Source organism: Streptomyces sp. NPDC097619 (assembly GCF_040302735.1).
Taxonomy (GTDB): Bacteria; Actinomycetota; Actinomycetes; order Streptomycetales; family Streptomycetaceae; genus Streptomyces.
On record NZ_JBEOSD010000007.1, the window covers coordinates 55,712 to 105,106 of the forward strand.

A 49,395-nucleotide genomic window follows, 5' to 3' on the forward strand; every position below is an offset into this window, starting at 1 on the left:
CCGCCCGGCCGCGCACGGGGCGGGTACCCCGAGGTCCGCCACCCGCTCCCGGGCCGCCGCGGGCGGCCGGGACCGCCACCGCCTCGGCGGTGCGCTGCGCGCCGCGAAGGTCTTCACGGCGGCCGCGTTCAGCGTGGCGATACTCGGCGAGTACGGCGAGGAAGCCGGCATACGCCGGCACTGAACGGCCGCCCCCGAGCAGGGCCGTTCAGGATCCGCCCGGCCCGGGGGATCACCCCTCGGACCGCCGCCGCGAGCGGGGCGGGCGATCCACTAGGGTCACGCGCGTGACCCGGAGCCGCCTCCCCATCCGTTCGCCGCTGCCCCTCAGGGCCGTGCCTGCGGTCGGAGCGCTGCTCGCCCTGACCGTGCTGCACTGCGCCCAGCGGGTTCCGGTACCGACCCCGCTGGCGGGTGCCGCCGGCGCGGGGGCCGGCGGGTACGGGCTGCCCGGTGTGGCCTGGCAGCCCCCGGCGGGTTCGCCGCCGTTCTCCGCGATCCTGTTCCTCCCGGCGACCTGGCTGCCCGCGGGCGCCCTGCGGCCGGCGATCGCCCTCAGTGTGGCCGGGCTCCTCGCGCTGTTGCTCCACCTGGCCCGGCGGGTGCCGAGGCCGGGGCCGGTGCTGGCCGTCACCGCGGCCGGGCTGCTGTCGGAGACGGTGACGGGGGCTCCGTTGCCCGGTCCCGCGATCCTCGCGTTGGCCTGTCTGGTCCTGTGGGACCTGGGGCGGGTCGAGGGCGCCCTCGGGAAGGGCTTCGCGCTGGGGGTGGCGGCGGGCTGTGTCCTCAGCCCCGCCCTGTTCCTGTTGCACTGTCTGGTCACGGGGCGGATCCGGACGGCCCTGACGGGGCTCGGGGCCTTCGCGGGCACCGTGGCCCTGGGCGCTCTCGTGCTGCCCGAGGCCAGCGGCCGGTTCTGGGCCCGGGACCTGACGGAGTCCCTGCTCGCGGCCCGGCCCTGGCAGCCGGATCCGGAGCGGTGGCTCCAGGCCCTGTACTCCCCGTACCCGCTGCTGGTCCTGGCGTTGCTCGCGGCAGCCGTGAGGAGGCCCGATCCGGAGGCCGGTCCCCCGACCGGTCCCGGGGCCGGTCGGGGTGGCGCGGAGGGCCGGGTCGCGGCCGGGGTGCCGGCGGGAGCGGTACCGCTCCAGCGCCGCCGCACGCCGCGGCCGTACCAGGAGCAGCAGGAGCTGCAGGGGCAGCAGCCGGGGCGGGGTGCCCTTCCGCACCGCTCCGTCCGGTCGGTGCCGGCCGCCCGGCCGGGTGGGGTGGGGCGGGCGCGGCGGGCCGTGCGGGGCGGTGCGGGAGGGGCGGATCAGCCGCCGGACAGGAGCTCGTCCGCGTCGACGATCCGGTAGGCGTAGCCCTGCTCGGCGAGGAAGCGCTGCCGGTGGGCGGCGAAGTCCTGGTCGATGGTGTCGCGGGCGACCACCGAGTAGAAGCGGGCCTCGTGTCCGTCGGCCTTCGGGCGGAGCACCCGGCCGAGGCGCTGGGCCTCCTCCTGGCGTGAGCCGAAGGTGCCCGAGACCTGGATGGCGACGGTGGCCTCGGGGAGGTCGATGGAGAAGTTGGCGACCTTCGAGACCACCAGCACGCTGATCTCGCCCTCCCGGAAGGCGTCGAAGAGCTTCTCGCGCTGGGCGTTGGAGGTCTCGCCCTTGATGACGGGGGCGTCCAGGTGCTCGCCGAGTTCGTCGAGCTGGTCGATGTACTGGCCGATGACCAGGGTCTGTTCGCCCTGGTGCTTGCGGACCAGGGCCTCGGTCACCTTCCGCTTGGTGGCGGTCGTCGCGCAGAAGCGGTACTTCTCCTCCGTTTCGGCGGTGGCGTAGGCGAGGCGTTCGCTCTCGGTGAGGTTGACGCGGACTTCCACGCAGTCGGCGGGCGCGATGTAGCCCTGTGCCTCGATCTCCTTCCAGGGGGCGTCGAAGCGCTTGGGCCCGATCAGGGAGAACACGTCGGATTCGCGGCCGTCCTCGCGGACGAGGGTGGCGGTCAGGCCGAGGCGCCGTCGGGCCTGGAGGTCGGCGGTGAACTTGAACACCGGGGCGGGCAGGAGGTGCACCTCGTCGTAGACGACCAGGCCCCAGTCCCGGGAGTCGAAGAGTTCCAGGTGGGGGTAGATGCCCTTCCGCTTCGTCGTCAGCACCTGGTAGGTGGCGATGGTGACGGGGCGGATCTCCTTCTTGGTGCCGCTGTACTCGCCGATCTCGTCCTCGGTGAGGGTGGTGCGCTTGACGAGTTCGTGCTTCCACTGGCGGGCGGAGACGGTGTTCGTGACGAGGATCAGGGTGGTCGCCTTGGCCTCGGCCATGGCGCCGGCGCCGACCAGCGTCTTGCCGGCGCCGCAGGGCAGGACGACCACGCCGGAGCCGCCGTGCCAGAAGCCGTCCACGGCCTGCCGCTGGTAGGGGCGGAGCTTCCAGCCGTCTTCGAGCAGGTCGATGGGGTGGGCCTCGCCGTCCACGTATCCTGCGAGGTCCTCGGCGGGCCAGCCCAGCTTGAGGAGGGTCTGCTTGATCTGGCCGCGTTCCGAGGGGTGCACGGCCACGGTGTCGGCGTCGATGCGGGCGCCGACCAGCGGGGCGATCCGCTTGGACCGCAGGATCTCCTCCAGGACCGGCCGGTCGGTGGAGGTCAGCACCAGCCCGTGGGTGGGGTGTTTGCTGAGGGTGAGGCGCCCGTACCGGTCCATGGTCTCGGCCACGTCCACGAGCAGGGCGTGCGGGACGGGGTAGCGGGAGTACTCGACGAGGGCGTCCACGACCTGCTCGGCGTCGTGTCCGGCGGCGCGGGCGTTCCACAGGCCCAGCGGGGTGAGCCGGTAGGTGTGGATGTGCTCGGGGGCGCGCTCCAGCTCCGCGAACGGTGCGATGGCGCGTCGGCAGGCGTCGGCGAGTTCGTGGTCGACTTCGAGCAGCAGCGTCTTGTCACTCTGGACGATGAGCGGACCGTTCACCTGGCGTGCGTTCCTTCCGGCCGGGGCGGCCGTCCGGGTGCGCACGGCCAAACCTCCAGTCTGCCGTATCCGGGGCGTCAGCGGAGGTGGGTGAGGAGGCCGGGCGGGGCGGGGTAGGGCGGTTCGACGGGCAGGAGGGCTCGGGCGCGGTCGGTGCGGCCCTCGCGGACCAGGGCGTGGATCTCGTGGGCGAGCGGGGTGACGTCGTGGAGGGAGACGGTCCATTCGTCGGCGTAGGGCCCGGGAGAGGGGGCCGGAGAGGCCGAGCTGGAGGGAGCGGTGGGGCAGGGGCCGGAGGTGGAGGTCCCGTTCGGGGTCCCATTGGACGCGGGCCCGGGCGGTGCGCAGGCTCTGCCGCCAGGTGTCGTGGTCGGTGTGGAGTTCGGGCACGTAGTGGGAGAGGGCGGAGTGCCGGAGGGCGTGCTCGAAGCCCTCGCGGGTGATCTCGATGGCGAGGACGGTCTCCTGGTCGGGCTTGGTGCCCCAGCCGCAGCGGTACATCATCCAGAGGAAGGAGGGCTTGATCCAGGTCATGCGCTCCCGTTTCCAGGCGTCGGGGAAGCGGCCGTCGCGGGCGGCGGGCAGGCCGATGCGGGGGTTGTACGCCTGGTAGACGGTGACGGTGTCCTCGGTGTGCCGGGCCCGGATCTCACGGAGCGGCGGACGCTCCCGCTCCCGTTCCCGCTCCCGTTCCCGCTCCCGTTCCTGCGCCCGTTTCCGTTCACGTGCTCGTTCGGGCTCCCGCTCGTGTTCCGTGGCGGGGTGGGTGCGGGTGGGGTCCGGGCGGGCGGTGTCCGTCGCGGTGGGGTCGGTTCGGTCCGGCATGGCGTCAGGATCCGTCGTGGGGGCGGGTGGTGGCCACCGGTTATCGCGCGGGCGGCGCCGTTCCCGTCCCTGGTGCGGGGCGGGTCGGGGGCCGGGTCAGATCTGGTCCTCGGCGAGTTCGGCGACGCCCGTGATGCGGTGGAGGGGGTAGGTGCGGACCTCGTCGGCGGTGTGGTCGTAGCCGGTGACGAAGCCGCCCTCGACGCGTACGGGGGCGATGACCCGCTGGCTGGCGGCGCCTTCGGCGTTGACGTACCCGATCCACACGGCGGAGCCGGTGAGGGCGGCCGCCTGCACGGTGGCCAGGGTCTCCGCCGCGCTGGTGCGGGGCAGTTCGCCGGGTGCCGGGGCGCCGGTGCCGCCGTCGGCGGGCTCGCGGCGGACGGCGGTGGCGGCGTGGTCCCCGGCGCGGATGGCGCGGACGGCCGCGGCGAGCAGGGTGGCGTCGGGCAGCGGCGGGCCGTCGGGGACGGGTACGGGGGCGCTGCGGGGCGGGGTGCGGTGGGCGTCGGCGCGGGCCACGAGCACGTCGCCGGTGGCGGATTCGGCGGCGGGGGCGTAGCCGAGGGAGCGGAGCCCGTCGAGGAGGGCGGCCGGTGCGACGGTGGCGGCGAGGACGGTGGGCGCGAGCCGGCGCAGGCCCAGGCCGGCGGAGCGGCGGTCCGCGAGGATCTCCCCGAGGAGGGCGTCGTCGTCGCAGCGGACGTACGAGGAGGCCGCGCCCACCCGGAGGTGTCCGTGCCGGCGGGCCACGTCGTCGATGAGGTACGAGAGGGGCTGCGGGACGGGGGTGCGGCTGTGCCGGGTCAGGAACTCCTGGAGGTCGGCGGCGGTGCGCCCGGCGTCGAGGGCCCGTCGGACCGAGCCGGGGGTGAAGCGGTAGACGGTGGCGCCGCCCTTGGACTCGACCTCGGCGAGTACGGCGAGGGTGTCGGCGAGGTGGCGCTCCAGGGGGCCGGGGGCCACGGCCGTCAGGTCGGCCTGGAGGAGAACGTGGTCGACGGGTTCGGGGAGCAGGGGGGCGAGGACGGCGGCGGCGGTCCGTTCGGCGCGGGCGAGGCGTTCGGCGGGGGAGGGCGCGGTCGTGGGCTCGGCGCCTTCGCCCGCGGATCCGGGCCCGGGCCCGCCGGTGGGTCGGGTCCCGGCGGTGGGTTCGGTCCCGGTGGCGGCTCCCGTGCCGTCCGGGGCCGCGGAGACGCCCGCGAGGAGGGCGCGGCCGGGGGCGGCGAGGGCGCCGCGGCCGGTGACGCCGAGCAGTTCGGCCTGTTCCAGGGTCCAGTGGGCGAGGCGGGGCCGCAGGTCGCCGGAGGCCCCGCGCAGGGGGTGTTCCCAGGCCAGCCGGGTCAGGAGGGCGTCGGGGTCGGGGGAGGCGCCCTCGGGGAGGGCGGCGAGGAGTTCCAGTACCCGGCGGCGGACCTCCGGGGCGGCGGAGCGGTCGAGGTCCGGGCCGAGGGTGGACAGGGCGCGGCCCTTGGCGTCGAGCTGTCCGGCCAGGGCGGAGGTGCGGGTGGCGGGCAGCCAGGCGGCGGCGAGGGCGGCCCACCGTTCGTGCGGGGGGAGTTCCAGCCAGGTGTCGTAGGCGGGGGTGGGGGCGTAGCGTTCGTCGGCCTCGCCGTCGCTGGCCAGGAGTCCGGCCGCGTACGCGAGCTCGATCCAGAAGGCGGCCGTCGGCTCGTCGGTGTCCAGGGTGGCGGCGGCGCGCTTGAGGTCGCGGACGCTGAGGCCGCCGGCGCGGAGCACGAGCGGGCCGTTGTGTTCCCAGGTGCCGAGGAGTTCGGTGACGGTGGTGACGGCGGCGAGGGCCTGACCGGCCGCGTTGGCGTCCACAAGCTGTGGACGGTGTTCGCGGGCGGCGGGGACGGGCGGGGCGATCGGTTCGGGTTCCCGGTGGGCGCGTCCGCCGCGCAGGTGCAGGGCGACCTCGCGGGGCAGGACGAGGGTGCGGGCGCTGGCGGGCAGCAGCAGTCCGTGGTCGCGGAGCCAGCGCACGGGAGGCGGCGGGTCGGCGGTCACCTCCCCGTAGGGCGGCCCCCACAGCAGTCGGCCGAGGACGGAGTGGGCTTCGGCGGGGGCCCGGTCGAGGAGGGCGGACATCCGGTCCGGGTCGGTGAACAGGGCGGTGAGGGCGGCCACGGCGGACACCGGGTCGTGGGTGGCGGGGAGTCCGGCGGCGGCCACGATCTCCTGGACGCGGCCCGGGGACATGCCGGCGGTGGCCTCGGCGACGGTGGGCCCCAGCCCGGTGGGGGAGGGGCGGGCTGCGGACGGGACGAGCAGTTCGCGGGCGGTGCGGACCAGCCGGAGCCGCTGGTCGTCGCCCCAGAGCAGGGCCTGGTCGCGCAGTGCGGCCACGGCGCCGGGCAGGGCGGCGCGGACGGCGTCGGTGCCGGGCAGTTCCGGGTCGGCGCCGGTCATCAGCGCTTCGAGGGTGCCGTACGGGCAGGGGTCCGGGGCGACGGCGAGGGCTTCGGCGGTCTGGAGGGCGAACCGGTCGAGGCGTTCCACGGCGCGGACCACGGAGGCGCGGGTCCCGGCGCGGGTGGCGAGTTGGGTGAGGTCTCCGGGGACGGGGCCGAGGAGGTCGGGGCGGGCCCGGAGGAGGGTGGCGAGGGAGGCGTCGTCGCGGGCCCGGAGGGCCTCGGCGAGGGAGCGGGGGGCGGCCGGTTCGCCGGCGGGGGCGCCGCCGGTGGGGGTGGAGGGGCCGTTCGACGGTGCGCCGGAGGTCCCGTCGGGCGGGGCGTCGGACGGGCCGGACGTACCGCGGCGGGGGGCACTGCTCTGTTCGGACACGTTCGCCTCCTGGTCCATCCGGCCAACGGTAGCCCCTGTTCCCCGGCGGTACGCGCTACCTTCGGCCCAGGCGGTACGGGAGGAGCCGGGGCGTGGGGATCGAGAGCGACCAGCTGGTCTACGACTATCTGAGCCGGGTCGGTGATCTGGCGCACCGTCAGCAGCTGCCGTCGGCTGACCGGATGCGCCTGGTGGCGGGCCTGCGGAACGAGATCGACCGGCAGCGGGCGAGGTACGAGCCGGAGACGGCGGCGACGGTGCGGCGGATCCTGCAACGGATCGGCACGCCGGAGGAAGTGCTCGCGGAGGTGTCGGGCGGGTCCGGGGCGGGTCGGGGCGCGGACGACGATCCGCCGGCCCGACCCCGCCGGTCCGCGGGCACCGGATCCGGTGCCGTGGCGGGCGCGTCGGGCCCGGCGGACGGTCGGGGTCCGGGCGCGTCGGGCGCGTCGGGCGGGGAGGGTTCCGGTCGGGAGGGCGGGGTCGGGCGCGGCACGGTCCTGCCGGGGGTGCCGGTGCCCGGGGTGCCCGAGCAGCGTGGTCCGGGACGCGCGCGGGGCCTCGGCCGGTGGTCGGGCGACGGCGCCGACGGCAGAGACGGCAGCGGCGGCAGCGGCGCCAGAGACGGCAGCGACGGCGCAGAAAGTGCGGGCGGGAAGGGCGGGAAGGGCGGCCGGGGCGAGCGGGCGGCGGGACGGCCGCGGCTGTTCCGGCGGGCGAGGGGCAAGGGCGGGGCTCCGGAGGAGCCGGTGCCCGCGGCGCCGTCCCCGACGGCCGCCCTGCCCCCGCACCTGGCGGGCGCCGACGAACTGGGCTCCGAGCGGGGCGAACCGGACTGGTGGCGGGTGGATCCGGTGCCCTTCGGGGCCGGCAGCGACGTGCCCGGTTTCGCGGGCGGCATCGAGATCCCCGAACTCCTGCGCAAACCGCGTCGCCCCGCCGACGAGGACGAGCGGGAGGACGAACACGACGACGGGGAGGACGCGTACGAAGAGGGCGCCGGGGGCACCGGTGGGCGGCCGGGCGGGCGGGCCGCGCTGGAGCCCCCCGGGGAGCCGGTGGGGCGGGCGCGGACCGTCGTCCGCGCGCTCCGGGAACGTCGACGGCTGCTGAAGGGGACCGGCGCCCCGGAACCGGCGGCGGACGCGGCCCCGGCCGGCGGTGCCGCCCGCCCGCGCCCCCACGCGCTGCTGCTCCTCGCGGCGGCGGTGCTGGTGGCGGGCCTGGTCAGCGGGCTGTGGCTGCTCCTGCCGGCGGGCTGGGCGCTGGTGTACGTGTCCCGGGTGCCGGGCCCCGCGGAGCGGAAGGCGGTGCTGTTCGGTCTGCCGGGCGCGGCGGTGGCGGGCATGGCCGGGTGGGTGTGGGGGCGGGCGGACGGGCGCTGGGGCGAGGCCCTGGCGAGCGGTCAGGAGGCCCGCGCCTTCGTGGACCTGTGGCCGTGGGGCGCCCGGGCCGCCGCCGTGGGCCTGGTCCTCTACCTGGTCTGGCGCTCCCGCCGCCCCTGAGGGGCCCGGACCCGCCCCGACCGGCCCGACCGGCCCGACCGGGCGGGGTCCGGCACCACGCCCCACCGGCGCGTTCGCGGGCCGGTCACGTGGATCACCTCCCGGGTTTCCGCGGCCGACACGGGGATCGGCACAATGGCGAGCATGAGCTCCGAGACCGCCGAACACACCGCCGCACAGGCCACCGCACGGACCACCGGCCCCGCCGCCGGGGGTACGGGCGCCGCCCTCCCGCTGACCGTCGGGTTCGACCTCGACATGACGCTGATCGACTCCCGGCCCGGGATCCGGGCCGCCTACCTGGAGCTTTCCGCGCAGACGGGGACGTACATCGACGCGGACGCGGCGGTCACCCGGCTCGGGCCGCCGCTGGACGAGGAGCTGGCCCACTGGTTCCCCGAGGAGCGGATCCCGGAGATGGCCGACCGCTACCGGGCCCTGTACCCGACCCACGCCATCGACCCGACCCCGGCGATGCCCGGGGCCCGGGAGGCCATCGAGGCGGTGCGGGCCCTCGGCGGCAGCGCCATCGTCGTCACGGCCAAGCACGAGCCGAACGCCCGGCTGCACCTGGACCACCTGGGGCTGCGCCCGGACGTGCTCGTCGGCTGGCTGTGGGCGGAGGCCAAGGCGGACGCGCTGCGGGCGCACGGCGCGTCGGTGTACGTCGGCGACCACGTCGGTGACGTCCGGGGCGCGCGGAAGGCGGGCGCGCTGTCGGTGGGCGTGCCGACCGGGCCGTGCTCGGAGGAGGAGCTGCGGGCGGCCGGCGCCGACGTGGTCCTGCCGGACCTGCGGGCCCTCCCGGAGTGGCTGCGGGCGCACGCGGCGAGCCTGGCCTGAGGCCCGTACGGAATCCCCCGGGGCCGGAGCGCCGGGGGACGCGGGATCAGCGCCGCTGAGCGGCGCGGGCCTCGCGGCGCTGGGCGGCGGCCGACTTGAGCACCCCGGCACCCGCGATCGCGAAGCCGACGCCCATCAGCATGCACAGGGCGTACGCGATCGAGGGGAAGGGCTCGGTGCCGAGGAACAGCGGTGCCACGGTCACGAGGGTCGCCACCGCGCCGATGATGAAGACGATCCCGCCGACCCGGACGAGGAGGTCTCCGGGGCGCGCTTCGTCGGAAACAGGAGTAGCAGTCACCCGACCAGGGTAGTTCCCTTTCCCGGGCAGCCCGCAGGAAGGCTTCTGAGACGTCTTGTCAGCGGGCCCTGGAGCATTAGCCTGGTTGTCGGCGGGTCACGCGACCCGCTGTACTGCTGTCCGGAGCCGTTTTCCGCGGTTCCGGGCATCCGACGAGCACAAGGACGAGGACGGACGTGCCTACCGGCAAGGTCAAGTGGTTCAACAGCGAGAAGGGCTTCGGCTTTCTCTCCCGCGACGACGGCGGCGACGTCTTCGTGCACTCGTCGGTGCTGCCCGCCGGAGTGGACGCCCTCAAGCCCGGTCAGCGCGTCGAGTTCGGGGTGGTCGCCGGTCAGCGCGGTGACCAGGCCCTTTCGGTGACGGTCCTGGATCCGACGCCGTCGGTCGCGGCGGCGCAGCGCCGCAAGCCGGACGAGCTCGCCTCGATCGTGCAGGACCTCACCACGCTCCTGGAGAACGTCACCCAGCAGCTGGAGCGCGGCCGCTACCCCGACAAGGCGCACGGCTCGAAGATCGCCGGGATGCTGCGGGCCGTGGCCGACCAGCTCGACGTCTGAGACCTTCCCGGGGCCCGACCCCGACGGCACGGTGCCCCGCCACCCCTCTCGGAGGGGGCGGCGGGGCACCGTCGTACGTGCGGGGAACCGAAGGCCGCGGGGGCCGCGGTGCTCACGGGAAGGCCAGGGCCTCCGGGGGCAGCGGCGGCACGAGCCCCTCCGCGGCGGCCCGGGTCAGCAGGCCGCGGACGGCCGCGTAGCCGTCCTCGCCGAGGTCGGCGGTGAACTCGTTCACGTACAGGCCGATGTGCTGGTCCGCGACCGCCCGGTCCAGTTCCTGGGCGTGCGCGCGGACGTACGGCCGGGACGCCTCCGGGTCCTCCCAGGCCATCCGCACGGAGGTCCGGGCGGCGGCCGCCAGCGCGCGCAGGGTGTCCGCGCCCAGGGACCGCTTGGCGATGATCGCGCCGAGGGGGATCGGCAGGCCGGTGGTCTTCTCCCAGTGCTCGCCCATGTCGGCCAGGCAGTGCAGCCCGTACGCGCCGTAGGTGAAGCGGGCCTCGTGGATGACGAGTCCGGCGTCGACCCGGCCGTCCCGCACGGCGGGCATGATCTCGTGGAAGGGCAGGACGACCACCTCGCCCACGCCCTCGGGGAGGACGTCGGCCGCCCACAGCCGGAACAGCAGGTAGGCGGTGGACCGCTCGGCCGGCACGGCCACGGTGCGGCCCGTCAGGTCCAGGCCGGGCTCGCGGGTCAGCACCAGCGGGCCGCATCCCCGGCCGAGGGCGCCGCCGCAGGGCAGCAGGGCGTACTCGTCGAGGACCCAGGGCAGCACGGCGTAGCTCACCTTGAGGACGTCGTACTCGCCGCGCTCGGCCATGCCGTTGGTCAGGTCGATGTCGGCGAAGGTGACGTCGAGCGCGGGGGCGTCGGGGATCCGGCCGTGCGCCCAGGCGTCGAAGACGAAGGTGTCGTTCGGGCAGGGCGAGTAGGCGATCCGCAGCGCGTCCGCCGGGGCGGCGGAGCCGGCGGTGGCCGGCGCCTCCCGGTGGGCGGGCCCGGACGGCCCCGTCGTCGTGGTCCCCTGCTCAGCCATGGAGGTCCCCTCCTCGGAGTACGGGTACGAGCCGGTGGAAGCCCTCCGCCAGGGCCTCCAGGGCCTCGCCGATCCGCCAGGCGGACCGGTCGCGGGGGCCGACGGCGTTGGAGACGGCCCGCAGCTCCAGCACGGGCAGGCCGTGCGCGGCGGCGGCCTCCGCCACCCCGAAGCCCTCCATGGCCTCCGCCCCGGCCAGCGGGTGCGCGGCGGCCAGCTCGGCGGCGCGGGAGGCACTGCCGGTGACCGTGGACACGGTGAGGACGGGGGCCAGCAGGGCTCCGGTGGCCTCGGCGGCGCGGGCCGCGAGGTCGGCGGGCGGCAGGTGGACGGCCCGGCCGAAGCCGAGCTGTTCCACGGTCAGGAAGCCCTCGGGGGTCTGCGCGCCCAGGTCGGCGGCGACCAGGGCGTCGGCCACCACCAGGGAGCCGACCGGCGCGGCGGGCGGGAACCCGCCGCCGATGCCCGCGGACACCACCAGGCGGTAGGTGCCGGGGGCGGCGACCGCCAGGGCCGTCGCGGTGGCGGCGGCCGCGGCGGCCGGGCCCACACCGGCGACGAGCACGTCGACGGCGAGACCGGGCACGTCGTGGCGCCCGATGGCGTAGCCGCCGGGCAGAGTGCGCGTCGGAGTGACCGGACCGTCCGGATGAGGGGCCGGAGCGGTCAGCCGCTTCAGACCGGCGGCCACGGAGTCTGCCTCCGCCGCCACCGCGGTCACGACGAGCGCGTGCACTTACTTCTTGAGCTTGAGGGTGAAGGACCAGATGGAGAGCGGCTTGCCGTCCTTGGAGAGCTGGACGAAGGCGAGCTTCTTGGACTCCGGGGCCTGGCCCTGGCCGCCGGTCGCGAAGACGTCGGCGCCGGGGAAGCTGCGGTAGGTGTTGTCCGAGGGCTCGGTGATCGGCTGTCCGTCGAGGACGGCCTGCCACTGGTTGCCGTGCTCCAGGGCCGTCGGCTCGATGCCCAGGCGCAGGGTGTCACCGCGGGCGTACTCGATGCTCTTGGCGGCCTTGAGGCTGTTGATGCACTCCTGGACCTTCTCGGCGGGCAGCTGGTCCGCGTTCTTGTCCTTCGTGCACGCGGCTTCGGAGGACACCGAGGAGCTGCCGACGGTGACCGTCGCCAGCGGCGTCGGCTTGTCACAGGCGGACAGGAGGAGGAGCCCGGCGGACACGGCTCCGAGGGCCGCGACGCTGCGGCGGCCCCTACCCGAGAAAAGCTGTGCGGTCATGAGCCGAAGGCTATCGGTCGCGCCCCCGCACCGGCGCACGGGGTGCCGCTGGACGGTGCGTTTTCCCCACCGGGCGGTCACCGGGCGGGCGGAACGGGGGTGACGGCGGGACGGCCGAGGAGGCGGGTGCGACGGGGCGCGGGCACTGGTCGGGGGTCGGCGGGGGAGCGGGGCGGGGGTCGGATCGCGGTCGGGCGGAGGTGGGGGGTGACGGGTGACCTTGCAATGTCACCTGTGACCCTGCCGTGTGACACCCGCAGGAGCCCCCGCGCCTCAGGCCACCCGGGGCCGCGGTCGGGGCCCGCCGGAGTCGCCTCCGCCTCCGCCGCCGTCCGGGCCCGGATGCCGGGGAGAGGTCAGCACTCCGCGGACCGCCATCGTCGTGCCCGCGGCGACGATCACCGCCGCCACCGCCATGCCCACCGTCCCGTTCAACGGCAGCGAGATGCCGATCCCCCCGCCCACCACCCACGACATCTGCAACAGCGTCTCGGACCGCGCGAACGCCGAGGTCCGCACCTGCTCCGGCACGTCCCGCTGGATCATCGCGTCCAGCGACAGCTTCGCCAGCGCCTGGCAGAACCCCGCCGTCGCCCCCAGCACCGCCATCAGCACCCCGCTGAAGAACACCGCCGCCACCACCGCGGCCGCCAGCGTCGCCGACAGCACCGCCGCCACGATCGCCTCCGGCGCCCGCGACCGCAGCCACGCCCCCACCGCCGTCCCGCAGGCGTTCCCCACCCCCGCCGACACGCCGACGATCCCCAGCGACACCGCCGCGCTCTGCCCCGACAACGGATGCTCCCGCAGCAGGAACGCCAGGAAGAAGATCAGGAACCCGGACAGCCCGCGCATCGCGGCGTTCGCCCACAACCCGCACAGCACCGGACGGCTCACCGTCCGCAACGACGGCCGACGCGACCGCTCCTCGTGCGTGGACAGCCGCGCCCGCCGCTCCCCCTTCGCCGAATCCACCTTGTGCGGCATCGAGAAGGCCAGGAACGTCCCCGCCACGAACACCACCGACGCCCCGTACAACGGCCACTGCGGCCCGATCAGGTGCAGCCCCGCCCCGATCGGGGCCGCCGCACCCGTCGCCAACAGACCCGCCAGCGTCACCCGGGAGTTCGCCTTCACCAGCGAGAACCGCGGCGGCAACAACCGCGGCACCACCGCACTGCGCACCACCCCGTACGCCTTCGACGCCACCAACACGCCCAGCGCCGCCGGATACAACTCCAACCCGCCCGTGGCCACCGCGCCCGACATCATCAGCGCGAGCAACGCCCGCGCCAGCATCGCCGCCGCCATCGCGGCCCGCCGTCCGTGCGGCAGCCGGTCCAGCAGCGGACCGATCACCGGGGCCAGCAGGGTGAACGGAGCCATCGTCACCAGCAGGTACAGGGCCACCCGCCCGCGCGCCTCGTCCGTGGGAACGGAGAAGAAGACCGTGGACGCCAGCGCCACCGTGATCAGCACGTCCCCCGCGCCGTTCACCGCGTGCAGCTCGATGAGCTTCCCCAGCCCCGACTCGCCCGCGCCGTGCGCGTGCGTCACCCGCCGGATCCGGCGCGCCGTCCCCGACACCGGCAGGTGCAGGGCACGCCCGGCCGCCCGTCCGGCCCGCCGGAACCGGCCCGAGCCGTCGTCGGAAGACCGTGCGGCTGCCACCCGGCCATACTGCCCCACCCCGACCCCTCCCGGCCCGTCCCGACCCGCGCGGACCCCCGCGACCCGCACGTCCCGGACCGCCCGCACCCCGCGCCTGCCCCGCCCCGCACCCCGTACCCGCCCCACCGGACCGACCCGCGGAACCGCCCGACCCCCACGGCGCGGCGCGGCGCGCCCGACCCCGACGGGACCGGATCCGGCCGGCCCCGCCACCCCGCCGCCCGCCCGCTCCACCCGCCCCTCGGGCCCCCGCGGACCCCCGCCCGACCCCCTCCGGACGTCTTCCGGGGCCGCGAATCGGACGCGCAGGTGGGCCCAGCGCGGCGAAGGAGGTAGCGTGCGTAGCGCGCCACCGGCGGTGCTCTTGGCCGCGCGCCTCTCCGCGATCCCGCAGAATGGGACGCAGTAGGTGTGCCCGAGTCCGATCGGGCGTGGACGTCGACGCGGCCCTCAGGTCCGCTCCGCCCCCGCCCCGTACGGACAGGACCGACGGGTCGTTCAGGACGACAGTACGGACGGCGCACTCGTGAGACGGCGTAGGAGAGAACGAGACAGTGAGTGCTGCGACGACGCGAAGCCGTACCCCCGACCGCCTGTGCGCCGAAGCGGTGGACCTCGCCCGCGCGGCGGCCGAGGAGACAGCCGCACCCGGCCGGGTAGGCGAGCACGTGGCGGCCGTCGCGGAGGGCGACCGCGTCGTCACCCACCTCTTCGCCTGTGAGGAACCCGGCTACCGGGGCTGGCGCTGGGCCGTCACCGTCACCCGCGCCTCCCGCGCCAAGAACGTCACCCTCGACGAAACGGTGCTCCTCCCCGGCCCCGACGCCGTCCTCGCCCCCGAGTGGGTGCCGTGGAGCGAGCGGCTGCGCCCCGGCGACATGGGCCCCGGCGACCTCCTCCCCACCGAGGCCGAGGACCTGCGCCTGGAGCCCGGCTACACCGGTGAGGACGTCCCGCCGCCGAACTCCGTCGTCTCCGAGGAGATGGCCGAACTCGTCGAGGCCGAGGACGCCGAGGTCACCGACCGGACCGTCGTCCCCGAACGCGGCTCCATCACCGCCGTCGCCGAGGAACTCGGCATGCGGCGGGCCCGGGTGCTCTCCCGGTACGGACTCCACTCCGCGGCCGACCGCTGGGACGAGGCGTACGGGGCCAAGACCCCCATGGCGCAGGCCGCCCCGGCCGCCTGCGTGTCCTGCGGGTTCCTCGTGAAGATCGGCGGCTCCCTCGGGCAGGCGTTCGGCGTGTGCGCGAACGAGTTCGGGCCCGCCGACGGGCGGCTCGTCTCCCTGTCCTACGGCTGCGGCGGGCACTCCGAGGCGGCCGTCATGCCGAAGCCGATGCGCCCGGCGGAGCCGGTGCTCGACTCCCTGCACGCCGACCCGTTCCCGCTGGGCGCTGACCTCGACGGCGGTTCGGTGAGCGAGGGCGAACTCCTCGAAGGGGACCTCGGCCACAGCTGACCGCCCGGCGGCGGCCCGCCGCCCGGCCCGCCCGGGTTCCCTCGGGCGGCCCGCGGCCGAGCGGTGGGTGGCCCGGCCCGGCGGGGCCGGCCGTCGCGGTACCTTCGGGGCGTGGGGAAGGTTCCTCGCAGCTAGGGAGGCAGCGGCGTGAGTGAGACGGTCGATCCCTTCGGTACGGCGCGGCTGCGCCGGGGCGTGCTGGACGCCTGGGCGGCGAGTCCGGCCCGGTTCCGCGAGGACGCCAACGCCGAGGAGGACCTCGCGCTCGGCGGCTACCGGGACCGCCTCGTCGTGGAGCTGGCGCAGAACGCCGCGGACGCGGCGGCCCGCGCCGGGGTGCCCGGCCGGCTGCGGCTGACGCACCGCGCCGGGGTGCTGGCCGTGGCCAACACCGGGGCGCCGCTGGACGCGGTGGGCGCCGAGTCCCTGTCCACGCTGCGGGCCTCCGCGAAGCGGGAGCACAACGACGGGCCGGACGGCGGCTCCGTGGGCCGGTTCGGCGTGGGTTTCGCCGCCGTGCTGGCCGTCAGTGACGAACCGGCCGTGGTGGGCCTGCACGGCGGGGTCCGCTGGTCCCTGGTCGAAGCCCGCGGGCTGGCGGAGGAGGTGGCGGAGGGGAGCGCCGGGCTCGCCGACGAACTGCGCCGCCGCGACGGGCACGTGCCCCTGCTGCGGCTGCCGTTGCCCGCCGAGGGCACCGCGCCCGAGGGCTACGACACGGTGGTGATGCTGCCGCTGCGCGACGGCGGCGCCGAGGACCTGGTGGAGCGGCTGCTCGCCGGGATCGACGACGCGCTGCTGCTGACCCTGCCCGGCCTGCGCGAGGTGGTCGTCGAGACGGCCGACGGGGTGCGGACCCTGACCCGGCGCGAGGACGGCCCGTACACGGCGGTGGAGGACACCGCGCGCGGCGCCGACGGGCAGGATCCGGTGGTGCGGTGGCGGACCGTCAGGCACACCGGCGCCCTCACCGCGGACCTGCTCGCGGACCGGCCCGTGGAGGAGCGGCTGCGGCCGTACTGGACGGTGGCCTGGGCGGTGCCGGTGGACGCCGAGGGCGCCCCGGTGCGGCCGGCGACGGCACCGGTCGTGCACGCGCCGACGCCCACCGACGAACCGCTGGGCGTGCCCGCGCTGTTCCTGGCCAGCCTGCCGCTGGACACCACCCGCCGGCATCCGGCGCCCGGCCCGCTGACGGACTTCCTGGTGGCGCGGGCCGCGGAGGCGTACGCCGAACTCCTGGGCGGCTGGGAGCCCGTGTCCACGGCCCTGGTGGACCTGGTGCCGGGGCCGTTGGGCCGCGGCGAGCTGGACGGGGCCCTGCGGGCGGCGGTGCTGGAGCGGCTGCCGCGCACGGCGTTCCTGGCGCCCGCGGTGCCCTCGGAGGAGCTGACGGCGCTGCGCCCGTTCGAGGCCGAGGTGGTCGAGGGGGCGGGGGCGGAGACGGTGCGGGTGCTGGCGGAGGTCCTGCCGACGCTGCTGCCCGCCGGGTTGGAACGTCGTACGGAGCTGCGGACCCTGGGCGTGGGGCGGCTGCCGTTGGGTGACGCCATCGAGCGGATCGCGGGCGTGGAGCGGGATCCGGGCTGGTGGCACCGGCTGTACGACGCGTTGGCGGGGGTGGACCCGGACCGGTTGTCGGGGCTGCCGGTGCCGTTGGCGACGGGGCGGACGGTGATCGGTCCGCGGCAGGTGCTGCTGCCGGGTCCGGAGACCCCGGAGGCGTTGGCGCGGCTGGGGTTGAAGGTGGCGCACCCGGAGGCGGCGCACCCGCTGCTGGAGAAGCTGGGGGCGCTGCCCGCCTCGCCGCGGGCGGTGCTGACGACCCCGCAGGTGCGGGCGGCGGTGGCGGGTTCGCTGGACGCGGGGGAGGTCTGGGACGAGGACGCGCCGGATCCGGAGGAGCTGGCGGAGATCGTGCTGGGTCTGGTCCGGGACGCGGGCCTGGAGCCGGGCGACGAGCCGTGGCTGGGCGCGCTGGCCCTGCCGGACGAGGACGGGGAGCTCGCCCCGGCGGGCGAACTGGTGCTGCCGGGCAGCGCGTTCGCCTCGGTGATGCGGGAGGGCGAGCTGGCGCTGTGCGACGCGGAGCTGGCGGAGCGGTGGGGCGAGCAGCCGCTGACGGCGTGCGGGGTGCTGGGCGGGTTCCAGCTGGTGCGGGCCGCGGACGTGGTGCTGGACCCGGACGAGCTGGAGCCCCGGGACGGTGATTTCGCCGAGCCCGACGACGCCGGGTTGCTGGACGCGGTGGACGTGTGGTGCGAGGACGTGCTGGACCAGCTGCCGGACACGCCGGTGCCGCCGGTGGCCACGGAGATCGTGGCGGTGCGGGACCTGGACCTGGTCGACGACGCCTGTTGGCCGCAGGCCCTGGCGATGCTGGCGCGGCCGCCGCTGCGGGACGCGTTGACGCAGCCGGTGCGGGTGCTGCTGCCGGACGGGACGACGCGGACGGTGCGCCCGTACACGGCGTGGTGGCTGCGGGACCACCCGGTGTTGGACGGGCGGCGGCCCGCGGGGCTGCGGGCGGCCGGTGGTGATCCGCTGCTGGAGGGCCTGTACGAGGCGGCGGACGCGACCGGCTTCGAGGACGAGCAGGTGCTGCGGGCGCTGGGGGTGCGGACCTCGGTGGCGGCGCTGCTCGACGAGCCGGGCGGCGCGGCGGAGCTGCTGGGCCGGTTGGCGGACCCGGAGCGACCGGTGACGGGTCGGCAGTTGCACGGGCTGTACGGCGCGTTGGCGGGGCTGGAGCCGGAGCAGGTGACGCTGCCGGAGGAGCTGCGGGCCGTGGTGGACGGCGAGCCGGTGGTGGTGGACGCGGCGGAGGCCGTGGTCGCGGACGCGCCGGACCTGTTGCCGCTGACGGGCGGGTTGCCGTTGCTGCCGGTGGCGCCGGTGGTGGCGGCGGAGCTGGCGGAGCTGTTGCAGGTGCGGCGGCTGTCGGACTCGGTCCCCGCGGAGGTGAGTTCGCCGGGCGAGGAGCACGCGGTGCCGGAGGCGGTGCGGGTGCTGCTGGGGCCGGCGGCCCCGGTGTCGTACGTGGAGCACGAGGAGCTGGTGGCGGGCGGTACGGAGCTGGACTGGCGGGTCACGTCGGACGGGGTGCTGCACGCGGCGACCCTGGAGGGCGTGGCGGCGGGGCTGGCCTGGTCGGCGGGACAGTGGCCGCGGCGGTTCGAGGTGGCGGCGCTGCTGGAGGACCCGTCGCGGACGGCGGAGCTGGCGCGGGACCGCTGGTTCGACTGACGGCCGGGGCGGGCTGCCGGGCTGTCGGGGCCACGGGTGACCTTGCACGTTGCAATGTCACCCGTGACCCTGTGGTGTCACCTGTGACCCTGTCGTGTCACCTGTGCACCTGTCCTGTCCTGTCACCCGTCGCCCCCCGCCGTCCCCCTATTCCGCCTTCACGTGCGGGAGGATCCGGTCCAGCCAGCGCGGGGTCCACCAAGCGGACTTCCCGAGCAGGGTCATCACGGCGGGGACGAGCAGCAGGCGGACCACGGTGGCGTCGATGAGCACGCTGGCGGCGAGTCCGAGCCCGAGCATCTTGACGACGATGTTGTCGCTGACGATGAAGGCCGCGAAGACGCTGACCATGATGAGGGCGGCGCAGGTGATGACCCGGGCGGTGATCTCCAGGGCGTGGGCCACGCTGGCCTGGGCCTGTCCGGTGCGCAGCCAGGCTTCGTGGACGCGGGAGAGCAGGAAGATCTCGTAGTCCATGCTCAGGCCGAAGACGATGGCGAACATCATCATCGGGACGTAGCTCTCGATGGGGACCTTGCCATTGACGCCGAGGGCGGGTCCGCCCCAGCCCCACTGGAAGACCGCGACGACCACGCCGTACGAGGCTCCGATGGAGAGCACGTTGAGGGCGGCGGCCTTGAGGGCGACGAGCAGTCCGCGGAAGACGATCAGGATGACGAGGAAGGCCAGTCCGACGACCACGGCGATGATCAGCGGGAGGCGGCTGGAGACGATGTCGAGGAAGTCGACCTGGGCGGCGGTGGTGCCGGTGACGTAGGTCTCGGCGCCGGTGCCGGCGACGGCCTGGGGGAGGACGTCGTTGGTGAGGTTGTCGGTGAGGGAGGTGGTCCGCTGGTCCTGGGGGGCGGCCACCGAGTAGGCGGTGCCGATCAGGACGTCCCCGTCGGTGGTGGACTTGAACGGGGTGATGTAGGCGGCGTCGGGGACCTTGGCGAGGGCGTCCTGGAGTGCGGTGCCGAGGGCGGCGCGGTCGCCGGCGGGGACGGCGGTCTGGTCGACGACGAGGGTGAGGGGGCCGTTGGCGCCGGGGCCGAAGGCGGTGGAGATCAGGTCGTAGGCGCGGCGGTCGGTGAAGGACTTCGGGTCGGCGCCGTCGCCGATGTGGCCGAGCTGGATGAAGAAGACGGGGAAGGCCAGGATCACGAGGGCGATGACCCCGCCGGCCAGGAACCACCAGGGGCGCTTCTCGACGCGCTGGGCGTAGCGGTGCCAGGTGCCGTGGGCCTCGGCGCCGGGGGCGGCTTCGGGGTCGGTCTCGGCGACGGGGGTGCGGACCCGGTACCTGTCGATGCGGTGTCCGATGGCGCCGAGGAGCGCGGGCACGAGGGTGAGGGCGGCGAGCACGGCGGTGATCACGGTGACGGCGGCGGCGAGGCCGAGTTTCCCGATGAAGGAGATGCCGGAGACCCAGAGCCCGGAGAGGGCGATGATCACGGTGCAGCCGGAGACGAGGACGGCGTGGCCGCTGGTGGCGTTGGCCATGCCGGCGGAATCGGCCGGGGTGTGGCCGTCCATGAGGTTCTGGCGGTGCCGGGTGATCAGGAACAGGGCGTAGTCGATGCCGACGCCCAGGCCGATCATCGTGGCGAGGGTGGGGGAGACGGTGGCGAAGGTCCAGACGGCGGCGAGCAGGCCGAGGAGGGCCAGGCCGACGACGGCTCCGATGAGGGCGGTGACGAGGGGGAGGGCGGCGGCGATGATGCTGCCGAAGCCGATGAGGAGGACGACGATGGCGACGCCGAAGCCGATGGCCTCGCTGATGCGGTCGTTGGCCTCGGGCCGGGCGAGTTCGCCGAGCGGTCCGCCGTACTCCACCTCGACGCCGGCCGCGCGGAGGGGTTCGACGGCGGCGTCCACCCCGTCGAGGTAGCCCTCGCCGAGGGTGGAGGGCTGCACGGAGAACCGGACGGTGATGTAGCCGGTGGTGCCGTCGGTGGAGAGCGGGCCCACGTTGGGGGCGCCGGCGGGCTTGGCGGGGGGCGGGGTGCCGGGCGGGGGCAGGGGGCTGGTGACGGCGAGGACGTCGGGGAGCTTCTGGAGGCTCGTGACGGCGTCGTCGATCTGGGCGGCGTCCTGGGTGAGGGAGCCGGAGTCGCGGTGCAGGACGATCTGGGTGCCGTAGCCGCCCGCGGAGGGCTCGTGCGCCTTGAGGACGTCGCTGCCGTCCTGCGACTGGGTGCCGGGGAGGGCGAAGTCGTCGGAGTACTCGCCGCCGAACGCGTGGTGGAGGACCTGGAAGCCGGCCAGGGCCACCAGCCAGAGGGCGATGACGACCACGAAGTGGCGGGCGCACCAGTGTCCGATGCGGTAGAGGACGCCCTGGGCGGGGGCCGCGTCCTTCGTCTGCTGTCCCATGCACTCCATTGGACTCCCGCCGATCCCGTCCGGCACGTGGAACGCGTTCGTGCAGGTGGGAGGGGGTGGGCGGGGGAAGGTGCCGGTGGGTGGGGGCAGGTGGGGTGTCACAGGTAAGGCCGCTACGTCACCCGTGACGTTGCGGCCTCACCTGTGCGGGGTCCGTGCGCGGCTCAGGCGGGGAACTTGCGGTCCACCCAGCGGAAGACGAGCTCGATGAGGGCCGAGGCGGCCGCGGCGATGCCCACGGCTCCCCAGGGCATCGTGGTGCCGACCAGCTTGAGCTCGAAGAACTCCTGGAGCCAGGGGACCACCAGCACGATCAGGAAGGCCAGGCCCATCGTGGCGACCAGGGCGATCCGCCACCAGGTGTAGGGCCGGGCGATGATCGCGAGCACCCACATGCTGGTGAGGAACAGGGTGAGGGTGGCGGCGCTGGTCTCGGCTTCGAGGGCGCCCTCGCCGCTGTAGTGGGAGCGGGCGATCAGGTAGGTGACGAAGGTGGCGACGGCGGCGACGGTGCCGCCGGGGATGGCGTACCGCATGACCCTGCGGACGAAGTGGGGTTTGGCGCGTTCCTTGTTGGGGGCGAGCGCGAGGAAGAAGGCGGGGACGCCGATGGTGAGCGTGGACAGCAGGGTCAGGTGCCGCGGCAGGAAGGGGTATTCGACCTGCGAGCACACCACCAGCACGGCCAGCAGCACCGAGTAGACGGTCTTGGTGAGGAAGAGCGTGGCGACGCGGGTGATGTTGCCGATGACGCGGCGGCCCTCGGCGACGACCGAAGGGAGCGTCGCGAAGCTGTTGTTGAGGAGCACGATCTGGGCGACGGCGCGGGTGGCCTCGGAGCCGGAGCCCATGGAGACGCCGATGTCGGCGTCCTTGAGGGCGAGGACGTCGTTGACGCCGTCCCCGGTCATGGCGACGGTGTGGCCGCGGGACTGGAGGGCGGCGACCATGTCGCGCTTCTGCTGCGGGGTGACGCGGCCGAAGACGGCGTTGCGGTCGAGGGCGTCGGCCATCCCCTCGGGGTCGGAGGGGAGTTTGCGGGCGTCGACGGTGTTCTCGGCGCCGGGCAGGCCGAGTTTGCCGGCGACGGCGGAGACGGAGACGGCGTTGTCGCCGGAGATGACCTTGGCGTGGACGTTCTGCTCGGCGAAGTACCGCAGGGTGTCCGCGGCGTCGGGCCGCAACCGCTGTTCCAGGACGATCAGGGCGGTGGGCCGGGCCCCTTCGGCGACGCGGGGGTCGTCCAGTTCGCGGACGGCGCGGGCCAGGAGCAGGACGCGCAGGCCCTGCTCGTTGAGGGCGTCGATCTCGGCGAGGGCGGGGTCGCCGTCGGGGAGGAGGACGTCGGGGGCGCCGAGGAGCCAGGTGGAGTTCTCGCCGTCTCCCTCGCTGAACCCGGCCCCGCTGTACTTGCGGGCGGAGGAGAAGGGCAGCGACTCCGTGCAGCGCCACTCCTCGCTGTCGGGGTAGGCGTCGATGATGGCCTGGAGGCTGGCGTTGGGGCGGGGATCGGATTCGCCGAGGGCGCCGAGGACCTTCTTGACGTGGTCGGGGTCGGCGCCGCCCAGGGAGCGGAGCTCGGTGACGTCCATGCCGCCCTCGGTGAGGGTGCCGGTCTTGTCGAGGCAGACCACGTCCACGCGGGCCAGGCCCTCGATGGCGGGGAGCTCCTGGACGAGGCACTGCTTGCGGCCGAGCCGGATCACGCCGATCGCGAAGGCCACCGAGGTCAGCAGCACCAGACCCTCGGGGATCATCGGGACGATGCCGCCGACGGTGCGGGCGATGGAGTCGCGGAGGTTGTTGTCCTTGACGACGAGCTGGCTGATGATCAGGCCGATCGAGGTCGGGATCATCATCCAGGTGACGTACTTGAGGATGGTGGAGATGCCGCTGCGCAGCTCGGAGTGGACGAGCGTGAAGCGGCTGGCCTCCTCGGCGAGCTGGGCGGCGTAGGCCTCGCGGCCGACCTTGGTGGCCGTGAAGGCGCCGCCGCCGGCGACGACGAAGGACCCGGACATCACCGGGTCGCCGGGCTTCTTCAGGACCGGGTCGGCCTCGCCGGTGAGGAGGGACTCGTCGATCTCCAGGCCCTCGGCCTCGCCGACGGTGCCGTCCACGACGACCTTGTCGCCGGGGCCGAGCTCGATGACGTCCCCGAGGACGATCTCGGAGGTGGAGATCTCCACCGGGGCGCCGTCGCGGCGGACGGTGGGTTTGGCCTCGCCGATGACGGCGAGCCCGTCGAGGGTCTTCTTCGCGCGCAGCTCCTGGATGATGCCGATGCCGGTGTTCGCGATGATCACGAACCCGAAGAGGCTGTCCTGGATGGGCGCGACGAAGAGCATGATCACCCAGAGGACGCCGATGATGGCGTTGAAGCGGGTGAAGACGTTGCCGCGGACGATGTCGGCGGTGGAGCGGCTGCTGCGCACGGGGACGTCGTTGACCTCGCCGCGGGCGACCCGCTCGGCCACCTCGGCGGTGCCGAGTCCGCCGGGCCGGAAGGCCGGGGCCGGGGGGCTGACCGGGTGGACCGGGTCCAGCTCGGCCCCGGCGTCGATGTCCCCGGGGGCCGGAGCGGTCCGGGCGGCGGCGGTGGTGCCGCCGGTGCCGGAGCCGCTCCCTGGGCCGTAGGGGTGGCCGTTGCCGCTGCCGCCGCCCGGCTCGGGGCCTTCGGTGTCGATCTTCGCCCGCTGCGTCATGCTTTCGACGGTAAGGGGGGCCGGGGTCCTTCACCCCCCGAGCGGGATGAAGATCAGACTTCGGGATGAGGGGAATCGTCCCTGGGTCGGGCCCGGGTGAGCGTCCGGTGGACGGCGGGTGGGGCGGGGGTCGGCGTCCGGGGGTCGGTCGCGGGGGGCCTCGCCGGGGTCCGTCGCCGGGGTCAGTCGCGGGCTTCGGGGGAGGTGCCCGGAGCGTCGGTGCCGGTGGGAGTGTCGTCGGCGGCGGCGGTGCCGGACTCCCGGGCCTCCGCGGCGAGGGCGGCGGCGTGCCGCTTGAGGGCGGCGTCGCGGCCGCGGACGTACCAGATGCCGATGAGGCCGAGGCCGCCGCCCGCGGCGCAGGTCCACAGCCACCACAGCAGGTCGCGGTCGGCGAACCAGCCGTAGAAGGGGAGCTGGACCAGGAACAGGGCGAACCAGAGGATCGTGCCGCCGGTGATGGTGGCGACGACGGGCCCCTCCAGGGGCTCGGGTGCCTCGTGCTGGGGGGTCCACTTCGCCATGGGGCCGATTCTAGGCGGGTGCCCCTCGGGGGTCGTGGGGCGGCGGGTCCCGTGAGGGGCGGGCCGGGTCCGATCGGCCTCCCTCTTTGTGTCTACGCGCGGAGATGGACGGCCATCCGCTCATGTGTTCATACTGAAACGGTTTGCCCTTGGCGTGTTTGCTTCGTACAAAACGCCAAGGGTCTCCCTCGGAGGGCCTGCCCTTCCCGCACCGCAAGAGGACCGCATGAGCGCGTCGGCCCCCACCGTGGCCACATCCCCCGAGCCTTCCCCGCAGGGGCCCGTGTCCGCCCTGGACCGGTACTTCAAGATCTCCGAGCGGGGTTCCACCCTCGCCCGCGAGGTCCGCGGAGGTTTCGCCACCTTCTTCGCGATGGCGTACATCATCGTGCTGAACCCGATCATCCTGGGCAGCGCCAAGGACATGTACGGGCACCAGCTCGACGGCGGGCAGCTCGTCACCGCGACCGTGCTGACGGCCGCCTTCTCCACGCTCCTCATGGGCGTCATCGGCAACGTCCCCATCGCGCTCGCGGCCGGTCTCGGCGTGAACACGGTGGTGGCCCTCCAGCTCGCCCCGCGGATGAGCTGGGCGGACGCCATGGGCATGGTGGTCCTCGCGGGCGTCGTCGTGATGCTGCTGGTGGCCACGGGCCTGCGCGAGCGGGTCATGAACGCCGTGCCGCTGGGCCTGCGCAAGGGCATCGCGATCGGCATCGGCCTCTTCATCATGCTGATCGGCCTGGTCGACTCGGGCTTCGTCTCCCGGATCCCGGACGCCGCCCACACCACCGTCCCGCTCCAGCTCGGAAGCAACGGGCACCTGCACGGCTGGCCCGTCCTGATCTTCGTGCTGGGCACCCTGCTGACGCTGGCGCTGCTGATCCGCAAGGTCCCCGGCGCGATCCTCATCTCCATCGTCGCGATGACGGTCATCGCGGTGGGCGTGCAGCTGCTCGCCGACCTGCCGGGGCAGGCCTGGGGCCTGACCGTCCCGGAGTGGCCGGGCAACCCGGTCGCCGCCCCCGACTTCGGGCTCGTCGGCCAGATGAGCCTGTTCGGCGGCTTCTCGAAGGTCGGCGTGCTGACGGGCGTCCTGTTCGTCTTCACCGTCCTGCTGTCCTGCTTCTTCGACGCGATGGGCACCATCCTCGGCGTCGGCGACGAGGCCAAGCTGATGGACAAGGACGGCAACTTCCCCGGCATCAACAAGGTCCTGATCGTGGACGGCATCGCCGTCGCGGCGGGCGGCGCCACCTCGGCCTCCGCGAACACCTGCTTCGTGGAGTCCACCGCCGGTGTCGGCGAGGGCGCGCGCACCGGTTTCGCCAGCGTGGTCACGGGCGGGCTCTTCACGATCGCCCTGTTCCTGACCCCGCTCGCCACGATGGTCCCCTCGCAGGCGGCCACCCCGGCCCTGCTGGCGGTCGGCTTCCTGATCCTGGCCGGCTCCGTCAAGGACATCGACTGGAGCGACTTCACCATCGCGGTGCCGGCGTTCCTGGCGATGCTGATGATGCCGTTCACGTACTCGATCACCAACGGCATCGGCATCGGCTTCATCAGCTTCTGCGTCCTGCGCCTGGCCGCCGGCCGCGGCCGCGAGGTCCCGGCGGCGATGTACGCGGTCTCGGCCGTCTTCGTCTTCTACTACGCGATGCCCGCCCTGGGCCTCACGTAGCCCCACCGAGGCCGGGCCCCGCCCGCGCCCCGAGCCCCCGGAGGGCCCTCCCGAACCACGGCGGGAAGGGCCCTCCGGCCTGTCCGGGCCCGTTGGCCCCACGCCCGAGCGGTGGGTCAGGTGAGGCCGTAGAACTTCTCGGTTTCGTCGACGGCGGTCTTGAAGCGCTCGTCGAAGTCGTCGCGGATGAGGGTCCGCAGGACGTAGTCCTGGACGGACATCCCGCGTTTCGCGGCGTGGAGCCGGAGCCGCTCCAGCAGCTCCCCGTCTATCCGCATGCTGAGCACGTGTGTCCCCATGGGCACAGGGTCGGGGCATACGGGCGTGCGGCGCGTCACTTTCCGGAGGTGTCTCACCCGTACGGGTGACACGTGCAGGTGGGGGCGGGTGGCGGGGCGTGTCGTGGGTATCGGTGAGCGGCCGGTGAGGCGGCCGGGATCAATCCATTGGTATTTAGCATGGGTAATGAGTTAGGCTAAGGAACATGCCTGACCTTTCCCATGGCGACGACGCTGCCGCCGTGAACGACCTGCGCTCGGCCATCATGCGGCTGGGCCGCCGGCTGAAGCACCAGCGTGTCGACGAGTCGCTGAGCCCCACCGAGATGTCGGTGCTCGGCACCCTCGCCCGCTGCGGCTCCGCCACCCCCGGCGAGCTGGCCCGCCGCGAGCACGTCCAGCCCCCGTCGATGACCCGCATCGTCGCGCTGCTGGAGGCCAAGGGCCTGGTCAGGCTCGAACCGCACCCCGACGACCGCCGCCAGAAGGTGGTCAGCCAGACCGAAGAGGCAGAGGCGATGCTCGAAGAGAGCCGCCGCAAACGCAACGCCTTCCTGGCCGGGCTCGCTGCCGAGCTCGACGAGGACGAGTGGGCCAAGCTCCGCGAAGCCGCACCCGTCCTGGAGAAGCTCGCCCACCTGTAGGAACCACACCAGGAGGCGAACGCCCTTGAGTACGGGAACCGGAGCAGACTCCGCACCCGGACCGTCCACACCCACCCCGGCGGCCGCCCGGCCGCCGCTCACCCCAGCGGGCCGGACCTCGATGTTCAGCTCGTTGAAGATCCGGAACTACCGGCTCTTCGCCACCGGCCAGGTCGTCTCGAACACCGGCACCTGGATGCAGCGCATAGCCCAGGACTGGCTGGTGCTCTCGCTGACCGGATCGGCCTCCGCGGTCGGCATCACGATCGCCCTGCAGTTCCTGCCGATGCTGCTCTTCGGGCTCTACGGCGGCGTCCTCGCCGACCGTCTGCCGAAGCGACCGCTGCTGATCGCCACCCAGGCCGCGATGGGTCTGACGGGACTCGCGCTGGCCGTGCTCACCCTCAGCGGGCACGTCGAGGTCTGGCACGTGTACCTGACGGCGTTCCTCATGGGGCTCGTCACCGTCGTGGACAACCCGGCCCGGCAGGCCTTCGTCCACGAGATGGTCGGCCCGGGGCAGCTGGCCAACGCCGTCTCGCTGAACTCCGCGAACTTCCAGTCCGCCCGGCTGGTCGGCCCGGCCGTCGCCGGTGTCATGATCGCGGCCGTCGGCAGCGGCTACGCCTTCCTCTTCAACGGCCTGTCCTTCCTGGCGCCGATCGCCGGACTGCTGCTGATGCGGACCTCGGAGCTGCACCGCACGGAGCCCGTGAAGCGGGCGAAGGGGCAGCTCAAGGAGGGCCTGCGGTACGTGGCCCGGCACCCGCAGCTGATCTGGCCCACGGTCCTGATCGGCTTCATCGGCACCTTCGGCTTCAACTTCGCCGTGTGGCTGGCGGCCTTCTCCGACGAGGTCTTCCACCGCGGCCCGGGAACGTACGGCCTGCTCAACACCCTGCTCGCGGCCGGTTCGCTGGCCGGGGCGCTGCTGGCCGCCCGGCGGGGCATCGCCCGGCTGCGGTTGCTGGTCGGCGCGGCCGTCGCCTTCGGCCTGCTGGTCACGGTGACGCCGTTCGTGCCGAGCTTCTGGATGTTCGCGCTGCTGCTGATCCCGATCGGCATGTTCGCGCTGACGGTGAACGTCACCGCGAACTCCACCGTCCAGATGGCCACCGACCCCGAGATGCGGGGCCGGGTGATGGCCCTCTTCATGATGGTGTTCACCGGCGGCACCCCGGTCGGCGCGCCCCTGGTCGGTTGGATCACCGACACCTACGGGGCCCGGCTGGGCATGGCGGCGGGCGGTGCCGTCTCCCTGGCGGCGGCGCTCGCGATCGGCCTGGTGCTGTCCCGGGTCGGCGGTCTGCGGCTGCGCGTGGACCTGCGGCCGGGCCGCCCGCACGTGGCCCTGGTGCCGCGCCGCGAGCAGCTGGCCACGGCCGCGTAGCGGCGGGGCCGGGCCCGGACCGGGCTTTCCCGTCCCGGCCCGGCGCCCGATCGGTCCGCGCGGTTCGTTAGGCTCGACGCGTGGATCCGAAGACCAGAAACCGCGTCATGGCGGGCGTGCTCGTGCTCATGTTCCTCGTCGTGGCCGTGGCGGCCGCGGTCGGGCAGTAGGCGCCCGACCCGCGGCCTCCGACGGCCGGCGCCCCTTCCGGGGCGCCCGACGGCCGCCCGCTACCAGGCGAAGGCCTCCGGGGACGGGCCCGGCCCCGGGAAGACCTCGTCCAGCCCGGCCAGCACTTCCTCGCTCAGCTTCAGCTCGACCGCCCGCAGTGCGGACCCGAGCTGCTCCGGCGTGCGCGGACCCACGATCGGTCCGGTGACCCCGGGCCGGGTGAGCAGCCAGGCCAGGGCCGTCTCGCCGGGCTCCAGGCCGTGCTTGTCGAGGAGGTCCTCGTACGCCTGCACCTGAGCGCGGATCGCGGTGTCGGCCAGCGCGTCCGCGGAGCGGCCGGAGGCGCGGCGGGCGCCGGTGGCCTCCTTCTTGATGACCCCGCCCAGCAGTCCGCCGTGCAGCGGGGACCAGGGGATCACGCCGAGGCCGTACTCCTGGGCCGCGGGGATGACCTCCATCTCGGCCCGCCGTTCGGCGAGGTTGTACAGGCACTGCTCGCTGACGAGGCCGACCGCGCCGCGGCGGGCGGCGGCCTCGTTGGCCTGGGCGATCTTGTACCCGGGGAAGTTGGAGGAGCCCGCGTAGAGGATCTTGCCCTGCTGGATCAGGACGTCCACGGCCTGCCAGATCTCCTCGAAGGGGGTCCGGCGGTCGATGTGGTGGAACTGGTAGAGATCGATGTAGTCGGTTTGCAGGCGGCGGAGGCTGGCCTCGACGGCCCGCCGGATGTTGACGGCGGAGAGCCGGTCGTGGTTGGGCCAGGGGTCGCCGTCGCCGGCCATGTTGCCGTAGACCTTGGTGGCGAGGACGGTCTTGTCGCGGCGGCCGCCGCCCTGGGCGAACCAGGTGCCGATGATCTCTTCGGTGCGGCCCTTGTTCTCGCCCCAGCCGTAGACGTTCGCCGTGTCGGTGAAGTTGATGCCGGCGTCGAGGGCGGCGTCGAGGATGGCGTGGCTGGTGGGTTCGTCGGTCTGGGGACCGAAGTTCATGGTGCCGAGGACGAGTCGGCTGACCTTGAGTCCGGTGCGTCCGAGCTGCGTGTACTCCATGGGGCACAAGCCAACTGCTTCGAGTGCGCTCGAAGCAAGAGCGGCCCGCACATCCGACCCGGCGCGTCGCCCCGCCCGTGCGTCGGGGGTGGGGGTCAGGGGGCCGGTTCGTAGGGGGCGCCGAGGTCCCAGGCCTGGTGGAGGGCGTCGGCGAACTCGCCGGCGATGCGGTGTTCGCCGGAGGCGCTGGGGTGGGTGCCGTCGTAGGTGTCCGTGTGCAGGTCGTAGCCCTGCGGGCGGGCGGCGAGGAGCAGCGGGGAGGCGTCCGTGGTGAGGTCGGCGACGGCCTTGGCGAGCAGCTCGTTGAAGAGGGCGCACTGTTCGGCGAAGGGGGCGTCGGAGGTGGCGCGGACGTTCGGGATGACGGGGAGCAGCACCATGCGGATGCCCGGTCGGGCGGCGCGGGCCTCGGCGACGAACCGGCGGACGTTGGCGGCGGTCTGTTCGGCGTCGGTGTAGAAGCCGAGGTCGATGAGGCCGAGGGAGATCAGCAGGACGTCGGGCTTGTGCGCGCGGACGGTCTCGCGGATGACGGGGGCCATGTGCTGCCAGCCCTCGCCCCAGCCCGCGAGGTGGTGGCGGGCGCGTTCGGGGAAGGCGGGGTCGCCGTAGTCGTGGGAGACGGGGGCGTCGGCGAAGGTGTCGTACACCTCGGTGCGGGGGCCGACGATCCGGTAGGGGCCGCCGAAGGAGGCGTTGAGGTGTTGCCACATGCGGTAGCGCCAGGTGTAGTCGCCGGCGCGCCCGATGGTCATGGAGTCTCCGACGAACATGAAACGCATCCGGTCATCATCGTGGATCGGCAGGGCGGTGGTGTTGTGAGACGGGCCACGCGGTCGCCGGGCGGTGGCCGTCGTGTCGGGGTGGTGGGGCGGGTGGTGCGCCGGGTCCGGGGTCGTGGGGTCCGGGGTGGCGGGGCGGCCGGCAGGCTGGAGGGCATGCGCCGTTCCGTCGTCCGTCCTCCGCGATCCGTCCGAATCTCCGCGGCCCGTCCGCCCGGGGCTCCGCCGGGGCGCGTCCGTGCCGTCCGCGCGCTGGTGCGGGCCGTGCCGGTCGTGTTGGCCGTGCTGGTGGTGGCGGTCCCGGTGGGTGGGGCGGTGGCGGCGGAGGGGGCGCCGGGGACCTCTTCCTTCACGATCGAGGACCCGCGGATCACCGAGTCGAGCGGGCTGGCGGCGAGCCGGGCGCACCCGGGCGTGTACTGGACGCACAACGACAGTGACGACGGCCCCTACCTGTACGGGGTGGACTCGGCGACGGGGCGGACGGTGGCCCGGATCACGATGACGGGGGTCGGGGACCCGCGGGACGTGGAGGCGGTGTCGGTGGGGCCGGACGGGGCCCTGTACGTGGGTGACATCGGGGACAACCGGAACGGCACCTGGGACCACGTGTGGATCTACCGGCTGCCGGAGCCGAAGGCGTTGGGCGAGAGCACGGTCAGGGCCACCCAGTTCACGGTGCGTTACGCGGACGGGCCGCGGGACGCCGAGGCGCTGATGGTGCATCCGGTGACGGGTCGGGTGTACATCGCGAGCAAGAGCGAGGACGGCGCCGGCCTGTACGAGGGTCCGGTGGAGCTGAGCGCGGGGCGGACGAACGTGTTCCGGCGGGTGGGCGAGGTGCCGTGGGTGACGGACGGGGCCTTCTCCCCGGACGGGAAGGAGTTGACCCTGCGGGGCTACTTCTCGGCGGACAGCTATCCGTGGCGGGACGGGCGGATCGCGGGGGAGGGGCGACGGCTGCGGGCCCCGTTCCTGTGGCAGGCGGAGTCGGTGGCGTACTCGCCGGACGGTTCGACGTTGATGTTCGGGGCGGAGGGCAAGGGGAGCCGGGTGGTGGCGCTGCCCGTGGAGCGTCCGGAGGGCGGGTCCGGTGAGGGGTCGGGCGGGGACGCGGCCGGGCAGGGGTCCGGTTCCGGGGCGGCCCGGGAAGGGTCCGGCGGGGCCGCCGGAAGCGCGGGCGGGGCGGCGGCCGCCGGGGAGGGCGGGGACGCCGATTTCGGCAAGGGGGCGCTGGTCCTGGCGCTGGGTACGGCCCTGGTGCTGGGGCTGCGGCGGCTGGCCCGGTCGGTGCGGCGCGGTGGGTGACGGTCTTTCACGGGTGCAGTAGCGACGCGCCACGGGTGCAGTAGCGACGCGCGGGCTCGGGTTGCGGCTTCCTGACGGCTGATCAGTAGTGGGTGGTGTGGCGCCCGAGCCGTGGGTGCCGTCCGTGTCCCATCCGCTCTTCCCGTGAAGGAGAAGCAGTTGCGTCTCACAACGCGCTTCGTCGTCCCGGCCGCCCTTTCCCTGGCCCTGCTCGCGGCGTCCCCCGCGATGGCCTCGGCGGCTTCGCACTCCCCGTCCGCCCGGGCGGCGGCGGCCGTACGGGCCGGTGTCGCGCCGGTGCCGGGGGCCGAGGCCCTGCTGGCGCAGGTGCAGGGTCTCGCGAACGTCGGGGGTGCCCTCGCCCCGGTGACGGCCCTGCTGGAGGCCGTGCTGAAGGCCGACGGCGGCAAACTCCCCGAAGCAGAGATGAAGAAACACGTGGACGCCGTGACGGCGGCCCTGGACAAGGCCAAGGCGGGGCTGCCGAAACCGCCTGCGGACCTCCCGAAGCCGCCCGTCGACCTGCCGAAGCCCCCGGTGGACCTGCCGGTCCCGGCCCCCGCCCTGCCCGCCCCGGCGCTGCCCGTGCCGGCCCCGGCGGTGCCGGCGCCCGCCCTGCCGGTGCCCGCTCCGGCGCTGCCCGCACCGGCGCTCCCGGTGGCGAAGCCCGTGGCCAAGGCCGAGACGAAGTCCGAGGCGAAGCCGGTGGTCGCGGTGACGCAGACCACGGTGACGCGGACCGAGGTGACCCAGGCCGCGCTGTCCCCGCGCGTCGCGTCGGCGGCCGGGGCGGCCGGGACCGCCGGTGCCGGTGGTGCCGCCGGCACGGACGCGGTTCCGGCCGCCGTGGCGAAGGCTCCGTTGCCGGTGCCGTTGGATCCGGCGGCGGCCATCGAGGACCTGAAGAAGTCGGTGGACGGGCTGGCGAAGGCGTCCGGTTCCTGCGGCTGCGCGGCCGACGTCCAGGCCAAGGCCACGGACGTGGTGACGAACCTGGTCAAGGCGGTGCTGGCGCTGCTGCTCGGCAGCGGTCTGCCGGTGCCGGAGCTGCCGGGCCTGCCGGTGCCGACGCCGCCACTGCCGGTGCCCGCCCCGCTCCCGGTCAAGTGAGCCGGGAGGACGACGTGCCCGCGATACCCGTGACGGTCCGCGCGTTCCCGGAGCACCGGGGCGCGACCGTCCGCCCGTTCCCGGAGTGCGGGAGCGTGGTGGTGCTGCCGATAGCCGTGTGCGGTCGTGGCGGCCCCCTGTCCAGGGGCCCCCACGACCGCACCGCCGGTTCCGGGCCGGGTTCCGCTCGTGCTCCGACCCGGTACGGGACCCGGCTACGCCTTGCCCGTGAGGTGGGCGAAGACGACCACGTTGGAGTCCCAGTGGCGGTCCTTCGTCAGGTTCCCGCCGCAGGTGATCAGCCGCAGTTCGGCCTTGCCGTTCGTGTTCCCGTAGACCTTCTCGGTGGGGAACGCGTCCTTCTTGAAGGTGTCCACGTGGTCCACCGCGAAGACGGCGGTGGAGCCGTCGGCGCGCCGGACCTCGATCTGCGCGTCCTTCTTGAGGTTCTTGAGGTCGTAGAAGACGGCCTCCTTGGTGGTGGGCGTGTCCATGTGGCCGACGATGGCGGCCGCGCCCTTCTCGCCGGGCGTGGGCCCCTGCTTGTACCAGGCGGCGTCCATGGGCTTGTCGAAGGACGGCTCCTGCATCTGACCCTGGGCGTCGAGGCCGACCGCGTCGAGTGCGGCGTCCACGTGCAGGGACGGGATGTCGATCCGGTCCGGTACGGAGGGGGCCAGCGAGGAGGCCGCCGCCTTCACGGGTGTGTCCTTGGCCGCGGCCGTGCCCGTGCCGGAACCGCAGCCCGTGAGGAGCAGTGCGCCGAGGGCGGCGGTTCCGACGAGGACGGCCGTGCGGCGGGGCTCAGCCATGGTTCCGGCGGCGGCGCACCAGGCTGACGCCGAGGAGACCGATGGCGGAGGCGGCGGAGGCGCCGCCCATGGCGATGAGGCCGTCGTCGACGCCGGTCTTCAGGGCGGCGGGGGCCTCACCGGTGTTGACGGAGCCCTTGGGCTTCTTGTGCTGGGCGGGGTCCAGCGGCTTCAGGTTCTCGTTCTTGTGGTGGTTCTTGTCGCCGTGGTCGCCGTGGTCGGGGCGGGTGCCGGTGGCGTCGGTGCTGAACTTGACGGTGTCGAACTTCTTGCCGCCGGCGAAGGCGCTCACCCCGTAGTAGCCGGTCTTGACGTCCTTGGCGACGACGGCGGTGCCGGTCCAGGTGTCGGTGCCGGTCTTCTTGAGGTTGACGGTGCCGCCGAAGGCGTCGGAGCCGACGGAGGCGCTCTTCTCGGCGGTCTTGATGGTGACGCCGATCCGGTCGCCGGGCTTGCCGTGGTCGGCGGAGAGGCGGAGGGAGTTCTCGGTGGGCTTCGGCGGGGTCGGCTTGTCGGCCTTCACGGTGAGGTTCGCGGTGGCCTGGAGCTTCTCGCCCTTGGGGCCGGAGCCGGTGAGGGAGACGCCGTAGTCGCCGTCCTTGGCGTCCTTCGGGACGACGGCGGTGCCGGTCCACACGCCGGCGGCCTTGCCCTCGGTCATGGTGACCGGTCCGAAGGCGGCGGAGCTGACGCTGACGGCGGTGGACTCGCCGGGTACGCGGGCGGTGACGTACACGGTGTCGCCGGGCTTCGCGGTGCTCGCGGAGAGGGACAGGAAGGCCGCGACCTGGTCGGTGGCGGGCTTGCTGTCGTCCTTGGCGGAGGCGTCCTTGTTCTCGGTGCCCTTGGCGTCGGTGGTATTGGCGTCGGTGGTGCCCGTGTCCTTGGCGGTGGCGTCCGTGCCCTGGGCCGTGCCGTCCGCGGTGCCGTTCAGCACGGCGGTGGAGGTGTGGCCGGTCGGGGCGGGGGCGTCGGCGGCGAACGCGACCGCGGGGGCGGCGAGCGCCATCGAGGAGGCGAGAGCGATCGCCGAGACGGTGAGTGCCTTGCGCATGGGATTCCTCCTGGAAGGGCCGGGTCCGTTGACCCGGCACACCTGACATGAGGGACATCCTGGGCACTCGGTTGCGGCCCTTCCGGCTGCCCGGACGGGCTCCGCCGAAGGTCCTCCGACGCGAACCCGCAGGTGGCGGCGGGGGTCGGGAAGAGTCGTTGACGGGCGCTTTGCCACGATTTTTGGGACCAAGGTCCCGGTGACCGCGGGTCCCGCCCCGGCCGAAAGGACGAGGCCCCCCGGTGACGTCGCGTCACCGGGGGGCCTCGTCAGGTGCGTCGGGGCGTGGCCCCGAGGCGTCAGAGCTTCTCGATCACGTGGTCGATACAGGCGGTGAGCGCCGTGACGTCGGCCGGATCGATCGCCGGGAACATGGCGACGCGGAGCTGGTTGCGGCCGAGCTTGCGGTAGGGCTCGGTGTCCACGATGCCGTTGGCGCGCAGCGCCTTGGCCACGGCGGCCGCGTCGATCTCGTCGGCGAAGTCGATGGTGCCGATGACGGAGGACCGCTTGGCCGGGTCGGTGACGAACGGCGAGGCGTACTTGGACTCCTCGGCCCAGCCGTACAGGGCCTGCGCGGAGGCCGCGGTGCGGGCCGTGGCCCAGTCCAGGCCGCCCTGGGAGTTGATCCACTCCAGCTGCTGGTCGAGCAGGAAGAGGGTGGCCAGGGCCGGGGTGTTGTACGTCTGGTTCTTCAGCGAGTTGTCGATCGCGGTCGGCAGCGAGAAGAACTCGGGGATGTGGCGCCCGGAGGCGTGGATCCGCTGGGCGCGCTCCAGGGCGGCCGGGGAGAAGGCCGCGAGCCACAGGCCGCCGTCGGAGGCGAAGGACTTCTGGGGGGCGAAGTAGTAGACGTCGGTCTCGGTGATGTCGACCGGGAGGCCGCCCGCGCCGGACGTGGCGTCCACCAGGACCAGCGCGCCCTCGTCGGCGCCCGCGACCCGCTTGATGGGGGCGGCGACACCGGTGGAGGTCTCGTTGTGGGTGTACGCGTAGACGTCCGTGCCCGCCTCGGCCACCGGCTCCGGGTGGGTGCCCGGCTCGGAGGAGACCACGGTGGGCTCGTCCAGCCACGGCGCCAGCTTGGCGGCCTTGGCGAACTTGGACGAGAACTCGCCGAAGGTGAGGTGCTGGGACTTGCGCTCGATCAGACCGTGGGTCGCGATGTCCCAGAAGGCGGTGGAGCCGCCGTTGCCCAGGATCACCTCGTAGCCCTCGGGGAGGGAGAAGAGGTCGCTCAGGTGCTGCCGCACCGAGCCGACCAGGTTCTTGACCGGCGCCTGGCGGTGGGAGGTACCGAGGAGTGAGGTGCCGGTGGCGGCCAGGGCTTCGAGGGCCTCCGTCCGCACCTTGGAGGGGCCCGCGCCGAAACGGCCGTCGGCGGGCTTGATGTCAGCGGGAATCTGGATCTCAGCCACGAGCGGAGCGTATCGGGTCCCGGGGGGCGGCCCGTCGCCGCGTCCACCCGGTGAGACGAAGGGATCATGTGTCCATGGGCGGAGCGGAGCGGGCGGGATCGGACCTGGCACGGCTGCTGGGCGAACGGGTGCGCGGTGACGTGGACTTCGGCGCGTCGGCGCGGGCGCTGGTGACCATGGACGCCTCCAACTACCGGCGGGTCCCGCTGGGGGTGGTGGCGCCGCGGGACGCCGAGGACGTGGCGGCGGTGCTCCGCACCTGTGCGGAAGCGGAAGTTCCGGTGGGGTGTCGGGGCGGGGGCACCTCGATCGCCGGACAGGCCACCGGGACGGGGGTCGTGCTCGACTTCACCCGGTACATGACGGGCCTGGTCTCGCTGGACCCGGAGGCCCGGACGGCGGTGGTGCGGCCCGGGTTGGTGCTGGACCGGCTGCGGGAGGCCGCCGCCCCGCACGGGCTGGTCTTCGGCCCCGATCCCTCCACCCGGAGCCGCTGCACCCTCGGCGGCATGATCGGCAACAACGCCTGCGGGGCGCACTCGGTGGCCTGGGGCACCACCGCCGACAACTTGGTCGAGGTGTCGGTGCTCCGGTACGGCACGGACGCGGGCGACGTGCGGCGGCTGTCCACCGGTTGGGACGGCACCCCGCCGGGGCTCCGGGAGCTCGTCGGGGCGAACCTGGCCCTGCTGCGGACCCGCTTCGGCGCCCCGGCCGGCCCCGAGGGGGGTGCCGCGCCCGGGGCCGGCGGGAACGGTCCGGCCGCCGGGCCCGCCTTCACGCGGCGGATCTCCGGGTACGCCCTCGACGAGCTGCTGCCCGAGCGCGGGGTGCGGGCGGCGCGGGCCTTCTGCGGCGGCGAGGGCACCCTCGGGGTGGTCACGGAGGCCGTGGTGCGGCTGGTGGAACTGCCCCGGGAACCGGTCCTGGTGGTCCTCGGCTACCCGGACGAGAGCGCCGCCGCCGAAGCCGCCGCGGGCCTGCTGCCGCACGGCCCGCTGACCGTGGAGGGCATGGCCGCCGACCTGGTGGGCGGGGTCGAGGGGGCCCGCAGGCTGGGGCTGCCGAGGGGTGCGGCCTGGCTGTTCGTGGAGCTGGCCGAGGCCGGGGCGGCGCCCGCCCTGGTGCGGGCCGCGGACGCCCTGGCGGCGGTGACGGTGCGGGACCCGGCGCGGCAGCGGGCGCTGTGGCGGATCCGGGAGGACGCGGCCGGTACCGCCACCCGGATGCCGGACGGTTCGATGGCCTGGCCCGGTTGGGAGGACTGCGCGGTGCCGCCCGCCCGGCTGGGGGCCTACCTGCGGGAGTTCCGGGCGCTGTTGGCCGCGCACGGGCTGCGCGGGGTGCCGTACGGGCACTTCGGGGAGGGCTGCGTGCACGTCCGGATCGACTTCGACCTGGTGACCCCGCGCGGGCTGGGAGTCTTCCGGGCCTTCTCGGAGGAGCTGGCGGAGCTGGTGGCCTCGCACGGCGGTTCGCTGTCGGGGGAGCACGGGGACGGTCAGGCGCGGGCGGAGCTGCTGGACCGCGTGTACGGGCCGGAGGCGGTGCGGCTGTTCGCCGCGTACAAGGACCTGTGGGATCCGGCGGGCGGGCTCAACCCGGGGATCCTGACCCGGCCGGCCCGGTTGGACGAGAACCTGCGCTTCGGGGTCCTCGCGGGGGCCGCGGGCCGGGAGCTGCCGTTGGCCGCCGGGGTGACCTCCTGCGTGGGCGTGGCCAAGTGCCGGACGACCGCCCCCGCCGCGGCCGGCGTGATGTGCCCCTCCTACCGGGTGACGGGGGAGGAGCGGCACTCCACGCGGGGCCGGGCCCGGCTGCTGCACGAGATGCTCGCCGGGGAGGTGGTGCGGGACGGCTGGCGTTCGACGGAGGTCCGGGAGGCCCTGGACCTGTGCCTGGGCTGCAAGGGCTGCCTCAGCGACTGTCCGGTGGGCGTGGACATGGCCGCGTACAAGGCGGAGTTCCTGGACCGGCACTGGGCGGGCCGGGTGCGGCCCGCCGCGCACTACACGATGGGCGGGCTGCCGGACTGGCTGCGGCTGCTGGCGGCGTTGCGGCTGTCCGGCCCGGCGGGTGCCCTGGCGGCCCGACTGCCCGCGGGCCTGCGGGGCCTGGCTGGGCTGACCCCGGAGCGGGAGCTGCCGCGGCCGGCGGCGGAGCCCTTCACCCGCTGGTGGGCCCGCGCGGGCGGCGGCGCGCGGCCCGGTGCGGGGGCCGGGCCCGGCGGCGGGGGTACGGGGCCCGGTGGTGCCGGGCCGGTGCTGCTGTGGCCGGACACCTTCACCGAGTACCTGGCGCCGGGGGCGGGCCGGGCCGCGGTACGGGTGCTGCGGGCGGCCGGGCTGTCGCCGGTCCTGCCCGCGGGCCGGGTCTGCTGCGGGCTGACGTACGTCTCCACGGGGCGGCTCGGCCGGGCCCGCCGGGTGCTCGGCCGCACCTTGGACGTCCTGGAACGGGAGGGCGTCCTCGGTGCCCCGGGCGGCGGCGGTGCGGACGGCCCTGAGGGGGCGCCGACCGGGCGGGTGCTGGTGCTGGAGCCCAGCTGCGCCGCCGCCCTCCGCGACGACCTGCCGCGGCTGCTGCCGGCGGACCCGCGGGCGGCCCGGCTGGCGGCGGCGGTCCGCACCTTCGCGCAGGGGCTGGAGGAATGGGCCCCCGACTGGGCGCCGGCGCGGCTGGACCGGCCGGTGGTCGGGCAGACCCACTGCCACCAGCACGCCGTGCTCGGGGACGGGGCCGAGCGGAGGCTCCGTGAGCGGGCCGGGCTCGACGGGGAGCTGACCGGCGGCTGCTGCGGCCTGGCGGGCGACTTCGGCTTCGCGCGGGGCGGCGGCCGGTACGCGGTCTCGGTGGCCTGCGCGGAGGAACGGCTGCTCCCGGCGGTCCGGGCGGCCGCCCCGGGCACGACGTTCCTGGCGGACGGGTTCTCCTGCCGCACCCAGCTCGCCCAGCTGGGCGGGGTACGGGCCCGGCACCTGGCGGAGGTGTTGGCGGAGGGGCTGCCGGGCACGGCGGCGTCCGGCCCCGGCGAGGGGGCGGCGGACGAGGTCCGCGGGCCCGAGGGCGGGGGTGCGGACGGTCCGGCGGAGGGGCGCCGGGTGTAAGGCAGACCACCCTGTCATGCCCCTTACCGGTGGCTTAGTCTGGAGGAATGTCCCGTTCCGCCGCTTCGCCCGACTCCGCGGTGCCCGCCGTCGCCACCGCCCCCCGGGCCGCCGCCCCCGCCCCCACGGGATCGGCCACCACCCCCGCCGAACCGCCGCGCGGCGGGTCCGCGCTGCTCGCGCCGGTGGCCCTGGTCATCGGCGCCGGGGTCTCCGTGCAGTTCGGGGCGGCCCTCGCGGTGACCCTGATGCCGAAGGCGGGCGCCGCCGGGGTGGTCGCGCTGCGACTGGCCGCGGCGGCCGTGGTGCTGCTGCTGGTCTGCCGCCCCAAGGTGCGCGGCTACGGCCGCGCCGACTGGGGCACCGTGCTGGCCTTCGGCCTCGCCATGGCGGGCATGAACGGCATGTTCTACCAGGCCGTGGACCGGATCCCGCTGGGCCCGGCCGTCACCTTGGAGGTGCTCGGCCCGCTCGCCCTGTCCGTCCTGGTGTCCCGGCGGCTCTCCAGCCTGCTGTGGGCGGGACTGGCCCTGTGCGGGGTGGCCCTGCTCAGCACGCACGGCGGTGGCTTCGGCGGCCTGGACCCGATCGGCGCGGCCTTCGCGCTCGGCGCGGGCGCCATGTGGGCCGCGTACATCGTCTTCAGCGCCCGCACGGGGCGCCGGTTCCCGCAGGCCGACGGGCTGGCCCTGGCCATGGCGGTGGCCGCCGTGCTGAGCCTGCCCATCGGGGTGGCGGACGCCGGGTGGGCCACCCTGACGGTGCCCTCCACCCTGGCCCTCGGGTTCGGCGTGGCCCTGATGTCCTCCGTGCTGCCCTACACGATGGAGCTGCTGGCGCTGCGCCGGTTGCCCGCCCCCACCTTCGCGGTGCTGATGAGCCTGGAGCCGGCGATCGCGGCCCTCGCGGGCCTGCTCGTCCTGCACCAGGGGCTGGCGTGGACGGACGCGCTGGCCATCGCCCTGGTGATCGCGGCCAGCATGGGTGCCGTCCGCGCCCAGTCCCGCGCGGCGGCCGCGACCGCCCCCGCGCAGGCTGCCCCGCAGCCGGGCTGATCGGGCCCGGCCCGTCGCCCGACCTCCGGTGAGGTCGGGCGGCCGGGTCAGGCGGCGCCGTTCGGCGTCCTGACATACGCCCCCGCCCGCGCCCCGGCCGCGGCGGCCCGGGCGGCCGCGGCGGCGTGCTCCGGCGTCAGAGGGTCCGGGGTGGTCAGCAGCCGGTAGTAGAGCGGGGCGGAGACGGCCCGGACCACCTCGGCCGGGTCGGTGCCCGCGGGGAGTTCCCCGCGCTCCACGGCCGCCGTCACGCAGGGGGCCCATTCGGCGACCCGGATCCGGTAGAAGCGGTGCAGGGCCTCCGCGGTACGCGGGTCGGTGGCGGCCGCCGCGATCACGGCCTTGAAGAGGGCGCCCTGGCGCGGGTCGGAGAGGGTGGCGCGGACCAGTTCCGCGTTGGCCAGGAGGTCCCCGTCGAGGCTCCCTGTCTCCGTGCGGGGCACGGACTCCTCGGCCATGTGCGCCAGCAGGTCCGCGACCAGGCCCGTGGTGGTGGCCCAGCGGCGGTAGACGGTGGTCTTGCCGACCCCGGCCCGGCGGGCGGTCTCGGCGAGGTCGAGTCCCGCGAACCCGGCCTCCGCGATCAGGTCGCCCGCCGCTTCCAGTACGGCGGTGCGGACCCGGGCGGTACGGCCGCCGGGCCGCAGGGTGCCGGGATCGGGGGACTGTTCAGGCCGGTCGACGGGGGGCTCCGGGGAAGCGGCGGGCCGGTTCGGGGGTGTGGCCTGCTCCGCCATAACGGGTCTCCAGTTCCATTAATGCGTCTCAGGTGCTAGCGTGGGGCCATCTTAAGGGGGCTGAGGTCCCATTAACGAATTGGGGGTTGCGTCATGGAGTACAGGAAACTCGGTGCGTCCGGCCCGGAGGTCTCGGCGCTCAGCTTCGAAGCGGGCACGTTCGGCGGCTCCGGCCCCCTCTTCGGGGCCTGGGGGGACACCGGGGTCCGGGAGGCCCGGCGGATGGTGGACACCGCCCTCGACGCGGGCATCACCCTCTTCGACACCGCCGACGTCTACTCGGCCGGGGCCTCGGAGAGCGTCCTCGGCGAGGCGGTGCGCGGCCGCCGGGACCGGCTGCTGATCTCCACGAAGGCCGGGCTGCCCACCGGCGACGGGCCCGGGGAGGCGGGCACCTCCGGGCCCCGGCTGGTCCGGGCCGTGGAAGCGGCGCTGACCCGCCTGGGCACCGACCGCATCGACCTCTTCCAACTGCACGCCTTCGACGCGGCGGTGCCCGTCGAAGAGGTGCTGGAGACCCTGGACGGACTGGTCCGCGCGGGCAAGGTCCGGCACGTCGGCGTCTCCAACTTCGCCGGCTGGCAGCTGATGAAGTCCCTGGCCGCCGCCGACCGCGACGGCCGCCCCCGCTACACCGCCCACCAGGTGTACTACTCCCTGGTCGGCCGGGACTACGAATGGGACCTGATGCCCCTCGCCCGGGACCAGGGAGTGGGGGCCCTGGTGTGGAGCCCCCGCGGCTGGGGCCGGCTGACCGGGAGGATCCGCCGCGGCCGGCCCCTCCCCGCCGGCAGTCGGCTGCACGCCACCGCCGACTACGGCCCGCCGGTGGATCCCGAGCTGCTCTACGACGTGGTGGACGTGCTCGACGAGCTGGCGGCCGAGACCGGACGGACCGTCCCGCAGGTTGCCCTGAACTGGCTGCTGTCCCGCCCCACCGTCGCCTCCGTGATCATCGGGGCCCGGGACGGGGAGCAACTGCGCCAGAACCTCGGGGCGGTGGGCTGGTCCCTGACCCCCGAGCAGACGGCCCGGCTGGACGCGGTGAGCCACCGCCCGGCCCCGTACCCGCACTTCCCCTACGAGCGGCAGGAGGGCTTCGCCCGTCTCAACCCGCCCGTGCTCCCCCTGCCGGGGGCCGCCGCCTGACCCGGCGCGCCCCGGAACGCGGCGGCGGGGCGGGGTACGGGGTCCCGGGGCGGCCCTCCGGGACCCCGCGTACGCCTCAGGCCCCGCGGAACTTCGGCGGACGGCGCTCCACGAAGGCGGCCACGCCCTCGTTGGCGTCCGCCGTGGTCATGTTGATCTCCTGCGCGGCGGCCTCGGCGGCCAGGGCCGCGGACCGGTCCTGCTCCTGCGAGGCGTTGACCAACTGCTTGGTCAGTGCCAGGGCGCGGGTCGGCCCCTCGGCCAGCCGGGCCGCCCAGGCGCGGGCCGTCCCGGCCAGCTCCGCGTCCGGCACCACCCGATTGACCAGGCCCAGCGACAGGGCCTCGGCGGCGGGCACGGCGTCCCCGAGGAACAGCAGCTCCTTGGCCTTCCGCTGCCCCACCAGGCGGGGCAGCAGCCAGGCCCCGCCGCCGTCGGGCACCAGCCCGCGCCGGACGAACACCTCGATGAACTTCGCCGATTCCGCCGCGAGGACGAGGTCGCAGGCCAACGCCAGGTGCGCGCCGATCCCGGCCGCCGTGCCGTTCACCGCGGCGATCACCGGCTTCTCGCAGTCCAGCACGGCCGTGAACAGCCGCTGCGCGCCGCGCCGGATCATCCGGGCCACGTCCCCCGCGACCCGCTCCCCGCCGGACGGGGCGCCGCGCAGGTCGGCGCCGGCGCAGAAGCCCCGGCCGGTGGCCGTCAGCACCACCACCCGCACGGACGGGTCCGCCGAGGCCCCGTCGAGGAGGGCGATGAGGCGTTCGCGCTGTTCCCAGGTCACGGCGTTCATGGCCGCCGGGCGGTTCAGGGTGATCCAGCGGATCCCGTCCGCGTCCTCGTGCAGCAGGTCCTCGTGGGGCGGTTCTCCGTGCGGCTCGTCCCCCGTCGCCTTCGGGGTCGGCCCCGGGGTCGTCTTCGGGTTCGGTGTCGGTCCGTTCGGTGGGGTGGGGGTCATCTCTCGGGCTCCTCAGCGGCAGACGGCCAGGGCGTCCAGGGCCACCGCGCCCTGGCCCCGGGGCAGCACCATCAGGGGGTTGACGTCGAGTTCGGCGAGTTCCCCGCCCAGTTCCAGGGCCATCCGCTGGACCCGCAGGACCACTTCGACCAGGGCGTCCACATCGGCGGGCGGGGCCCCGCGGACCCCTTCGAGGAGGGCGTGGCCGCGGAGTTCGCCGAGCATGGCCCGGGCCTGGCGTTCCCCGAAGGGCGGGACCCGTACGGCGGTGTCCCGCAGCACCTCCACCAGCACCCCGCCCAGCCCGACCGTCACGGTCGGCCCGAACAGCGGGTCCTGGGTGACGCCGACGACCATCTCCACCCCCCGCTCGACCATCTGGCAGACCAGCACCCCGTCGAGGGGCACGTCCTCGTAGCGGGCGATGTCGGTCAGCTCGCGGTAGGCGTCGCGGATCTGGCTGGCGGAGGTCAGTCCGACCTTGACCAGGCCCAGTTCGGTCTTGTGGGCGAGGCGGGGGCCGCTGGCCTTCATCACCACCGGGTAGCCGACCAGCCCGGCGGCCCGGACGGCCGCGGCGGCGCTGGTGACCAGCTGTTCGCGGGGCACCCGGATCCCGTACGCGCGGAGCAGCTGCTTCGCGGCGTGCTCGCTGAGCTGCTGGCCGGGCCGCATCAGGGCCTGGGCCTTGCGGAAGGACGGTGAGGGGGTGCGGGGGGCCTCGTCGAAGGGGGAGCGGTAGCCGGTGGTGAAGCGGTGGTGGTCGAGGTAGGCGCGGACCGCGGTGATGCAGTTGCCGAAGGTGCGGAAGGTGGCCACGCGGGAGGAGCCGAGGAGGGTGGTGCGGTAGGCGTCCTCGGTGCCCACGGGCGAGCCCCACACGACGCAGATCGGCTTGTCGGTGGTCTCGGCGGCGTCCACCAGGTCCTGGGCGAGCTTGTCGCTCATCGGGGGGAAGGGGCCGGTGATGGGACAGATCAGCACCCCGACGGAGGGGTCCGCGAGGATCGCGTCGATGATCTTCCGCCCGCGCCAGTCGCCCACCGGGTGGCCGCCGTTGTCCACGGGGTTGGCCACGTCCAGGTACTCGGGGATCCACTGGTGGAGCTCGTCCTGCTTGGCCCGCGAGAGGGTGGGCAGGGTGAGTCCGGCGGCGGTGGCCAGGTCGGAGAAGTGGGCGCCGGTGCCGCCGGATATGGAGTACACGGCCACGCCCTCGGCCACCGGCCGGCGGGCGCGGGCCAGCAGGGCGGCGGTGTCCTGGAGCTCGTCGAGCCCGTTCACCCGGATCACGCCGTACTGGCGCATGGCGGCGTCGACCACGGTGTCCGCCCCGGTCAGCTTGCCGGTGTGGGAGGCGGCCATCCGGGCCCCGGTCTCCGTCCGCCCCACCTTGACCGCCACCACCGGGACGCCCTTGCGGGCCGCGTGGTCGGCGGCCAGGAGGAAGGACCGGCCGTCCTTGAGGCCCTCCACGTAGCAGGCGATGGCCCCGACCTCGGGGCGGTCCGCGAAGTAGGAGATGAAGTCCGCCGTCTCCAGGTCGGCCTCGTTCCCCGTGGGTGCCCAGTGCGAGAGGCGGACGCCCAGCTCCTGGAGGGTGTAGACGGGGCGGCCCTGGTGCCCGGACTGGGTGATCAGGGCGATGGCGGGCCCGTCCAGGTCCTCGCGGAACGGCTCGAAGGCGTTCAGGTTGGTGTTCGGCCCCAGCAGGCGGATCCCGGAGCCGCGGACGGCGGCGGCCAGCCGGTCCTGGGCGGCGGCACCGGCCTCGCCGGTCTCGGCGAACCCGGAGGCGAAGGCCACCGCGAACCGCACCTTGGCCTCGGCGAGCTGCTCGATGATCGGCAGCGGATCCGCGACGAGCAGCACGGCGAGGTCGACCTGCTCGGGGAGCTCGGCCACGGAGGGCACGCAGGGCAGCCCGAACACGGTCTCCCGGGAGGGGTGCACGGGGTGCAGGCGGGCCCCGACCCGCTCGGCCCAGGCGAGGAGCCGGCGGGTGATGCCGGTGTTCGGTCTGCCCTCGGCGTCGGAGGCGCCGACCACGGCCACGGACTCGGGCCGGAAGAAGCGGTCGAGATCGGGGACCACGGCGCGCAGCGGGCGACCGCTGACGTCGAGGTCGACGGCGTCGTCCGGGGCCGGGGCGGCCGTGGAGTGGACGGCCCGGCGGGGGGTCTCCCCGCATGCCTCGACGCGCGCGCGGAAGTCGGTGGTGAGGGTGCCGTGAGTTGATCCAAGCATCGTTCCGCCCGCTCCTGCTCGATGAAGCCGATGTACCGGGTAAACTGACGTGTAGTCAGATTACTTAACTGACGGCGCGTCAGGAACAGGTGGGACGCAACCGGCTGTGAACGGGCGGCTGCGGAGCGGGTCCTCGGGTGGTGCGGGTCCTCGGGTGGTCCGGGGCTCGGCGGGGTGGGCGGGGTGCCGGGCGGGGCGGAAGCGACGACGGCCCCGGGCCGCGCGAGGCGACCCGGGGCACGCCGGGGGAAGAACCGCTTCCGGATGGCGGCCCGGATCGCGGCGGTGGTACCCGGGGTGGGGCCCGGTATCTGGGGTGGTGCGCCCGGGGTGGGGCCCGGGGTCAGGGGTGGTGCGGCGGTGCGGCCGGGGCGGGGCCCCGGGGTCTCAGAGGCCGAGTTCCTTGGCGGCCAGGGCGGTGCCCTCCACGCGGGCCCGGATCTTGGCAAAGGCGGTCTCCCGCGAGGTGGAGGTGTCGTCGGCGAAGGGGGCGAACCCGCAGTCGTCGCAGGTGCCGAGCCGGTCCGCAGGCAGGTGGCGGGCGGCGGCCAGTACCCGGTCGCGGATCTCCTCGGGGGTCTCCACCCGCGGGTCGATCGGGTCGGTGACCCCGATGAACACCCGGGCGTCCGCCGGCAGGTGCTCGGCGATCACCGCCAGCACCCGCTCCGGGTCGGCCTCGCTGGCGAGCTGCACGTAGAAGTTGCCGGCCTTCAGCCGGAACAGCTGCGGCAGCAGGCCCGCGTAGTCGATGTCCGCGCTGTGCGTGGAGTCCAGGTCGCCGCCGGGGCAGGTGTGGACCCCGATCCGGGCCCGCTCCTCCGGGGTGAACCGCTCCAGGACGGTGTTGTTCAACGCGATGAAGTCCTCCAGGACCCCGCCGCTCGGGTCGAGCTTGAGGGAGAGCCGTCCCTCGGTGAAGTCGAGCTGCACCACGTGCGCGCCCGCGTCCAGGCACTGCCGGATGTCGGCCTCGGCCTCGTCGGCCAGATCCGCGAGGAACCGCTCCCGCGGGTAGCCCTCGATGCCGGCGGCCGGGTAGAGCAGGCTGAGCGCGGAGGGGGCGATCACGGCCTGCTTCACCGGCAGGTCGGTGTGGCGCTGGGCCTCCCGCAGGAAGGTCACGGCGTTGGCGCCGTACTTGAACGGTCCCTGGGTCAGGGCGGGCAGCTGTCGCTGGTGCCCGTCCGCGAAGGGGATCACCGCACCGTCCGGGCTGAGACCGGAGATCCCGGCGAGCGGGTACGTCACGAAGCTCAGCTTCGACTGCTCCCCGTCCACCAGGACCGGGCTGCCCAGCCCGGCCAGCGTGCTCAGGGTGTCCGCGGTGGCCTTGACCTGGAGGGCCGTCAGCTCCTCGGCGGGGGCCGAACCCTGGGCGTGCAGGGCGATGGCCTGCTGCAGGGCGGCGGGGCGCGGGAGGCTACCGATCGGCTCGGTGGGGATGCTCATGCGGGGGACCCTAGGGAGCCCCCGGAGCGGCGGGCAACAGGCCGGGCGGGCGCCGCGCGGGTCGCGCGCGCGGGCGCGAGACGGCGCCGGAGCCGGGCGGGTGCCGGTCCTCGCAGGTCAGGGTGGGTGTCGGCGCGGGCCGATCGGAGGCGGGGTCGGCCCGGCCGGAAACCGACCGAAAAGGATCGGTCTTGATTTCCGTCGTTTTTCTCGGTTTTCGGGGTGCGGGGTGGGGGTGAGTGGTATGGCGTCTGGCCTGGGATGGTCCGGCCGCGGCGGGGCGGTGCGGTGCCTGCCCGGGGCGGGGTGCCGTGGTGAGCCGTACGGTCACATGTGATGCCACAGTCCCACACGTGACGTTGCACCGATGCCGGAACGGATGACACGTGACATCTCCCACAGCGACCGGACCCGGGGGAGGGAGCGGGGCAGGGGCCCCGGCGGAGCCCCTGCCCGAGCCCCGTGCCTCAGCCGCGCTTGCGCGGGGGGCGGGACAGCGCGCGGGCCAGGCGCTCGGCGTCCAGGGCCAGTTCGCGGAACATGCCGCTGATCGGGTTGGTGTACCCGGTGAAGTACAGGCCGGGGGCGGCGGGATGACTGCGGACCCCGTGCACGAGGGGGCGACCGCGCTCGTCGAGCACCCCGAGCCCGCCGACCAGCTCCTCCAGGCCGCGCCGGTAGCCGGTGGCCGCGATGACCGCGTCCGGGGTGATCCGGCTGCCGTCGGCGAGGACCACCGCCTCCCCGTCGAAGGACTCCACCGCCGCGACCGGTCGCACCCGGCCGCCGCGGACCGCGTCGATGAGGCCCACGTCCTGCACGGGGATGGCTCCTTCGCGGACCCGGCTGTACAGCCCGGTGTCCGGGCGCGGCAGCCCGTGCTCCGACAGGTCCGGTACGGAGATCCGGGCGACCAGTCGGCCCAGCCGGTCCACGAGCGGCACCGGCAGGCGCCGCACCAGGATCCCGGTCCGCTGCGCGGGCCAGCCCGCGGTGGAGCGGCGCACCAGGTGCGGGACCGTGCGCACGGCCAGTCGGACCCGCGCCGCGCCGCCCTCGACCAGGTCCACGGCTATCTCGGCGCCGGTGTTGCCCACGCCGACCACGAGCACGTCCCGGCCCTCGTACGGCCCGGCGTCGCGGTACTCGGCGGCGTGCCGGAGCTCCCCGGTGAAGCCGTCGGCGCCGGGCCAGTCCGGCAGGCGCGGGGTGTGGTTGAAGCCGGTGGCGACGACCACCGCGCTCGCGGTGAGGACCCGGCCGCCGGAGGCGTGCAGGAGCCAGTGGCCGCTGCCGTCGTCCGCCCGCTCCAGTCGGGTCACCTCCACCCCGGTGGCCAGCTCCAGTTCGTGGTGCTCGGCGTACTTCTCCAGGTACCGGACCACGTCCGCGCGGGCCACCCAGCGGCCGAAGCGGCGCGGCATGGGCAGTCCGGGGAGTCCGGAGAGGCGGCGGGTGGTGTGTAGGCGCAGCCGGTCGTAGTGGGCCCGCCAGGAGGCGCCGACGGCGGGGGACTTCTCCAGGACGACGGCCCGGACCCCGCGCGCGCCGAGCGCGGCGGCGACGGCCAGACCGCCTGGTCCGGCGCCGATGACGCAGACGGGCGGTGCGGTGGATCCGTCGGCGTCCCTGAGGTGCGGGGTCCCGGTGGTTTCGGCCATGGGCCGTGAGCGTATCGGCACAGCGCGTTGATGGGTCTCGGTCAAGGAGGGATCCGGTTGCGAATCGATCACGGTGCGTGTCGTGCGCCGGAGCGGGCGCCGTCCGGAGCGTGCGGGGGCGGGCCCTTCGGCCGGGGCGGTCGGCGCCGGACCCCTTGCGCGGGGCGGGGGGATCCGCTGAACTGACGTACCGTCAGATGTGTGTGGGCGGGAGAGGCGGGAGAACCCGCGGAGGGGAGCGTGCCCGGTGCAGACCGTCTGGCTCGGCGGGGCCGAATGGCTCGCGGTACTGCGGATCGGCCTCGGCCTGTGGTGGCTGGAGAGCTGGCGGCACAAGGACAGGAAGGGCTGGTTCGAGCGGGGCACCGGCATCGCGTGGGCCGGGGACGTGGCGGCGAAGCACCGGTGGCCGGTGGTGCGGACCGGCTTCGAGAAGGTGGTCGCGCCACGACCGAAGGCGATGGCGTACGTGGTGGTGTACGCGGAACTCGCCCTGGGGCTCGGCCTGGTGTCCGGGTTCCTCACCCCCGTGGCCCTCGTCGGCGGCCTGCTGCTGAACCTGCTCTACCTGGTCCTGATGATCCACGACTGGGCCGAGCAGGGGCAGAACGCCATGATGGCCCTGATCTCGCTGGTGGCCCTGTTCGCGATGAGCTGGCAGACCTGGTCGCTGGACAGCGCGTTCGGACTCTTCCTGTGACGGGCGGGGCTTCGGGCACCGCCGGGCGTCCCTCGGGAACCGGCTCCGGCCCGCGCTACGACCTGCCCGAACCGGACGCCTTCACCCGGCCCTACTGGGAGGCCGCGGCCGAGGGCCGTCTGCTGCTCCGCCGCTGCGCGGACTGCGGCAAGGCCCACCACTACCCGCGGGAGTTCTGCCCGCACTGCTGGAGCGAGGCGGTCTCCTGGGAGCGGGCGACCGGCCGGGCGGTGCTCTACACCTGGTCCGTGGTGCACCGCAACGACCTGCCGCCCTTCGGCTCCCGCGTCCCGTACACGGCGGCCGTGGTGGACCTCCCCGAGGGCCCGCGCATGATGACCGAACTGGTCGACTGCCCGGAGTCGGCCCTGCGCATGGGGCTGCCGCTGGTGGTGGCCTTCCGCGGGACCGGTGCCGGGACCGGTCCCGCGGAAGGCGGTGGTGGCGGGCCGGCCGTGCCGGTCTTCCGGCCCGCGGACCCGCTCTAGGTCGTGTCTTTCGGATCTTGCCGGTCAGGCCCGCGGCGTCTGGTGCCGTGCCTCGCAAGGCGCCGGGAAGCCTGCCTACTGGACGTAATCA

The 49,395-nt window shown here is 74.6% G+C and carries 38 protein-coding genes and 1 pseudogene (1 of these 39 running past the window's edge); 17 read left to right on the forward strand and 22 right to left on the reverse strand.

Features of this window, described 5'->3' with window-relative positions:
- Together ABTZ17_RS03515 and ABTZ17_RS03520 are read left to right on the forward strand one after the other, a co-directional pair.
- Positions 1-184, forward strand: the 3' portion of a protein-coding gene (locus ABTZ17_RS03515; RefSeq protein ID WP_352193856.1) for a hypothetical protein. Its footprint begins 116 nt before the window's first position; only the last 184 of its 300 coding nucleotides appear in the window; its start codon lies off the left edge, out of view; it ends in the stop codon at positions 182-184.
- 103 nt (positions 185-287) lie between these two features.
- On the forward strand, positions 288-1,358 hold the full coding sequence (locus ABTZ17_RS03520; RefSeq protein WP_352193814.1) for a glycosyltransferase family 87 protein: 1,071 nt from the start codon (positions 288-290) through the stop codon (positions 1,356-1,358).
- On the opposite strand, the gene ABTZ17_RS03525 is transcribed toward ABTZ17_RS03520, so the two are convergent.
- From ABTZ17_RS03525 to ABTZ17_RS03535, 3 genes and pseudogenes are all read right to left on the reverse strand, one after another.
- The gene (locus ABTZ17_RS03525) at positions 1,316-2,959 is read right to left on the reverse strand and encodes a DNA repair helicase XPB (protein WP_352193855.1); all 1,644 of its coding nucleotides are present in this window, start codon (positions 2,957-2,959) and stop codon (positions 1,316-1,318) included. The two genes, ABTZ17_RS03520 and ABTZ17_RS03525, sit on opposite strands and share 43 nt — an antisense overlap.
- A 300-nt stretch (positions 2,960-3,259) precedes the next feature.
- Positions 3,260-3,784: pseudogene (locus tag ABTZ17_RS03530) on the reverse strand (DUF4291 family protein); the annotation flags it as partial.
- Between the two features lie 96 nt (positions 3,785-3,880).
- Entirely contained in the window at positions 3,881-6,592 is a 2,712-nt protein-coding gene (locus ABTZ17_RS03535; RefSeq protein ID WP_352193815.1) for a helicase-associated domain-containing protein, read from the reverse strand.
- A gap of 74 nt (positions 6,593-6,666) precedes the next feature.
- Here ABTZ17_RS03535 and ABTZ17_RS03540 point away from each other — a divergent pair, with 74 nt between their 5' ends.
- Both ABTZ17_RS03540 and ABTZ17_RS03545 read left to right on the forward strand, forming a co-directional pair.
- Complete coding sequence (locus ABTZ17_RS03540; protein ID WP_352193816.1) at positions 6,667-8,079, forward strand: hypothetical protein; 1,413 nt, start codon at positions 6,667-6,669, stop codon at positions 8,077-8,079.
- Positions 8,080-8,214: 135 nt separating this feature from the next.
- On the forward strand, positions 8,215-8,922 hold the full coding sequence (locus tag ABTZ17_RS03545; protein WP_502994584.1) for an HAD family hydrolase: 708 nt from the start codon (positions 8,215-8,217) through the stop codon (positions 8,920-8,922).
- Between the two features lie 46 nt (positions 8,923-8,968).
- On the opposite strand, the gene ABTZ17_RS03550 is transcribed toward ABTZ17_RS03545, so the two are convergent.
- A complete protein-coding gene (locus ABTZ17_RS03550; protein WP_352193818.1) occupies positions 8,969-9,223 on the reverse strand; it encodes a hypothetical protein in 255 nt (84 codons plus the stop codon).
- A gap of 176 nt (positions 9,224-9,399) precedes the next feature.
- Here ABTZ17_RS03550 and ABTZ17_RS03555 point away from each other — a divergent pair, with 176 nt between their 5' ends.
- Positions 9,400-9,783, forward strand: a complete 384-nt coding sequence (locus tag ABTZ17_RS03555; protein WP_352193819.1) for a cold-shock protein — start codon at positions 9,400-9,402, stop codon at positions 9,781-9,783.
- A gap of 112 nt (positions 9,784-9,895) precedes the next feature.
- On the opposite strand, the gene ABTZ17_RS03560 is transcribed toward ABTZ17_RS03555, so the two are convergent.
- The 4 genes from ABTZ17_RS03560 to ABTZ17_RS03575 all read right to left on the reverse strand — a co-directional run bounded on the left by ABTZ17_RS03560 (position 9,896) and on the right by ABTZ17_RS03575 (position 13,727).
- Positions 9,896-10,822 carry a 1,4-dihydroxy-6-naphtoate synthase gene (locus tag ABTZ17_RS03560; protein WP_352193820.1) on the reverse strand — a complete coding sequence of 309 codons (927 nt, stop codon included), beginning with the start codon at positions 10,820-10,822 and terminating at the stop codon, positions 9,896-9,898.
- On the reverse strand, positions 10,815-11,558 hold the full coding sequence (locus tag ABTZ17_RS03565) for a futalosine hydrolase (RefSeq protein WP_352193821.1): 744 nt from the start codon (positions 11,556-11,558) through the stop codon (positions 10,815-10,817). The genes ABTZ17_RS03560 and ABTZ17_RS03565 overlap by 8 nt, the downstream gene beginning before the upstream one ends.
- Complete coding sequence (locus ABTZ17_RS03570; RefSeq protein WP_352193822.1) at positions 11,559-12,056, reverse strand: DUF2771 domain-containing protein; 498 nt, start codon at positions 12,054-12,056, stop codon at positions 11,559-11,561.
- Between the two features lie 273 nt (positions 12,057-12,329).
- Positions 12,330-13,727: an MFS transporter gene (locus ABTZ17_RS03575; RefSeq protein WP_352193823.1), complete on the reverse strand. Its 1,398-nt coding sequence runs from the start codon at positions 13,725-13,727 to the stop codon at positions 12,330-12,332.
- A gap of 554 nt (positions 13,728-14,281) precedes the next feature.
- On the opposite strand from ABTZ17_RS03575, the gene ABTZ17_RS03580 reads away from it, so the two are divergent.
- Positions 14,282-15,190: a DUF3027 domain-containing protein gene (locus ABTZ17_RS03580; RefSeq protein WP_352193824.1), complete on the forward strand. Its 909-nt coding sequence runs from the start codon at positions 14,282-14,284 to the stop codon at positions 15,188-15,190.
- Positions 15,191-15,337: 147 nt separating this feature from the next.
- The gene (locus ABTZ17_RS03585; RefSeq protein ID WP_352193825.1) at positions 15,338-18,436 is read left to right on the forward strand and encodes a sacsin N-terminal ATP-binding-like domain-containing protein; all 3,099 of its coding nucleotides are present in this window, start codon (positions 15,338-15,340) and stop codon (positions 18,434-18,436) included.
- A 147-nt stretch (positions 18,437-18,583) separates the two neighbouring features.
- On the opposite strand, the gene ABTZ17_RS03590 is transcribed toward ABTZ17_RS03585, so the two are convergent.
- The 3 genes from ABTZ17_RS03590 to ABTZ17_RS03600 all read right to left on the reverse strand — a co-directional run bounded on the left by ABTZ17_RS03590 (position 18,584) and on the right by ABTZ17_RS03600 (position 24,050).
- Positions 18,584-20,812 (reverse strand): MMPL family transporter, encoded by a 2,229-nt coding sequence (locus tag ABTZ17_RS03590; RefSeq protein WP_352193826.1) that lies wholly within the window; start codon positions 20,810-20,812, stop codon positions 18,584-18,586.
- A gap of 173 nt (positions 20,813-20,985) precedes the next feature.
- A complete protein-coding gene (locus ABTZ17_RS03595; RefSeq protein ID WP_352193827.1) occupies positions 20,986-23,526 on the reverse strand; it encodes a cation-translocating P-type ATPase in 2,541 nt (846 codons plus the stop codon).
- Positions 23,527-23,708: 182 nt separating this feature from the next.
- The gene (locus ABTZ17_RS03600) at positions 23,709-24,050 is read right to left on the reverse strand and encodes a DUF2530 domain-containing protein (protein WP_352193828.1); all 342 of its coding nucleotides are present in this window, start codon (positions 24,048-24,050) and stop codon (positions 23,709-23,711) included.
- A gap of 226 nt (positions 24,051-24,276) precedes the next feature.
- Here ABTZ17_RS03600 and ABTZ17_RS03605 point away from each other — a divergent pair, with 226 nt between their 5' ends.
- Entirely contained in the window at positions 24,277-25,731 is a 1,455-nt protein-coding gene (locus ABTZ17_RS03605; RefSeq protein WP_352193829.1) for an NCS2 family permease, read from the forward strand.
- Positions 25,732-25,847: 116 nt separating this feature from the next.
- On the opposite strand, the gene ABTZ17_RS03610 is transcribed toward ABTZ17_RS03605, so the two are convergent.
- Positions 25,848-26,030 carry a ribbon-helix-helix protein, CopG family gene (locus ABTZ17_RS03610; RefSeq protein ID WP_352193830.1) on the reverse strand — a complete coding sequence of 61 codons (183 nt, stop codon included), beginning with the start codon at positions 26,028-26,030 and terminating at the stop codon, positions 25,848-25,850.
- A gap of 185 nt (positions 26,031-26,215) precedes the next feature.
- Here ABTZ17_RS03610 and ABTZ17_RS03615 point away from each other — a divergent pair, with 185 nt between their 5' ends.
- Both ABTZ17_RS03615 and ABTZ17_RS03620 read left to right on the forward strand, forming a co-directional pair.
- Entirely contained in the window at positions 26,216-26,653 is a 438-nt protein-coding gene (locus tag ABTZ17_RS03615) for a MarR family winged helix-turn-helix transcriptional regulator (RefSeq protein ID WP_352193831.1), read from the forward strand.
- A gap of 25 nt (positions 26,654-26,678) precedes the next feature.
- Complete coding sequence (locus tag ABTZ17_RS03620) at positions 26,679-28,043, forward strand: MFS transporter (protein WP_352193832.1); 1,365 nt, start codon at positions 26,679-26,681, stop codon at positions 28,041-28,043.
- Positions 28,044-28,273: 230 nt separating this feature from the next.
- Here ABTZ17_RS03620 and ABTZ17_RS03625 read toward each other — a convergent pair whose 3' ends face one another.
- Together ABTZ17_RS03625 and ABTZ17_RS03630 are read right to left on the reverse strand one after the other, a co-directional pair.
- Entirely contained in the window at positions 28,274-29,263 is a 990-nt protein-coding gene (locus ABTZ17_RS03625; protein ID WP_352193833.1) for an aldo/keto reductase, read from the reverse strand.
- A 95-nt stretch (positions 29,264-29,358) separates the two neighbouring features.
- Entirely contained in the window at positions 29,359-30,045 is a 687-nt protein-coding gene (locus ABTZ17_RS03630) for a GDSL-type esterase/lipase family protein (protein ID WP_352193834.1), read from the reverse strand.
- A 264-nt stretch (positions 30,046-30,309) separates the two neighbouring features.
- Between ABTZ17_RS03630 and ABTZ17_RS03635 the strand changes: the two genes are divergently transcribed.
- On the forward strand, positions 30,310-31,353 hold the full coding sequence (locus tag ABTZ17_RS03635) for a WD40 repeat domain-containing protein (RefSeq protein ID WP_352193835.1): 1,044 nt from the start codon (positions 30,310-30,312) through the stop codon (positions 31,351-31,353).
- A gap of 159 nt (positions 31,354-31,512) precedes the next feature.
- Positions 31,513-32,463: a hypothetical protein gene (locus ABTZ17_RS03640; RefSeq protein WP_352193836.1), complete on the forward strand. Its 951-nt coding sequence runs from the start codon at positions 31,513-31,515 to the stop codon at positions 32,461-32,463.
- A 215-nt stretch (positions 32,464-32,678) separates the two neighbouring features.
- Here the strand turns inward: ABTZ17_RS03640 and ABTZ17_RS03645 are convergent, their stop codons facing one another.
- From ABTZ17_RS03645 to serC, 3 genes are all read right to left on the reverse strand, one after another.
- Positions 32,679-33,275 (reverse strand): class F sortase, encoded by a 597-nt coding sequence (locus tag ABTZ17_RS03645; RefSeq protein WP_352193837.1) that lies wholly within the window; start codon positions 33,273-33,275, stop codon positions 32,679-32,681.
- On the reverse strand, positions 33,268-34,329 hold the full coding sequence (locus tag ABTZ17_RS03650) for a hypothetical protein (RefSeq protein WP_352193838.1): 1,062 nt from the start codon (positions 34,327-34,329) through the stop codon (positions 33,268-33,270). The genes ABTZ17_RS03645 and ABTZ17_RS03650 overlap by 8 nt, the downstream gene beginning before the upstream one ends.
- A gap of 299 nt (positions 34,330-34,628) precedes the next feature.
- A complete protein-coding gene (gene serC / locus ABTZ17_RS03655; RefSeq protein WP_352193839.1) occupies positions 34,629-35,747 on the reverse strand; it encodes a phosphoserine transaminase in 1,119 nt (372 codons plus the stop codon).
- A gap of 74 nt (positions 35,748-35,821) precedes the next feature.
- On the opposite strand from serC, the gene ABTZ17_RS03660 reads away from it, so the two are divergent.
- Positions 35,822-38,854, forward strand: coding sequence for an FAD-binding and (Fe-S)-binding domain-containing protein (locus ABTZ17_RS03660; protein WP_352193840.1), 3,033 nt, complete (start codon positions 35,822-35,824; stop codon positions 38,852-38,854).
- A 47-nt stretch (positions 38,855-38,901) separates the two neighbouring features.
- A complete protein-coding gene (locus ABTZ17_RS03665; RefSeq protein ID WP_352193841.1) occupies positions 38,902-39,909 on the forward strand; it encodes an EamA family transporter in 1,008 nt (335 codons plus the stop codon).
- A 47-nt stretch (positions 39,910-39,956) separates the two neighbouring features.
- On the opposite strand, the gene ABTZ17_RS03670 is transcribed toward ABTZ17_RS03665, so the two are convergent.
- Positions 39,957-40,646: a TetR/AcrR family transcriptional regulator gene (locus ABTZ17_RS03670; protein WP_352193842.1), complete on the reverse strand. Its 690-nt coding sequence runs from the start codon at positions 40,644-40,646 to the stop codon at positions 39,957-39,959.
- 93 nt (positions 40,647-40,739) lie between these two features.
- Here ABTZ17_RS03670 and ABTZ17_RS03675 point away from each other — a divergent pair, with 93 nt between their 5' ends.
- Positions 40,740-41,795 (forward strand): aldo/keto reductase, encoded by a 1,056-nt coding sequence (locus ABTZ17_RS03675; RefSeq protein ID WP_352193843.1) that lies wholly within the window; start codon positions 40,740-40,742, stop codon positions 41,793-41,795.
- A gap of 76 nt (positions 41,796-41,871) precedes the next feature.
- On the opposite strand, the gene ABTZ17_RS03680 is transcribed toward ABTZ17_RS03675, so the two are convergent.
- The 4 genes from ABTZ17_RS03680 to ABTZ17_RS03695 form a co-directional block, all read right to left on the reverse strand.
- Positions 41,872-42,591, reverse strand: coding sequence for an enoyl-CoA hydratase/isomerase family protein (locus tag ABTZ17_RS03680; protein ID WP_502994585.1), 720 nt, complete (start codon positions 42,589-42,591; stop codon positions 41,872-41,874).
- 177 nt (positions 42,592-42,768) lie between these two features.
- Complete coding sequence (locus tag ABTZ17_RS03685; RefSeq protein WP_352193845.1) at positions 42,769-45,003, reverse strand: acetate--CoA ligase family protein; 2,235 nt, start codon at positions 45,001-45,003, stop codon at positions 42,769-42,771.
- Between the two features lie 387 nt (positions 45,004-45,390).
- Complete coding sequence (locus ABTZ17_RS03690) at positions 45,391-46,455, reverse strand: cobalamin-independent methionine synthase II family protein (protein WP_352193846.1); 1,065 nt, start codon at positions 46,453-46,455, stop codon at positions 45,391-45,393.
- A 467-nt stretch (positions 46,456-46,922) separates the two neighbouring features.
- The gene (locus ABTZ17_RS03695; RefSeq protein ID WP_352193847.1) at positions 46,923-48,116 is read right to left on the reverse strand and encodes a flavin-containing monooxygenase; all 1,194 of its coding nucleotides are present in this window, start codon (positions 48,114-48,116) and stop codon (positions 46,923-46,925) included.
- Between the two features lie 247 nt (positions 48,117-48,363).
- On the opposite strand from ABTZ17_RS03695, the gene ABTZ17_RS03700 reads away from it, so the two are divergent.
- Both ABTZ17_RS03700 and ABTZ17_RS03705 read left to right on the forward strand, forming a co-directional pair.
- A complete protein-coding gene (locus ABTZ17_RS03700) occupies positions 48,364-48,816 on the forward strand; it encodes a DoxX family protein (RefSeq protein WP_352193848.1) in 453 nt (150 codons plus the stop codon).
- Positions 48,813-49,304: a Zn-ribbon domain-containing OB-fold protein gene (locus ABTZ17_RS03705; RefSeq protein ID WP_352193849.1), complete on the forward strand. Its 492-nt coding sequence runs from the start codon at positions 48,813-48,815 to the stop codon at positions 49,302-49,304. Before ABTZ17_RS03700 ends, ABTZ17_RS03705 begins: the two co-directional genes overlap by 4 nt.
- The last annotated feature ends 91 nt before the right edge of the window (positions 49,305-49,395 follow it).

Excerpts from the sequence above, each read along its gene's own strand:
- ABTZ17_RS03625 (WP_352193833.1), bottom strand. The coding sequence starts at position 29,263 with ATGGAGTACACGCAGCTCGGACGCACCGGACTCAAGGTCAGCCGACTC.
- ABTZ17_RS03560 (WP_352193820.1), bottom strand. The coding sequence starts at position 10,822 with ATGGCTGAGCAGGGGACCACGACGACGGGGCCGTCCGGGCCCGCCCAC.
- ABTZ17_RS03675 (WP_352193843.1), top strand. The coding sequence starts at position 40,740 with ATGGAGTACAGGAAACTCGGTGCGTCCGGCCCGGAGGTCTCGGCGCTC.
- ABTZ17_RS03665 (WP_352193841.1), top strand. The coding sequence starts at position 38,902 with ATGTCCCGTTCCGCCGCTTCGCCCGACTCCGCGGTGCCCGCCGTCGCC.
- ABTZ17_RS03615 (WP_352193831.1), top strand. The coding sequence starts at position 26,216 with ATGCCTGACCTTTCCCATGGCGACGACGCTGCCGCCGTGAACGACCTG.
- ABTZ17_RS03605 (WP_352193829.1), top strand. The coding sequence starts at position 24,277 with ATGAGCGCGTCGGCCCCCACCGTGGCCACATCCCCCGAGCCTTCCCCG.
- ABTZ17_RS03645 (WP_352193837.1), bottom strand. The coding sequence starts at position 33,275 with ATGGCTGAGCCCCGCCGCACGGCCGTCCTCGTCGGAACCGCCGCCCTC.
- ABTZ17_RS03680 (WP_502994585.1), bottom strand. The coding sequence starts at position 42,591 with ATGAACGCCGTGACCTGGGAACAGCGCGAACGCCTCATCGCCCTCCTC.
- ABTZ17_RS03535 (WP_352193815.1), bottom strand. The coding sequence starts at position 6,592 with ATGGACCAGGAGGCGAACGTGTCCGAACAGAGCAGTGCCCCCCGCCGC.
- ABTZ17_RS03600 (WP_352193828.1), bottom strand. The coding sequence starts at position 24,050 with ATGGCGAAGTGGACCCCCCAGCACGAGGCACCCGAGCCCCTGGAGGGG.
- ABTZ17_RS03595 (WP_352193827.1), bottom strand. The coding sequence starts at position 23,526 with ATGACGCAGCGGGCGAAGATCGACACCGAAGGCCCCGAGCCGGGCGGC.
- ABTZ17_RS03570 (WP_352193822.1), bottom strand. The coding sequence starts at position 12,056 with ATGACCGCACAGCTTTTCTCGGGTAGGGGCCGCCGCAGCGTCGCGGCC.
- ABTZ17_RS03545 (WP_502994584.1), top strand. The coding sequence starts at position 8,215 with ATGGCGAGCATGAGCTCCGAGACCGCCGAACACACCGCCGCACAGGCC.
- ABTZ17_RS03685 (WP_352193845.1), bottom strand. The coding sequence starts at position 45,003 with ATGCTTGGATCAACTCACGGCACCCTCACCACCGACTTCCGCGCGCGC.
- ABTZ17_RS03630 (WP_352193834.1), bottom strand. The coding sequence starts at position 30,045 with ATGCGTTTCATGTTCGTCGGAGACTCCATGACCATCGGGCGCGCCGGC.
- ABTZ17_RS03650 (WP_352193838.1), bottom strand. The coding sequence starts at position 34,329 with ATGCGCAAGGCACTCACCGTCTCGGCGATCGCTCTCGCCTCCTCGATG.
- ABTZ17_RS03590 (WP_352193826.1), bottom strand. The coding sequence starts at position 20,812 with ATGGGACAGCAGACGAAGGACGCGGCCCCCGCCCAGGGCGTCCTCTAC.
- ABTZ17_RS03690 (WP_352193846.1), bottom strand. The coding sequence starts at position 46,455 with ATGAGCATCCCCACCGAGCCGATCGGTAGCCTCCCGCGCCCCGCCGCC.
- ABTZ17_RS03610 (WP_352193830.1), bottom strand. The coding sequence starts at position 26,030 with ATGGGGACACACGTGCTCAGCATGCGGATAGACGGGGAGCTGCTGGAG.
- ABTZ17_RS03695 (WP_352193847.1), bottom strand. The coding sequence starts at position 48,116 with ATGGCCGAAACCACCGGGACCCCGCACCTCAGGGACGCCGACGGATCC.
- ABTZ17_RS03660 (WP_352193840.1), top strand. The coding sequence starts at position 35,822 with ATGGGCGGAGCGGAGCGGGCGGGATCGGACCTGGCACGGCTGCTGGGC.
- ABTZ17_RS03670 (WP_352193842.1), bottom strand. The coding sequence starts at position 40,646 with ATGGCGGAGCAGGCCACACCCCCGAACCGGCCCGCCGCTTCCCCGGAG.